The sequence below is a fragment of the Glutamicibacter nicotianae genome (assembly GCF_006539525.1).
Lineage (GTDB): Bacteria > Actinomycetota > Actinomycetes > Actinomycetales > Micrococcaceae > Glutamicibacter > Glutamicibacter nicotianae.
The window spans coordinates 1-57671 of sequence record NZ_BJNE01000001.1 but is presented as its reverse complement, the minus strand read 5'-3'; the positions used below and the strand labels follow the sequence as shown (position 1 = coordinate 57671).

Genomic DNA, 57671 nt, shown 5'->3' with positions numbered 1-57671 from the left:
ATTCTTCTGCGGCCGCGTCGAGCCTTGCCGTGTCGATATCCCAGATGACCACGCGCGCCGCGCCTTCGCGGCAGGCCTGCTTTGCGAAGAGCAAGCCCATCCCCTGCGCCGCCCCGGTGATCAAGACATGCAAACCGGCTACCGATTCAAGAGGCGTCTTGCCCATATCTGTACTCCTTCAGGATCCGTATGGCATCAGCCTAGCCTGTGTCGCGGCTAACAATTGGGCTATTTTCATCGAGTGCGCCCAGCATTCACCGCTAGCCTTGGAGCATTGGACCGACTTGTCGAAAGGACGACCGTGCGCATTGACCGCTTGGACGCGGATTTGATCGAACTGCTCACCGAATCGCCGATGCTGCCGGTGATGGAGTGCGCCCGGCGCCTGGGTGTTGCCCGCGGCACGATCAGCAGCCGGCTGGCCCGGCTCCACGAGGCCGGCGTCATCCAGGGCATCATCCCGCGGATCAAGCCTGCCGGGTTCGGCTACACGCTGGTCGCGTTCTGCCAGGTGGAGATCATCCAGCGCTATGGGCATGACCCGGTGGCGACCGCGCTGGAGGAATCCATCCCGGAGATCGTCGACATGTACACCGTGACCGGCAGCTCGGATTTGCAGTTGCGCGTCGTGGCCCGGACCCCCGAGGACCTGCAGGAAATCTTCAACCGGATCAACAAGGTGCCAGGTGTGGCAAGGACCTCATCGTCTTTCGCCCTGCACGAGCATTTCCAGGGGAGAACCCTGCCACTGGTCGCAGCGTGCGCTAGGAGCGAGGCCGATGTGGAAAAGAGTGGGCAGATTGACCAGTAAAATGGGTTACTTGGCGGAGAACGCTATGCAGCCTGCATAGGAACAGGGGTCGCGATTGCGCCGGCAGATTCAATCAACCTACAGTCGATGCTTGTGAATCGCGACACGCGAGGATATGAGCAGGGCCACCGCTGACCACGCACCACGGCTTTGCCATACGAACGATTGCCGGCCTCGTGCAGCTCTGGCAGTCAGAGAGGAACCTCATGACCCTTCACCAGCGCCCCTCCTTGCAGGATGTGCCCGCTTACAAGCAAGGCAAGCCCGCAGCCGCTGGAGCCTCGAAACTTTCATCCAACGAGTCGCCGCATGCGCCGTTGCCATCGGTGCTGGACAGCATCCAGGACGGCCTGGCCAACATCCACCGCTACCCGAGCATTGCGGCACCCGAACTGACCGGCGCGCTCAGCGCGCAGTTCGGCATCCCGGCCGAGCACATCACCCTGGGTGCCGGATCGGTCGAGGTCGCGGCCCAGATCATCCATGCAGTGGCCGCCGAAGGCGACGAGGTCATGTACGCGTGGCGCTCCTTCGAGGCCTACCCCTCGCTGGTGCGCATCGCCGGGGCCACCCCCGTCGAGGTGCCGCTGGATGCCGAATGCCGACACGATCTTCCAGCCATGCTGGACGCCATCACCGAGAAGACCCGGCTGATCTTCATCTGCAACCCGAACAACCCGACCGGCACCGTGGTGCAGGCCGAGGCCCTGGACGCCTTCATCAACGCCGTGCCGCGCAACGTGCTGGTCGTCGTCGACGAAGCCTACGTGCATTTCGACCGTTCGGCCGTGCGGGCCGACGGGATCGAGCTGTTCCGCAAGTACCCGCATGTGGCGGTGCTGCACACCTTCTCCAAGGCCTACGGGCTGGCCGGCTTGCGCGTGGGATACGCGATCAGTCCGCTGGACGTCGCTGCGAACCTGCGCAAGGTCGCCGTGCCGTTCGGCGTCACCGACCTGGCCCAGCGCGCGGCGGTGGCCTCGCTGGCCGCCATCGACGAATTGTCGGTGCGCATCGAGGAAGTCGTCGCCCAGCGCGAACGCATGCACGAGGGCCTGGCCGCTGCCGGATACCCGGTCGTGAAGTCGCAGGCGAATTTCGTCTGGGTGGACGCCGGCGAGGCGACCGTGGAACTTGAAGCCAAACTGGCAGCCGGCGGCGTGGTGGTTCGTGCCTTCCCCGGTGACGGGTTGCGGATCTCTTCGGGCACCGCGGAAGATGTCGACCGCGTGCTCGCCGCCCTGCCAGCGGTGCAGGAGGCCACCGCGTGAGCGCAGTCAAAGCCCCCGAGCAGCTGCATGCCGGGCTAACCCAGCGCCAGATCTCCATGATGGGCCTGGGTGGCGCGATCGGCGCTGGCCTGTTCGTCGGGTCCGGCCAGGCGATCTCCATTGCCGGACCGGCGGTGCTGGTCTCCTACCTGATCGCCGGCACCGTGATCATCGTGATCATGGCGATGCTTGCCGAAATGGTTGCCGCGAACCCCTCCTCGGGTGCGTTCTCGACCTTCGCCGGCCAGGCCATGGGCCGCAGCGCCGGCTCCACGCTGGGCTGGCTGTACTGGGTCCAGCTGGTCGTGGTGATCGCCGCAGAAGCGACCGGGGCCGCCGCCATTACCGCCGGGTGGGTGCCCGCATTCCCGCAGTGGGCATGGGTGCTCAGCTTCGTGGTGATCCTCACCGGGGCGAATCTGCTCGGCGTGCGCAACTACGGCCGTTTCGAATACTGGTTTGCCGTGATCAAGGTGGCGGCGATCATCGCCTTCCTGGCCTTCGGCGCACTGGTACTGGCGGGCGTGATTCCCACCCCTGAACCGGTGGGCTTTGCCAACCTGGCCGCCCACGGAGGCTTCGCCCCCGGCGGCATGGCAGGGATTGCCGCGGCCGTGCTGATCGTCATCTTCTCATTCGGCGGCACCGAAGTTGTCTCGATCGCGGCCGCCGAGTCCAAGGACCCGGCTGGCAACATCAAGCGCGTGGTCAAGTCGGTGATGCTGCGCATCCTGTTCTTCTACCTCGGTTCGATCCTGGTGATTGTCGCCCTGGTGCCATGGAATAACCCGGCCGTCGCCGAAGGGCCATTTGCCGCCGCGCTGGATGTCATGCACATTCCGGGCGTGGGCTTCATGATGAACGCCGTGGTCGTGGTCGCGCTGCTTTCGGCGATGAACGCGAACATCTATGGTTCCTCGCGCATGCTGTACTCCCTGGGCCAGCGCAAGCTCGCCCCGCGCGCCGTCACCCATGTGACCGGCAAGGGCGTGCCGGCGAAGTCCGTCATCAGCTCGGTATCGTTCTCGTTCCTGGCTGTGGGCCTGAACTGGATCTGGCCGGATGCGGTCATGCCGATCCTGTTGAACGTGGTCGGTTCGACCATCATCGTCATCTGGGCGTTCATTGCCGTCACGCAGCTGATCCTGCGTCGTCGTGCGGACCGCGACGGTGCGCACCTGCCGTTGCGCCTGTGGGGTTTCCCGGGCTTGTCGATCGCGACGATCGTCCTCTTGGCAGCGATTGTCGTCATTGCGATGACCGATCCAGCCGCACGCACCCAGCTGCTGCTCACTGGCGGGCTGACCGCCGCGATCTGGGTGATCTCCAAGATCGCGTTGCGCGATGAGAGCGGGGATTCGGTGGACGCCTGAAAATCTCCGTGAAGCCTAGGTCCAGCAATTGCTGGGCCTAGGCTTTTCTCTTTGCCATTTCGGTGATCCAAATTGGCGCGAAGGGGGAAATGCACCCGGCAGACGTCGGATAATCCGCCAGCACCTGCAGCGACTCGCCGATCGCCAGCGCGCGCGGGCGCAGCCGCTCATGCTCGATGCCGATCTGTGCCAGCGTCGTATTCATAGCCCATTGCAAGCGGTCCGGTGCGGTGCGCATCTCGGATTCGATGGTGTCCAGCAGCTGCTCCAGATTCAGCAGTTCCGGAGCCTTCACGACCTGGTGCGCGGTCAATTCCCACGCGGCAGCCTGCTGCACCTGGTCGGACTCGTCCATGAGCTGCACGCGGAGTTCTTCGAGCAGCTTGGATTTTTTGACGATGTAGCTCAGGAACCAGGCTTGGACCTTGGGAGTGGTGGCGTCCTTGCTCCAGGCCTGCAGCTGGTCGAGTGAAAAACTGCGTGGCTTGGCGATCAGCAGCGCGACCAGCCGGGTTGCGGTGTCCCCCGTCGCCCAGAGCTCGTTGGCAAGTTCCTGGTTGCTTTTCAACGCCTTGGCCAGTGCCCTGAGCTTGCCCAGGTTCACGCCAAAATCGTCGCCATGCTTCTCATTGACTGCCCGGTGCTTGGGGTCTTCAAGTTCGTCCAAGGCCTGCTGCACGTCGGCAACAGTGCTCTGCGGTGTCAGTTCCATGTGTCTTCCTTCTGCTGAAGCGGTTCAACGGGCTGACGCAGGATGGTGCGAAGCTTTTCCGGTGCCACCTTGCGCGGGTCGCCGAGGTAGATTTCGTGGTGCTTTCCGGTCATGCGCAAACCCTGCGCCGGAATGAATTCGTGGTGCATCGTGGCCAGAATTCCGGCTTCGTCATCGTAGGGGCCGATGTGCAGTGTCTGCACGCATTGGCCTTCAAGGAGCGTCTCGAAGCGGATGCGTTCGGGGCATGGCAGCTGCTTCTTCTCCTGTGCCGCTTCCACGGCTGACGCGAAGTCTTCCTCGGTGATCCATGCAGGAGCCATGAGCATCATCGTCCAGCTCCATTTCGACTTATCCCGCCGCTCGGTGAACACTGCCATGTCCTCGGCCCACCAGAGGCCTTCCAATGGCGGGACGACGTAGTCGCGGCCCTGAGCCTTGCTCGCGAATTTGAGCTTGTAGGCGACGGGATACAGAGTTTGCAAGGCTTGCTGGTACGCATCGCTGGTGTTGGGATCTCCGGTTCCGTCGATCATCAGGTATTGTGCTGCTGACACCTGCAGGACACGGATTTCCCCGGCTTTCGACCGGTATCCGTCCAGCGATTTCTTGAAGTCAATTTTCTCCGGCAAGGTCTCGCCTGAAGCCTTCCGTCTAGAACCATTTACGCCATTTGAATACACCATACAGGGCTGCGGCAAAGCCGAGCATGAGGCAGACTGCCACCGGGTAGCCGAATGACCAGTGAAGTTCTGGCATGTTATCGAAGTTCATCCCGTAGATGGCTGCGATCAGCGTCGGCGCGAACAGGATGGCAGCCCAACCCGAGATCTTCTTCATGTCCTCGTTTTGGCGCTGTGCTACAAGGGTGGAGTTCACGTTCAAGATCTGCGAGAGCGCATCCCTGTATTCCACGGCTTGGGAATGCGCGCGGGTGAGGTGGTCGGTGACATCCTGGAGGTAGGTTTCCAGTTCGTCCGGCACTGGGTACTTCTTGAACCCGTCATCGAGCGATTGCACCACTTCCAGCAACGACGCGGTCGCGTGCTGCATGTCGATGACTTCTTGGCTCAATCGGTAGATGCGTTCGGTGACCGCAGCGTCCCCGCTGAAGACTTGGCGTTCGATCTGTTCCTTGTCGATGCCCAGCCCGTGGAGCACCGGGACGTATCCATCGACGATCTCATCCAGAATCCGGTACAGGACTGCCTCAGCGCCCAGACGGAGCAGTTCCGGGTCCTTGAGCAGCAACTGGTCCTTGCGCAGGCGCCCATTCCTGATTGACTCGACAAACCCTTCGCCGTCGGTGCCATCGATCCATCGGTGGTCCTGGCAGAGGACAGCTACAGCGCCTTTGCGGACCAGGATGTGGAACTCGGACAACTCCACCTCTTCGGTTTCGTCCAGGTACAGTGCCGAACGCACAACTAGCAGCAGCACCTCGCCGTAGCGTTCGAGCTTCGGCCGCTGGCGGGCGTGGACGAGGTCTTCAACGAGCACCGGGTGCAGGTCCCACGCCACGGTGAGTTCTTGGATGTCAGCTTCATCCGGGGTGGGATAGAGTGACAACGCGATCCTCTGGGGTCCGGACTTGCCGAAGGCCAACGCATCGGCTGCGCTGGTGCCTTCCGGTGCGGATTCCACGGTGCCGTCGTCAATATAACGCACTGCCATCGAGGCATGTGATGACTGATGGGTTCCATAGGCTGCTCTGGCGTTCGCTGCCCGGCGTTGAACTCGTGACATTTTGCTCCTGAATGATCTTCGTTCATTCAAGTATGGCAAGTCCCGAACGCATTTCGGCGTTGATCAGTTCTCCGGCTTTTCGCCGGCCGATTCTTGGCGGCCGAAGCCTAGGGGTCGACGATTTCTGCATCCAGCTTTCCGGCACGCCACTGTTCCGTAGCCTCATCGGCCAACGCTTCAGCTTCCAACGCCTCTGCCGGTGTCATGAAATAGGTATTGATTCGCAATTTCTGCTCGGAATCCAATTCGGGTGAAAGCAGCACCATGGGTCTGCTTTGCGGGATCTTCACCGCATGGAATAGTCCGCAATGACGGGCCGTGTGATGGATCACGCAACTCAAGGCCGCATTCTTGATATCCGTTCGCCCGCCCTTTTCCCAGGCGTCCAGATGATCGATTTCGCACCGTTCGGCGGGCATGCTGCACCCAGGATAGGAACAGCCCCGATAGGCTGCCCGTATCGCCCTGCGTTGAGCCTTGGAATACAAGCGTTGCGTCCGGCCCAAGTCGAGAGGCAGGCTCTTTCCGTTCAGCACCACCGGATAGATCCCTGCTTGGCACAGCGCTGCCCTGGCTTCGCCCGGAGATAGCTGGATTCCCGAAGAAGTGACCGCGAAATCGGATGCCCGTGCCAGCATCCGCTCGTAATTCAGGATGATGCTCACCTGCGGAGTGGCTAGTCCCGGTTGCTTGTTCGGCGGGCTTGCCGTTCGATCGCTCGTCAGCAGGGCCATGAAACCGATGAGCCGCCTGCGTTCAGGATTCAGATCTTCCCACGGGGCTGATTCGGTGCCTGGTTCCTGCTGGTGTTCCGTAGTTCCAGGCTCATTCGCGGTTTCGGCAGCTGTTGCATCGTCTGCGTCCGTGGCTTCGGGCGCCTCAGTGTCCGCTTCTGCCTCGTCGGCATCGGCTTCGGTGCCTTCGGCATGATCTTGAGCCCAATCGGGCATGGACTGCTCGTCGTCCCAATCGCTGGCTTCTTCTCCCGTGAATTGCGCTTCGGCATCCTTCAAGCCCTCGCGGTTGCCCGCCACGGTCGCCGGGTTGTCCAGCGAGGCGAAGAACGCCTCGATATAGGCTGCTTGGGAAGGCAACGCCTTCACCACATATTCGATGAGGCCATGGCGAAGGCCCTTTTTGAAGATTCCGATGCTTTCCAGCAGTGCCTTGATCGAACGCTTACCGGCCTTCACCTGCGCCACCAAGTCGCTGATATGCTTTCGGGCCGATTTGGGCTCTGCATGCATGAATGTCAAGGAATCTCGTTCAAGCTGCGCCTTCTTGGCCTGACCGGCCTCCCCCTCGCCCAAGTCCTTGCGTGCCGAATGCAGTTTCTTGCTGGCAGCAAGGACCAGACGTGGGTCTGACGCAGGATCATTGAACTCGGTAGCAAGCTGGGGCAGCCACGGGGGCGTCGGCAGTCCTGCCTCATCGACGCCGCCAAGCAAGCAGTCAGCAAGGATGAGCCGTTCGCTGGCGGTGCCCAGCGGGATATCCAGCCAGTCGCGCATCATTCCACGCGTGTTCCTGAAGTGGGTCCGGCCGGTAATGGTGCAGCCGGCTGCATCTTCGATGTTCTGCAGCGTCGGGTGCTCGGTGGCTTCTTCGATAGCCAGGAAGGAAGACTGGTCGAGCTTGTGGGCCCCGGTGCGGCGCAACGCGTGCGCCGCGCGAATCTGGGCTCGGGACGTTTGCTGGGCGATACGCTCGATTAATTTGGCGTAGCAGGCAGCATGACCGGCGGGAATATTGCCCGCACCAAGCACAGCGGTGGCTGCGCCGATGAGCTCGAAGGCTTCAGCGAGCTGTTGCAGTGCTTTGGCGGTGTCGGTGGTCATGGATACAGCTTGCACCGAATCCAGAGTGCACAAAGGCGGGCTCGGCCAGACTGTGGAAAAGTAAAATCCTGCGATTCGACCCGAGCCGACTCGCAGGATTTTAATTTGTGGAGGTAAGGGGATTCGAACCCCTGACCTTCTGCATGCCATGCAGACGCGCTACCAACTGCGCCATACCCCCAAAAGGATTGCTGCCCTGATCAGGCAACTCCATAATCATAGATGACTACCTGATCAGGATGCAAATTGAGGGCTACTTCTGGTTTTCAGGGTTTTCGGCAGGCAGCTCGATGACTGGGCAGTCGGCCCAAAGGCGTTCAAGCGCGTAGAAGATGCGGTCTTCCTGGTGCTGGACGTGGACGACGACGTCGCCGTAGTCCAGCAGTACCCAGCGGCCCAGGCCGAAGCCTTCGCGGCGGATCGGGCGCATGCTGTACTTGTCGAGCACCTCGGCAACGATTTCGTCGACGATCGCGTTCACCTGAGGTTCTGACCCACCAGAAACAATCAAGAAAGCGTCGGTGACGCCCAGGCGGTCGGCAACATCCAGCGCGACCATGTTTTCTGCCAGCTTTTCGGAAGCCGCATGCGCGGCAACCTTCACGAGGGCGATTGATTCTGCGTGTGCTCCCATTGAGTGGAGTGTCTCCTTATAGAGGTGTAGATCGAGAACCTAATTGTCCTACGAAAACTAGTTGCCAAGCAACATGATCAGGCCAGCGACCAACGCGGCACCGCCCACACTGAGGGCGACGATCATCGCGATCAGCATGTTGTTGGCTCGGCGAAGACCGTGGGCCTGCACGTCAAGCGGCTGCAGACCCTGCGCGTTGACCGCGTCGATGCGTGGCATGTCGACGTCAGCAGCCGGCTGCTCGGACTGGGTCTTGGGCTTGGCCGGCGCCTCCGGCGCTGGCTTGGCTGCCGGTTTTGCAACGGGCTTGGCTGGTGCCTTGGGCGCTGGCTTGGGAGCCGGCTTAGCCGAGGCCTTGGCAGCAGGCTTCGCTGGAGCCTTCGCCGCCGGCTTGGGCGCCGGCTTGGCCATCGGCTTCTTGGCCGCTGGTGCCGCTTCGTCCTTCTTGGATCCTGCGGTGAAGTCCAGCGAGACACTCTGCGTCTTCGGGCCCTGCACGCCGGTCTTGGCGATGCGGTCCTCGACCTCGCGGATGTTGCCCATGGCTCCGGTGAACGGGTCGGAAGCCTGGTCATCCTTGCCCTGGTTGGCGTTCTGCACGCGCAGTCGTTCGCGCTCCGCGGCACGGCGGGAAATGATGGCTGCGCGAGCGGCCATTTCACGCTGGTGGGCGAGAACCTCGAGATCGATCTCGGAGTCGTCCTCCCCCAGCAGGTTCGGATCAACCGGAGCCTTGGGCGCGTGGGCGCGGCGTGCGGCCAACGCCTGCTCGACGCTCATGACGGTAGTCTCCGGGGCATCGTCCTTTGGCGCAGGCTTCTTCGCGGCGGCGGGTTCCTGCTCGGCCTTGCCCTGATCAGCCAACGCCTGCAGGCGCAGCTGGCGGCGGGTCAGCGGCTTCGGCTCCTCGGCCGGGGCAACGGTTGGAATGTTGGTGGTCAGCGCGCCGACTTCTTCTTCAAGACGGCGACGCTCGCGCAATGCCTCACGGTCGCGGGCACGGCGCAGCGATGCGCGCTCACCCAGAGGTTCTTCGGCCTGCGGTGCACCAGCCGGCTTGGCTGCGGTCTTGGCGCTGGGAGCCTTGGCCGGAGCAGGCTTCGCCGCTTGCGGCTTGGCCTGAGCGGCGTTGGCGGCAGGTGCCTGCGGGGCAGGCTTCACCGCTTCCGGCTTGGCGCCGGACTCCTTGGCGGCAGGCTTGGGTGCCTGCTCCTTGGCCGGCGCCGATTTTGCAGGCTCTGCCTTGGGTGCCGGCTTGGCTTGCGGGGCCGCGTCGCTTTTCGCTGGCTTCGCCGAATCCTCGGCCTTGTCCTCGTCCTTTGACGCGAGTTCCTTGGCTTCCTGTTCGGCCTTGCTGCTGGCCAGCAATGCTTCCATCTCAGCACGTCGTTTTTCGCGCAGAGCTCGCCTGCTTGAAACCGGCTGCGAGTTATCGCTCATCCTGATACTTCTCCCGACCGCATAGACAAATACCGTCACCCTTACCTAGAGATTATGCCGTGTTACCCCACCCTATGTGAGGTTACGACTCGGTATACAGCCCATATTTTGCAATGTACTGCACCACACCGTCCGGCACCAGATACCAAACCGGCTTATCTGCGGCGACACGTTCCCGGCAATCGGTGGAGGAAATTGCCAATGCGGGAATCTCCAATTGCGAGACGTTGTCGCGGCCCAGATCCGCGATGACATAGCCAGGACGGCTCACGCCAACGAAGTGGGCGAGGTCGAAGACCTGGTCGATGTCGCGCCAGCTCATGATCTGGCTCATCGCGTCGGCACCGGTAATGAAGAACAGCTCCGCGTCCGGGCGCAGGGCACGCAGATCGAGCAAGGTGTCGCGCGTGTAGGTGGCGCCTTCGCGGTCGATGTCGACGCGGCTTACGGTGAAGCGCGGGTTCGACGCGGTGGCGATCACCGTCATCAGGTAGCGGTGCTCGGCGCTGGTGACTTGGCGATCGGCCTTCTGCCATGGTTGGCCGGTGGGTACGAAAACAACCTCATCCAGGTCGTATTCGGCAGCTACCTCGCTGGCGGCGACCAAGTGGCCATTGTGGATGGGGTCAAAAGTACCGCCCATCACGCCGAGGCGCAATGGGCGGTCTTGAGGCTTTTGCTCTGCCAAGACTAGTGGCTATGCGGTACGTGAGTCTTGAACTGGCGGTGGGTGTCCTCTGGCTCAGGCTTGGCGTCGTGGCGGTTGCCTACGTTGGTGTAGGACACGGTGATCAACAGCAGGATCATCAGTGCTGCGAAGATGCCACCACCGATGATCACAGCGAAAGTGTGAGGGTCCATGCCGGTGGAAGCGGCTTCGGAAGCCAAAATCAGCGCGTTCAAGATAATTCTCCAGTCGTTTTCACGAGCCCGCTGCGCCACCAGCCAGGGCGGCTGGAGCGGCGGCTCGAAAAGTAACGGTACGTTTCTTCTACATCGTACCGAAAAGGGCGGTCAGAAACTATTTCCGGATATGTCCGTCGCCTTGGACGATCCACTTGGTCGTGGTCAGTTCGGCCAGGCCCATCGGGCCGCGGGCGTGCATCTTCTGGGTCGAGATGCCCACTTCGGCGCCCAGGCCCAGTTGCCCGCCGTCGGTGAACCGGGTGGAGGCGTTGACGATCACGGCGGCCGAGTCGATCTCCGCGACGAACTGCTCGGAGGCGGCCAGCGAAGAGGTGACAATCGCCTCGGTGTGGCCGGTGGAGTAGGCGCGGATGTGCTCCAGGGCCTGGTCCATGCCGTCGACGACCTTCACCGCGATGTCCAGGTCCAGGTACTCGTTGCCCCAGTCCTCCTCCCCCGCGGGGATGGTCTGCAGCTGCGGAACCAGTGCGGCGGCACGATCGTCCGTGTGCAATCTCACGCCGGCAGCGGACAGGGCCTGCAGCACTGCCGGGGCGGCGGCGGCATCCTTGTGGACCAGCAGGGTTTCCACGGTGTTGCAGACGCTGGGACGGTGGGTCTTCGCGTTGAGCAGGATGTCCACCGCCATTTCCTCGTCGGCGCTCGCGTCGAGGAAGATATGCACATTGCCTTCGCCGGTTTCGATGACCGGGACCTTGGCGGTGGTGACCACGCGCTGGATGAGCTCGCGGCCGCCTCGCGGGATGAGCACGTCGATCTTTCCGCGCGCGCCCATCATGGCGTCGGCGCCGGCACGGCCGAACTCGTCGACCGAGATCACGATGTCTCGCGGCAGGGAGACGGACTCCAGCGCGTCGCGGATCACCGCGACCAGCGCCTGGTTGGAGTTCAGCGCGGCCGAGCCGCCACGCAGCAGCACGGCGTTGCCGCTCTTCAGCGCCAGGCCGGCAATGTCCACGGTGACGTTGGGACGGGCTTCGTAGATGGTGCCGATGACGCCCAGCGGCACGTTGACCTGGCGCATGCGCAGGCCGTTGGGCAGGGTTTCGCCGCGCACCACGCGGCCTACCGGGTCGGGCAGCCCGGCGAGCTCATGCAGCGCGGCGATCAGGCCGTCGATGCGCGGGCCATCGAGCTTCAGCCGGTCAAGCAGTGCTTCGGAGGTGCCATTGGCGCGGCCCGAGGCCAAGTCCTGCTCGTTGGCGCGCAGGATCATCGAGCGGTTCTCGTCGATGCGCGCGGCCATGGCGGCCAGGGCGCGGTCTTTCCAGTCGCGGTTGGCGCGCTTGAGGATCCGCGAGGCGCGGCGTGCGCGATCGGCCAGCTGATGGACCGAGGTGGTGACGTCGGTGGTCGTTGCTTCGGTGTTTACGGCGTCCATACTCATGCTCCTCATTCTAGAAAATGGGTTCGATCAAAGCCAGATCATCGACATGCACTACCGACCTGTCGTAACCTGCGCCTAGTTCTTCCACCAGCTCTGTGGTGCTGTGACCCAGCATGTCGGGCAGTTCGTGGGAGTCGAAATTCACCAGCCCGCGGGCGAAAGGAGTCCCCTTGGCATCGCAGATTTCGACGGCGTCGCCGGCTTCGAATTCCCCGCGCACCGCGGTGATGCCGGCGGCCAGCAGCGAGTTGGTGCCGCTGGCGATGGCCTTGACCGCGCCGGCATCCAGGATCAGCTTGCCTTCGATGTTGGCCAGGTATGCGAGCCAGACGTCGCGGGCCGAGCGCCGGGAGTTGCGGGCGGCGAACCAGGTGCCCACGTCCTCTCCGCGCAGCGCCTTGGCCGCATTGTCGGTGCTGGTCACCAGCGTCGGGATGCCTGCCGAGGAGCTGAGGGTCGCGGCGTCGACCTTGGTGATCATGCCGCCGGTGCCCACCCCGGCCGCACCCGGGGTGCCCAGGTCCACGGCTTCGAGCTCGTCGGGGTGCTCGATGGTGGTGATGCGGCTGCCGCCGTCGTCCGGGTGCGCGTCGTAGACGGAGTCCACGTCGGAGAAGAGCAGCAGTGCGTCGGCCTTGACCAGGTGGGCTACCAGTGAGGCGAGCCGGTCGTTGTCGCCGAAGCGGATTTCGCGGGTGGCTACCGCGTCATTTTCGTTCACGATGGGCAGCACGCCCAGGTTCAGCAGGCGGACCAGGGAACGCAGCGCGTTGGTGTAGGACGAGCGGCGCATCAGGTCATCGGCGGTCAGCAGCACCTGGCCCACGCGCTGGTCGTACTCGTCGAACAGCTGGGTGTACTGCGCCAGCAGCAGGCCCTGGCCGACGGCGGCGGCGGCCTGCTGGGTGGCCAGGTCCTTGGGACGCTTGGCCAACCCGAGCGGGGCCAGGCCGGCGGCGATCGCGCCGGAGGAAACGAGGATGACCTCGGTTCCGTTGCGCAAGGTTTCAGCGAGCGTGTCCACCAGGAACTTCAGCCGCTCGTGCGATATCCCGCCGCTGACCGTGGTCAACGAGCTGGATCCCACTTTGATGACCAGCCGCTTGGCTTGCGGCAGCTGGTGGGGCGAGGTAATGGCTGAAATTGTCTTAGTGGCGCTTTCACTCATACTTTAATTTTCCTCCTGGTTTGCCTTTGGTTCAGCAGTTTTGCGTCCGTACTTGGCGTCCACGGATTCGGTCCAGATGCCGGCCTTGCGCTCGGCTTCCAGCTCGGCGCGGGCGGCCGCCTTGGCGGCCTTGCGCTCCTCGTGCTCGGCGCGCTTCTCCTCGCGGGTCTTGCGATCGCCGCGGTCCTCGAGGCGGATATCCTCGCCGCGCCGGCTGCCGCCGAGCAGTTCGGCACCGGCAGCCATGGTCGGCTCCCAGTCGAAGACCACTGCGTCGTCCTCCGCGCCGATGATCACCGCGTCGCCCGGCTTGGCGCCGGACTTGAACAGCTGGGTCTCGACGCCCAGCTTGGCCAGGCGGTCGGCCAGGTAGCCTACGGCTTCATCGTTGCGGAAGTCGGTCTGCATGATCCAGCGTTCCGGCTTCTCGCCAATCACCCGCCACATCGGCTCAAGGTTCTGCTCCTCGCGGCGGATGGTGAATTCGACGCGCTTGGCTGCGCGCGGACGGATCACAGGCACCTCGACGACAGGGGCTTCAACCACCTGTTCGGCACGGGCCTGCTCTACCAATTCAGCCATAGCGAAGGACAGATCGCGTAATCCATTACGCGAGAGCGCGGAGATCTCGAAGACGCGGTAGCCGCGCTTCTCCAATTCCGGGCGAACGAATTCGGCCATGTCAGCGCCGTCCGGCATGTCGACCTTGTTCAGCGCGATCAGTTTCGGGCGGTCGATCAGTGGCACGATGGTGCCATCGGTGCCGGCGAAGGTGGAATCGGCCTCGTAATTGGCCAGCTCCGACTCGATGATCTCCAGGTCGCTGATCGGGTCGCGGTCCGATTCCAGCGAGGCGCAATCCAGCACGTGCACAATCGCCGCGCAGCGCTCGACGTGGCGCAGGAACTCGTGGCCCAGCCCCTTGCCTTCGGAAGCGCCTGGGATCAGGCCGGGCACGTCGGCGACGGTGAAGCGGGTTTCGCCGGCTTCGACCACTCCCAGGTTGGGCACCAGCGTGGTGAAGGGGTAGTCGGCGATCTTCGGGCGCGCCGCGGACAGGGCGGCGATCAGCGAGGACTTGCCGGCCGAGGGGTAGCCCACGAGGGCGATATCGGCCATGGACTTCAGTTCCAGGACGATGTCCTGGCTGGTGCCAGGGATGCCCAGCAATGCGAAGCCCGGGGCCTTGCGCTTATCCGAGGCGATGGCTGCGTTGCCCAGGCCGCCCATGCCGCCGATGGCTGCGATGTATTCGTCGCCCGGATTGACCAGGTCACCGAGGATGTCGCCGTCCTTGGTCTTGATGACGGTGCCGGCAGGTACGCCGAGGACCAGGTCCTCGCCGCTTTTGCCCGGGTGCAGGCTGCCCTTGCCCGGTTCTCCGTTGCCGGCCTTGCGGTGCGGCAGGTGGTGGAAGTCCAGCAGCGTGGTGACCTGGGGGTCGACGCGCAGGATGATGTCTCCGCCCTTGCCTCCGTTGCCGCCGTCGGGACCGCCAAGCGGCTTGAACTTCTCACGCTTGATGGACACACAACCGTGGCCACCATTACCTGCGGTGACATGAAGGGTTACGCGATCAACGAATGCAGCCACGGGGCCATCTACTCCTAGTACGGGGTTGCGAGGGATACTCGCTTAAAAGTCTAACTATGCACGCAAGGGGCGGACCGAAATCGGCCCACCCCTTGTGTACTAAAAAATTTGCCTGATACCTGAATTAGGCAGCAGCCACAATGTTCACCACGCGGCGACCACGACGGGTGCCGAACTCGACTGCGCCAGCAGCCAATGCGAACAGGGTGTCATCCTTGCCACGGCCTACGCCGGCGCCTGGGTGGAAGTGGGTGCCACGCTGGCGAACGATGATTTCGCCTGCCTTGACTTCCTGACCACCGTAGCGCTTTACGCCTAGGTACTGTGCGTTGGAATCGCGACCGTTGCGAGTGGAACTCGCACCTTTCTTATGTGCCATGCCTTTTAGCCTCTTTCGCTACAAAAAATGGATTCTACGATTGCCTGAATTAGGCGATCGAGGTGACCTTGACCTTGGTCAGAGCGGCACGGAAGCCCTGGCGCTTCTTGTAACCGGTCTTGTTCTTGTACTTCTGGATAACGATCTTCTCGCCGCGAAGGTTTTCTACAACCTCAGCGGTGACCTTGACATTAGCCAGATCGGCAGCTGCGGAAGTTACCTTCTCGCCATCTACCAACAGCAAAGCTGGAAGCTCGATGGAGCTGCCTGGGGCAGCCTGAAGACGGTCAACGGTGATGAGGTCTCCTACGGAAACCTTCTCCTGGTGGCCGCCTGCGCGGACAATTGCGTACACCACGTGGGTACTCACTTCTACTCGACGTTTATTGTCTTACCGGCGCAGATATCGACCCGAACACCCACATAGTGGATGCGATCCGGGGATCTCATGCGCTTGTGCCTTGACGCCGAGCGGACCAAAAGTCCGTGATCTTGGCGTTTAGCACCGATCAACTAGATTACGCTAGTCCCCACCGCTGGAGCAAATACAAACTGCCCCAGCGTGGGAAGCGTGATCAAGTTCATCTATTTCAGTTCGCGTACCGGAACACCCACACCGAGCATGACCGGATTCCCGGCAGACTCAGCTGGTTTTTCCTTCTTCGAACCGGAGGCATCCATCTGGACTACCGAACCGGTAGCGGCGGATACCTCTGCCACGAGGACCTCTGCCGTCGCATCGCCCTGGACCGAGGTGGCCCGACGACTGCGGCGCTTTGGCTTCGTGGAAATCTGCGGGGTTGCCGTGGCGGCAGCCGGAGCGGAAGCAGGTGCAGTTGCAGCGGCAGGAGCACTGGCAGCTGGCATGGCCAGGCCGGTAAGCACCGGCTGGTCCTGCTGCGCCGACTCCTGCGGACGCGATGCACGGCGCGAACGCTTGCGAGGCTGCTCTTCGGACTTCGGGGCAGCAACAGGTTCAGGAGCAGCTTGCTGTTCCTGGCTGGCCTGTGCGTCCTCGTTGGTCGAAGCGCTTTCCTCGGCCTGGTTGCGGTTGCGTCCGCGGGAGCGCGAACGGCGGCGCGGCTTGCGGCTGCCATCGTGCTCTTCGCTGGACTCTTCCTTGCCAGGCAAGGCGGCTTCCAGGGCCTCCAGGGTCACCGAAGCCTCGGCGGCCTGCGCAGGGGCCGCGGTGGCCTGTGCGGGGACCACGGACTTCGTCACCGGAATCTGCTCGCCCTCGATGCTCACTGCGTTATCAGCAGGGCCGTCAAGGTGCGAGGCGGCGGCGATGCTGGCCAGGGCGTTGCGCGTGGCTTCATCCTTCTCCCCTGCTGCCTGGTCCTGCTTCTCAACCGGCTTCTGCTCGTCCTTCTCGCCGCCGCGACGGCGGCGGGAATTGCGGCTTGGCTTGTCGTTGAACTTCTTGCCATGCGCTTCGCCATGCGAGTTGAAGGACTTGCGCGATTCGACCGGCTCGTCGTGGGTGATGACGCCAGCACCAGCGCAGTGCTCGCACTCTTCGCCGAAGACTTCGAGCAGTCCGGTGCCCATGCGCTTGCGTGTCATCTGCACCAGCCCCAGCGAGGTCACTTCGGCCACCTGGTGCTTGGTCCGGTCGCGGCCCAGGCACTCGACCAGGCGGCGCAGCACCAAGTCGCGGTTCGACTCAAGCACCATGTCGATGAAGTCGATGACGATGATGCCGCCGATGTCGCGCAGGCGCAGCTGGCGCACGACTTCCTCGGCCGCTTCCAAGTTGTTCTTGGTCACGGTCTCTTCGAGGTTGCCGCCCGAACCGGTGAACTTGCCCGTGTTGACGTCGATGACAGTCATCGCCTCGGTCCGATCGATGACCAGCGAGCCGCCCGAAGGCAGGAAGACCTTGCGGTCCAGTGCCTTGGCGATCTGCTCGTCCACGCGGAAATTGGCGAAGATGTCCTCTTCGGCTTCCCACTTCTCCAGGCGGCCCATCAGATCCGGGGCCACGTACATGACATAGGCCTCGATGGTGTCCCAGGCGTGCTCGCCCGAGACGATCAGCTTGGTGAAGTCCTCGTTGAAGACGTCGCGGACTACCTTGATGGTCAGGTCAGGTTCCGAGTACAGCAGTTCCGGAGCCAGGGTCTTGGTGGAGTTCGCCTGTTCCTCGATGCCTTCCCACTGCGCGCGCAGCCGGTTGATATCGTTGGTCAGCTCCTCCTCGGAGGCGCCTTCGGCGGCGGTGCGCACGATGACGCCAGCGTTTTCCGGCAGGTGGTCCTTGAGGATCTTCTTCAGGCGCTGGCGCTCAACATCGGGCAGCTTGCGCGAGATGCCGGTCATCGAACCGCCCGGCACGTAGACCAGGTAGCGGCCCGGCAGCGAGATCTGGCTGGTCAGGCGGGCACCCTTGTGGCCTACCGGGTCCTTGGTGACCTGGACAAGGACCGAGTCGCCGGCCTTCAATGCGTTCTCGATGCGGCGTGGCGCGCCTTCGAGCGCTGCCACATCCCAGTTGACTTCGCCTGCGTACAGCACGGCGTTGCGGCCGCGTCCGATATCCACGAAAGCGGCTTCCATGGACGGCAGCACATTCTGCACCTTGCCGACGTACACGTTGCCGATCAGCGAATCCTGCTGGGTCTTGGAGACGAAGTGCTCTGCGAGCACGCCGTCTTCCAGCACGCCGATCTGGATGCGGTCTTCGCGCTGGCGCACGATCATCTTGCGCTCGACGGACTCGCGGCGGGCCAGGAACTCGGCCTCGGTGATCACCTGGCGGCGGCGTCCGGTTTCGCGCGATTCGCGGCGGCGCTGGCGCTTGGCTTCCAGGCGGGTGGAACCGCGCACCGAGGCGACCTTGTTGTTGACCGAGCTGTGGCTCTCGATGCTTCCACGCGGAGCACGTACGCGGGTGACGGTGTTCGGCGGATCATCCTGCGAGCCGCCTTCGAGCTCCAGATCCACGTCGCCACGGCGACGGCGGCGACGGCGACGCGAGGTCACGTCGTCTGAATCGGCGTCTTCAGCGGAATTCGAGGCAGCGGCACGGCGGGCAGGTTCCTGCTTCTTCGCGACGGCGGCGGCCAGCACAGCCTGGGCGGTTTCCGGCACGGCAAACGGATTGAGGATCATGCTGCTGCCGTGTTCGGCCAGCAGCATGCCGGTCTGGTCAACGTCGTTCGCCTCTTCCACCGGAGCAGCTTCCTGCTCGGCAGCTTCAGCTGCTTCGGCGTTCTGCGCCTGTACGTCTTCATGCTTGGCTGCGGCAAGCTCGACGGACGCGTCATTGGCGGCATCGCGTGCCTCCTGGGCACGGCGTTCTGCTTGGCGGCTGGCCCGCTTGGAGGAATCGGGCGTGGAAACCTGGGTGCGGCGGGTGGCCCGCCAGCGGTATGGGCTTTCCTCGACACCGGCAGCGGCATTGAGTTCGGCCAAGGTCATGGCGCGACGCAGTGGCCGCGCAGGCGTGGTTGAAACACTGGTACGGCGGGCTCGAGTTGAACGGTTGCCCCGCTTATTACCTTGCGCTCCACCCTTTCGTTGATTTGCTGCGCTCATTTAAATTCGCGTACTCCTACTATGTCCCGCTTCGGCATCCTCCACAGACGGCGCCGTCGCTGAAACTACAATCATCACGTGTCGCTTGGCCTACCTGACTTCCAGAAGGCCGGACACAAAAGCTCGCTATTTTCCGCGGGTTCAACGCAGGTCCAAAATTCTGAACCATGCGCAAATCCTGCGGATCAACGTGGCCTAAGAAAACCGGCTGCTTTCCTTTGCAGCCCTACGATCCGCGGTATTCCCTCGGGAGGCGCACATATTGGGCACTCAACCGAAGCGATGCATCGCCTGTCGATCTGTCGTTTCAAAAGTCTGTCGTCGGGTTGAAAGCAGACTGTGGATCCGCGAACAACCATTTACATTCTCTCATATTTCGTTCACGCCTTGTTCATTGCTTCTCACCTGTTGCACAGAAACGCTTCCTAGGATGAAAAAGCCCACGGCGGAATTACCCGCTTTCCTATGAACTTATGGAATAGTCAAAACATGGTTTCATCACTAGAAAATAGCCGCGGCTCGGGCGTGTTGCCCTGGTGGGCTAAGGAACGCGGCTTCGGTCTGTTCATCATCGTTACCGGGTTGGTCTCTTGGCTCGCCGCCGGAATCCTGGTTCTGGAACGCTTGGAGCTCTACAAGAACCCCGACTACATCACCAGTTGCGATGTTAATCCCTGGATCTCTTGTGGCACCGTGATGAAATCCGAGCAAGCAGGCATTTTCGGTTTCCCCAACCCCTTTTTCGGGATTGTCTGTTTCGCAGTGGTAATCACGATCGGCTTCGCCCTGCTTGCCGGCGCAAGCAACCTGAAGCGCTGGTTCTGGCTGTGCTTCCAGCTGGGCGTGACGGCGGCCATGGGGTTGGTGGTCTGGTTCTGGTCCCAGGCCCTCTACGAAATCAATGCACTGTGCCCATACTGCATGGTCGTCTGGGTCATGACGATTCCATTGTTCGTCTTCACTACCGCACGCAATGTGCTCACCGGCGTGATTCCCGCAGGCCCCGGCGTGAAGAAGTTCTTCAGCGAGTGGAGCTGGATCATCACCGCTATCATCTGGGTGCTCCTCGCCGCATCGGTCGTCTTGCGTTTCCCGCACGCCTTCTTCGGGTAGAACAACTCCAGATCTCCTCACGTACCTGCGGGGCCGCCACTTCGGTGACGGCCCCGCAGTGCTGTTCCCGGCACTCCGCCCCACCCCGCCGGCCAAATAGGTCATGTCCAGACCTTGTACCACTATTTGTTGCCCCCGGCGCGCCAATGCGCAAAGGAATCCCAATTCCCGCTGCGACTAGCGCTTATAGGACACATGGCGGCGCCTGCACGGGTTCACCAAGAATGATTTTCCGGGCACCGCTCAGCTAGACCCGGTAGATTGGATGCATGGCAAGTGACATATGGAACACAGAAAATGCCCAAGACTACGGAATTAATCTGCTAATTTCCGAACACATACGGCTGCGTGAACTGCAAGAGGAAGATCTTGCATTCCTCACCCAATGGTGGAACAGTCCGGAGTTCATGGCCCTACAAGGCAACCTGGTACTTCCCCACCCGGTCACCGAGGCCGCAGAACTCTTCAAGTCCCGGAGCATCAACCGGGGCACCACCGACGGCGTTGGACTGTCGATCACGCTTCCCGACGATACGCTGATTGGGCACACAGCATTGTACGAATACAACGCTCCAGCGCGTTCTGCCGAGCTGATGATCATGATCGGCGGATCCAATGTTGGCCAGGGCTACGGCACAATGGCCATCAAGATGATCATCGATTACGGCTTCCGCGAAATGGGGTTGAACCGCATCGGCCTGAACGTCTGGGCATACAACGAGCGCGCGCTACGCACCTTCAACCGCGCAGGATTCCGTGAAGAGGGCAGGGTGCGCCAAGCCGGATTCCACGACGGCTCGTTCCACGACAAGATCATCATGGGGCTGCTGGCCAAGGAATACTTCAGCGCCAAATAGCCCGGAGAGGCAGCGAACAAGATTTGAAAGCAACGGGGCCGCGCGGCGCGCGGCCCCGTTGCTTTGCATGAGCTTGCCTCCAGAGCGCTTGTAAAATCAGCCAATAGTTGCAGGAATCTTCGGCTTAATGGTGCAGAAGCAGGTTCTATTGGCCTAGCCAACACTAAATAATCAGTCTTGCGGTGTTGCCCCGGAACCTTGTCAAGTCGTTAGCCTATTGTTAGAGCTATCAGAACCAGCTACAAGGAGCGACTATGGCTTTTTTCCGTAAGGTCAGGCTCGCCGCGTTGTCGAAGAACCAGTCTCAAGATGACAAGCCGACACCTGCCGAGCACCACCGCGTTCCGGCCAAGGACGCCAAACCAGAATTCACTGTCACCAGCTTGTGGACCGACTTGCTAGGCCGACTGGGCATCCGCAGCGCGCAGCTATTGATCGTTGGCGCTCTGGCAACATTCCTCATCATCGGCATGCTCCGCTTGACCATGATCGTGATCCCGACACTGCTGGCCGTCATCATTTCCTGCGCGCTATGGCCACTTGTCGTCAAACTGCGCAAAATCGTTTCACCGATGCTGGCAGCATGGATCGTATTCCTCGGTTCGCTCTTGATCCTAGGAGGCATCGGCACCGGCCTGGTCTTCTCGGTCATCAGGGAATGGCCAAAGCTCGTTGACCAAGCTGTCGAGGGTTTCAACCAGCTCAATGAGATGGTCCAGGGCTTCATCGGCACGATGCCGTTCAACATCGACCAGAGCCAGATCGATAGCGTCGTTGAAACAATCACCGGATTCTTGACCAGTTCCCAGTTTGGCACCGGTGCATTGAACACGCTGAGCGCCGCCGGCAGCTTCGTCACTGGCTTGATCCTGCTTCTGGTGATCCTGTTCTTCTTCCTGAAGGACGGAGACAAGATCTGGGCCTTTGCCGTGTCGTGGACTCCACGCCACTACCGCAACAAGTGGATTTTCTCCGGCGATCGTGCCCTGCGCACCTTCGGCGGCTACATCCGCGGTACTGCCACCGTGGCCGCGGTAGATGCCTTGGGCATCACCGCAACATTGCTGATCGTGCAGGTGCCCTTGGCCATCCCGCTGGGTGTCATCGTCTTCCTCGGATCCTTCGTCCCGATGGTCGGTGCTACGGTTGCCGGAATCCTGGCCACGCTGATCGCCTTGGTGACCAACGGTCCAGTGATTGCGCTAATCGTGCTTGCCGCGGTGATCTTGGTGAATCAGCTGGAGGGCAACTTCCTCCAGCCGGTCGTCATGGCCAATGCCCTGAGCCTGCATGCGCTGGTCGTCTTGATGGCGCTGACCGCTGGCACCGTCCTGGCTGGCATCGTTGGCGCCGTCCTGGCGGTGCCGCTGGTTGCGGCAGCGTGGGCGGTGATCAAGGTGTGGACCGGGCGCGACAAGTCCGATGCGGTGGCTGAAGCCAGTGAAGACATCAAGTCCGAAGTTGAAATCAGCGAAGAGGACGCGGCTATCGAAAAGCTCGAAGCCAAGGAGAAGCACAGGGAACAGCACATGGAATCCCCTCAGGATTCTGCGTAATTGTCGCCAGTGGGGGCGCTCCTGCATTGCAGGGGCGCCCCTTCCTTACGCCACTTAATGCTGTCGTTCGAATTATTTCCAAATAATTCTCAAGGAGTTCATGCGCCCTTCCAGCCCTGAATTTCCAGGGTTTTCACGCTGCGAGCAGAGCGTGGATGGCTAATACCGCGTTGCCGTGCGTGTTGTTTCTGTGTTTAATGTGACTGAAGTGATGGAAGTGGAGCGACGCGGGATGCGCAAGCACCTTGAGAAGTTTTGCTGAATGTCTTCGTTTTCCCCAACAGGGAGAATCCCGCGCCATGCTTCGCCCGCAATCAATGCGCTAACGCGTACTGAAGACTGGGAGGTATCCACGTGCTGGAATCCAGCAATGACGGAGCAGATAAGTATTTTTCGCTGACCGTCGGCCCGATCGCCGACCGCCATCAGGTGGTCAGGATCGGTGCCGCGGAGCAGCTGCCACTGGACTCGGCCGCGCAGGCGTCCGGAAGTTCGGTACAGCAACCGTCCGCGCTCGCCCAGGACAGTTTGGATGACTGGTTCTAGGTTCCGCTTTCAGGTATCAAAAATCCCGGCAGCCCATGGCTGCCGGGATTTTTGCGTATCAGCTTACTTGCCGAACCAGATGCCGATCTCGCGCTCTGCGGACTCAACGGAGTCCGAGCCGTGGACCAGGTTCTGCTGGACCTTCAGGCCCCAGTCGCGGCCGAAGTCGCCACGAATGGTGCCTGGGGCTGCGGTGGTCGGGTCGGTGGTGCCGGCCAGCGAACGGAAGCCTGCAATGACGCTCTGGCCTTCAGCCACGATCGCCACCACTGGACCGGAGAGCATGAACTCCACCAGCGGCTCGTAGAACGGCTTGCCTTCGTGCTCTGCATAGTGCTCGGCGAGCAGCTCTCGAGTAGCTTCCAGCTGCTGCAGCTTGGCAATGGTGTAGCCCTTGGCTTCAATGCGGGCAAGGATCTGTCCGGTCAGGCCGCGCTTGACGCCATCTGGCTTGACCAGGATCAGGGTACGTTCAGTCATGTGACTACCTCTTCGTATCGTTGATGTACTTCTTGGAATCTTAGGCTTGCTCGGGGTTGGCTTTTTCCCAGGCTTCCTGGGCGGCGGCACGGCGCTTGTTTTCCACGTCGATTTCCTCGCCCTTGGACAGCGCAAACCACCAGCACAGGGCGAACGCCGCGGCCAGGTAGAACATGTCCACCAGGATGAAGCCGCTCAGGAAGAACACTACCTGCAGGATCCAGCCGATGATGTAGCCGATCTTCTTGCCCAGCAGGGCGCAGTTGAAGATGCACAGCAGCGCCACGGCAGCGCCGAGGCTGAGCACCACTGCGGGTTCGCCGCGCTTGAGCCCGAAGGCCGCGAGGGTGACGAACACCGCCAGCAGCGCCTCGCAGACCAGCACGGTGGATGCGAACATCATCTTCGTGGAACGCTGCTTCTTCTTCATCCCAGGTCGCCACTCGCGCTGGGCACGGGTGAGTTTGGCCATTAGGGCTTGCCTCCCTTGAGCAATAGTGAAATCTCGCCCACCAGTGTAATCGAACCGGTGACCAGCACTCCGCCGGACAGGTCGTTGCCTGCCTCCGCGCGGCCAACGGACCACTCGATGGCGTCTTCCAGGTTTTCGGTGACGTGGATGTCAGCTTCCGGCCAGCCGGCATCGATGGCCAGGGTGGACAGCTCGCCGGCGGGAATGGCTCGCGGCGAGGAGGACTGGGTGATGCAGATGTCCTCGACCATGTCCCCGTATTCCTCGCGCAGGGTGTAGAGCATCGCCTCGGCGTCCTTCTCCTGCAGGATGCCGACCATCAGGACCAGACGCGTGAAGCCGAAGGATTCCTTGATCGCTTCCGCAGTGACGCGGATGCCGTCCGGGTTGTGCCCGGCATCCACCAGGATGCTCGGGGCCGCACGCAGCAGTTCCAGTCGGCCCGGGCTCGTCGCCGCGGCGAAGCCGTCGCGGACCAGGTCGGCGTTCAGCTCGCGCTGTCCGCCGCCGAGGAATGCCTCCACCGCGGCCAAGGCCACGGTGGCGTTCTGCGCCTGGTGGGCGCCGAACAGCGGCAGGAAGATCTCGTCGTAGCGGGCGGCCTGGCCCTGGATGGACAGCAGCTGCCCGCCCACGCCATGCTGGCGTTCGATGAGCTTGAAGTCCAGGGTGTCGAAGGCCGCCGGCACGTCGAGCTCGCGGGCACGGGCCAGCAGCACGTCGGCCGCGTCCACCGGCTGCACCGAGGAGACCAGGTAGCCTCCGGGCTTGAGGATGCCGACCTTCTCCTCGGCGATCTCCCCCGGGGTGTCCCCGAGCAGGTCGGTGTGGTCCAGCGAGATCGGGGTGATCACCGAGACATCGGCATCGGCCACGTTGGTGGCATCGGTGATGCCGCCCAGGCCCACTTCGAGCACCACCACATCCACCGGGACCTCGGCGAAGACCGCGAAGGCGAGGATGGTGACAGCCTCGAAGTAGGTCAGCTTGTTTTCTCCGCGCTCGACGAGCTCGGCGTCCACGATCTCAAGGAACGGGCTGATCTCATCCCATACGCGCACGAAGGTCTCGTCCTCCACCGGCGCACCGTCAATGGCGATGCGCTCGGTGACCGAAATCAGGTGCGGCGAGGAGTAGCGGCCGGTGCGCAGATCGTGCGCCATCAGCAGCGATTCGATCATGCGTGCGGTCGAGGTCTTGCCGTTGGTGCCGGTGATGTGGATGACCGGGCAGGCCTTGTTGGGCTCGCCGAGGATCTCCACGGCCCGGAACATTGGAGCCATGCGCGGCTCCATCTTGTTCTCCGGGGCCCGGGACAGCAGTTGCGCGTAGACGCGGTCCAGTTCGCTCACTAGTTGGCCTCGACTTTGCCGGAATCCAGCTTGGCCACGGCAACCTGCTCGCCCTGGGCCGAATCGTCGGCGACGAGCTCCAGCTGCGCGCTCAGGGTTTCGCCGGCCACCAGCTCGCGGTTGGCTTCCAGCGCCGCGATGGTGGCCGCGCTGGCGGTGATCACGGTGCGGATGCGGTCCGAAACCTGCAGGTCCGCGTCCTTGCGGGCGGACTGGATGGAGCGGATCATGTCGCGGGCGGTGCCCTCGGCGGCCAGCGCCTCGGTGACCTCGGTATCCAGCACCAGGAAGCCGCCATCGATGACCGCCGCGGCGATCTCGCCGGCCGCATCCACCACGGTGTCCAGGGTGTATTCGCCCTCGGCCAGTTCCAGGCCGCCGGCGGTGACAACACCGTTGGCGACGGACCAGTCACCGGACTTGGCGCCCTTGATCGCCTGCTGCACGTTCTTGCCCAGGCGCGGGCCGGCGGCACGGGCGTTGACCACCAGCTGCTGGCTGATGCCGTAGCTGGCAGCGTCCACTCCCTCGGCGTCGATCAGGGTCACTGCCTTCAGGTTCAGCTCGTCCTTGATGATCGATGCGTAGGTGCCCTCCAGGCGGGCGGCATCGGTCAGCACAACCTTCAGCTCGGCCAGCGGCAGGCGCACGCGCAGGTTCTTGGCCTTGCGCAGCGAGGAGCCCACCGAGCAGATCTTGCGGGTGGTTTCCATGGTTTCCAGCAACGCGGCGTCGGCCGGGAACTGCTCGGCATCCGGCCAGTCTTCCAGGTGCACCGAGCGCTTGCCGGTCAGCCCGCGGAAGATCTCTTCGCTGGCCAATGGCAGCAGCGAAGCGGTGACCTTCACCAGGGTTTCCAGCGCGGTGTACAGGGTGTCGAAGGCCTGGGTGTCCTCGTCGAAGAAGCGCTGGCGCGAGCGGCGCACGTACCAGTTGGTCAGCGTGTCCATGTAGTGGCGCACCGCCTCGGTGGCATCGGATACCTCGTAGGAATCCAGCGCCTCGGTGACCTCTCGCACCAGCTGGCCGGTGGCAGCCAGCATGTACTGGTCCAGCGGGTCGGTGGAGTCCATCGAGCGCTTGGCCTCGTAGCCTGCCCCGTTGTTGGCGGAGTTGGTGTACAGGTTGAAGAAGTGCCAGACATTCCACAGCGGCAGCAGCACCTGGCGCACGCCATCGCGGATGCCCTGCTCGGTGACCACCAGGTTGCCGCCGCGCAGGATCGGCGATGCCATCAGGAACCAGCGCATCGCATCCGAGCCGTCGCGGTCCAGGACCTCGGTGACATCCGGGTAGTTGCGCAGAGACTTGGACATCTTCTGCCCGTCCGAGCCGAGCACGATGCCGTGGGAGATCACGTTGGTGTAGGCCGGGCGGTCGAACAGCGCGGTGGACAGCACGTGCATGGTGTAGAACCAGCCACGGGTCTGGCCGATGTACTCGACGATGAAGTCCGCCGGGTGGTGGCCGGAATCGAACCATTCCTGGTTGTCGAACGGGTAGTGCACCTGGGCGTAGGGCATCGAGCCGGAGTCGAACCAGACGTCGAGCACGTCTTCCACGCGGGTCAGCGTGCCGCCTTCGGCGCAGCCCTCGTGGGCGCGGGTCAGCTCGTCGATGAACGGGCGATGCAGATCCGGCTGGCCTTCGTGGTTCACCGGCAGGCGGCCGAAGAAGTCCTTCAGCTCGGCCAGCGACCCGAAGACCTCGCGGTGGGTGCACTCGGCGCCCGAGCATTCCCAGACCGGGATCGGCGAACCCCAGTAGCGGTTGCGCGAGATCGACCAGTCGCGGGCGTTTTCCAGCCACTTGCCGAACTGGCCGTGCTTCACGTTGCCCGGGATCCAGTTGATCTGCTCGTTCAGCTCGACCATGCGGTCCTTGAACTTGGAGACCTCGACGTACCACGAGGAGATCGCGCGGTAGATCAGCGGGGTGCGGCAGCGCCAGCAATGCGGGTAGGAGTGCTCGTAGGAAGCCTGCTTGACCAGCTTGGCCTCGTCCTTGAGCACATTGGTGATGGTCTTGTTCGCATCGAAGACCTGCACGCCGACGATGTCGGCCAGCGGGCCGCCGGCGAAGACCGGCAGGAACTTGGCGCCCTCGTCCACCGAGAGGATCACCGGGATGCCGTGCTCTTCGCAGACCTTCTGGTCATCCTCGCCGTAGGCCGGAGCCTGGTGCACGATGCCGGTGCCGTCGGCCACGGTGACATAGTCGGCGGTGAGAATCTGCCAGGCGTTTTCGGTGCCGTACTTCTCGGTGTCGGTGTAGGTGTCCCACAGCGGGGCGTAGCGCACGCCGGCCAGGTCGGCGCCGGTGTAGCTGGCGGTGACCGCGGCGGCGGCTTCCTTGGCGTCCTTGTAGCCCAGGTCCTTGGCGTAGGAGCCGAGCAGGTCGCGGGCCAGCAGGAATGGGCCGGCGGCGGCAGAGGCCTTCACGCCAGCTTCGCCGGCTGGGAGAACGACGTACTCGATGTCCGGGTGCACGGCCAGCGCCTCGTTGGTCGGCAGGGTCCACGGGGTGGTGGTCCAGGCCAGGGCCTGCACGCCGGCCAGGGCCTTGGATGCTTCGGTCTCACCGGCAAGGATGGTGAAGCCGACGGTAACGGTCTGGTCCTGGCGGTTCTTGTAGACGTCGTCGTCCATGCGCAGCTCGTGGTTGGACAGCGGCGTCTCGTCCTTCCAGCAATACGGGAGCACGCGGAAGCCCTGGTAGGTCAGGCCCTTGTCGGACAGCTGCTTGAAAGCCCAGATGACCGATTCCATGAACTCGACGTTCAGGGTCTTGTAGTCGTTTTCGAAGTCGACCCAGCGGGCCTGGCGGTTCACGTACTCTTTCCACTCGTCGGCGTACTTCATCACCGAGGTGCGGCAGGCGTCGTTGAACTTGTCGATGCCCATGGCTTCGATCTGCTTCTTGTCGGTCATGCCCAGCTGCTTCATGGCTTCCAGCTCGGCTGGCAGGCCGTGGGTGTCCCAGCCGAAGCGGCGCTCGACGCGCTTGCCGCGCTGGGTCTGGTAGCGGGCGACGAGATCCTTGACATAGCCGGTGAGCAGGTGGCCGTAGTGCGGCAGGCCGTTGGCGAAGGGAGGGCCATCGTAGAAGACGAACTCTTCGCCTTCGCGCTGGTCGATGGAGGCCTGGAACGTGTTGTCGTTCTTCCAGTATTCGAGGACGCGCTTCTCAAGTTCTGGGAATCGCGGTGAAGCCGGGGTCGAACCGGTTGGGTCTGTAGTGACCTTCGGGTAGAAGCTCATCGAATGGGCCGTCCTTCAAGCGTAGGGTCGATAAATCCTTGCCTACGAGGACGGCGATAATGCCGCGGTACCACCCCGCTTATCCCCCGCCTGAATCGCGGAGAACCACTTATCATCAGCTGTGACGGGCTGGTCCCGTTCGGTTCTACTGGGCAAACCCGAGGTTCGCGGTTCTTCCGAAGACTCACCGGTGATAGCCGGATCGAAGTCGCAGTCCTTATATCGTACCGCGTGATGCGCGTGGTGAAAATTCCCAGATCACCCAAGATGGCAATGAGTTCAGGCTCACAGCCTTGTGGCCCAAGCACCGAGGAAAGGGGCTGATGCAGGGAAATCTCCGTTGCCTGCATTTTCAGGATAGCGCGTTGAGGGGGCCTTGCCACAAGGCCCCACCCATGGCCCATAATCGATACCTTCCCCACGAGAACCATCCAGATCAGGGAGCCTGCGTGCCTGCTGCAACTTCTAACACCAGCTACTTCGATTCCATCCACGAACATGCCACACCCGAACTCGCGAAAGACATCGCGCAGGACCAGCAACGGCTGGAAGAGATCGCCGCGCGCATCAAGCAGCTCCGCTCCGAAGCGGTTGAGCGCATCGCTGCACGCGGCAAGGACCGGGCCGGCACCCTCCAGCAATCCCTGCAGCGCGATGTCGAGCTGAACGAACTGGCTCAGCGGCTGCGCCAGCTGGACCTCGTGGGACCATACGCCTGCTTGGGGTACATGCAATTCGCCCAGACCGGCGAGCGCCTCTACATCGGACGAGCCGGCTTGAGCGATGCCCAAGGCAAGCAGCTGATGGTGGACTGGCGCACCCCGGCGGCCGAACCATTCTTCGCTGCCACGCATGAAGAGAGCTACGGGCTGTCGATGCGTCGCCGCTACCGCTGGCTCCGCCAGCGCATTTCCGACTACTGGGACGAAGTATTCGATTCCTCCCAGCTGCAATCCCATACCCGCCTGGATGACCACTCATCGTTTCTCGCGTCGCTTGGCAGCAAGCGCTCACCGAAAATGCAGGACGTCCTCTCGACGATCCAGTCCGATCAGGACGCGATCATCCGCAGCAGCTCGCGCGGCGCACTGGTGGTTGACGGCGGGCCAGGCACCGGCAAGACGGTCGTCGCCCTGCACCGCGCCGCGTACTTGCTCTACGCGGATCAGCGCCTGCGCAGCCAAGGAGGCAAGGTGCTGGTCGTGAGTCCGCATGAAGCCTACTCCTCTTATGTCTCTGATATCCTGCCGAATTTGGGAGAGGATGATGTTCTCATTGCCACTCTTTCGAACATAGTTTCGATAGGGCAAGATCTCCCTGCCGAACAAGATCCCGAAGTCCAGCGCATTAAATCCAGTGCCGCCATGCTGAGTGCGCTGAAGAAAGCAGTCGAGGTCTTTGAAGAGCCGCCCGCCACCGAGGTGGTGCTCGATATCGGTGAATTCCAAGCCACGGCCACTGCGCAACTATGGCGCGACGCGGTGGGCATGATCGACTCCGAGACTCCGCACAACGAAGCGCGCATCCAATTGCGCGAAGCTCTGGTTGACCTGCTGCTCCCCCAGCTAGCAGGCAGCAATGCCCCTGAACCGCAACTTCGCGCCGACGCGGCACGAAGTTCTGCACTCGGAGCGCTGCTCAATGAATACTGGCCCATCCTGGATCCGCTGAATCTCCTGAAGGCTTTGTATTCGACGCCCGCATTGCTTCGGTACAGCGGCTCGGAACTCACTGACGACCAGATCGAGAAGTTGCTGTCCGCCCCACGTCCAGTCGCATGGACGACATCAGATATTCCGTTGATCGATTATTCCCGCTATCTGATCGGAGACCAGGACAGCGAGACCAGCCATCGTGACGAGCAGTCTCGAATCCTTGCAGAGCGAAACCGATGGACGAACGTCATAGACGATCTGATGGCTTCGGCTGATGACAAGGAAGACCTGGCATCTCAGCTCATGCACCACGATCTCCAGGAGCGTCTGCTCAGCCATAGCTTGGAGTCCCCGTTGGCGAAGGAAAGTTTCGACGGGCCCTTCTCGCATGTCGTCGTCGATGAAGCCCAAGACCTGACCGATGCCCAATGGGCAATGATCCAACGCCGTTGCCCGTCGGGCAGCCTGACGATTGTCGGCGACAGGGCCCAGGCCGTTGACGGTTTCAGCACGTCATGGGAACAGCGGCTAGCAAGCATTGGCATTCACGACATCTCCATCTCCCGGTTGCGGGTCAACTACCGCAGCACCGCACAGATCATGGAAGCCGCAGCAGCGCAGATCCTGCCGGAGATGCCGGAGGCCAACGTGCCGCAATCGCTGCGAGCAAACGGTGCACCGGTACGCTACGCCCATCCTTCACACCTCAAGAAGATTCTCGACCAATGGCTGGCCGAAAATAATGAAGGCACCGCTGCGGTGATTGGGCTTCCGGGTTTCCCCGCCTCCGAACGAGTCAGCGTGCTGACTCCTGAACACGCCAAGGGACTGGAATTCGATCTGGTGCTCGTCTGCCAACCTGAGAACTTCGGCCAGACCCGGCGCGGCGCAGTACGCCGGTACGTGGCCATGACCCGAGCGACAGCTCAATTGGTCATATTGGCCGAGCAATGACCATCGGGCAGCCTTTAGTAGGCTGGCTTCCATGAGCACTGCCGAACCGCAACGGTTGGAAACCCGGAATCAACAGCACGCCTTCGCCTCACCAAGCGTGCTGCGTTGGGGCCAGCATCTGGTCACGGCGATTCTCCTTGCCATTGCGCTGCTGCGACAGCTAGCAACTCAGGATGCCGCGTTGCCTGCCATCCTCGTCTCAGTGCTTTTCGCTGGCTGGTACAGCGCAGGCTTCATTGCCCATTCCAAGGCTGGCGCCTTCGCGGTGCGCGCATGGTGGCTGGCGCTCCTGCTCGGGATTTGGGTAGCAAGCCTTTTCGTTTCGGCCGAATTCATGTGGCTCGCCTTCAGTCTGTGGCTGCTCTTGGGCCACCAGCTGCCGTTCCTACCCTCAATCTTGTGGTCGGTGGTCGTCTACGCCTTTACGCTGCTTGCTCCGTATCTGCACCATGGGCGACTGAGCATTGCGGCCATAGCCGGTCCATTAGTCGGCGGCTTGTTCGCTTGGGGCATTTCCCGCGGTTACCTGCAGATGGAACGCGATGCCCAAGTGCGCACTTCGCTCGTGAATTCCCTGGTCCGCGCCCAGCATGAAATGGCCGACCTCCAAGAGGAACTTGCGAGGTCGCAGCACGAGGCGGGCATCGCCACGGAACGCACGCGCCTGGCCCGCGAAATCCATGACACTGTCGCACAGCAGCTGTCCTCCATCGGCCTGCATGCCAAGGCGGCAGAGGCCTCCAAGGAACCGGACGCAGCCGAGAAAGCACTGGTTCGCATTGATGAGCTTTCCGGACAGGCGCTGACCGATTTGCGCCGCATTATCGCCGCGCTCGCACCCGCTGAACTGGATTCGCAGGCACTGGCCGGCGCATTGAACCGGATACTGGAGAATTTCGAAGCTGATTCGAACGTCGGCACCCGGCTGGACATCGAGCCGGGTTTGCCCGCCCTGGAGCCCAGCGTGCAGATTGCCTTGCTGCGCACCGCGCAGTCGGCGCTCTCTAACGTCCTTCGCCATGCCCACGCTTCAATCGTTGCTATCAGCTTGAGCAGCAGTGGCGACGAAGTCCGCCTGGATATCGTGGATGACGGTGTTGGGTTCACGCCGAATTCCGGTCCCGCGCAAACCAGCACCGAGGCTGGCGGGTTCGGCCTGAAAGCCATGAACCAGCGGCTGCGGGAGCTCGGCGGCGGACTGGACATCGAAAGCTCCCCAGGCGAAGGCACAGCACTGTGCGCGCATCTTCCGATCAACGTCGCAAAGGACAAATCGTGATCCGCATCCTCTTAGTCGATGACCATCCCATCGTTCGCACCGGGTTGCGGGCGCTTTTTGAGAACTTCGGAGACATCGCAGTGATCGGCGAGGCCTCCAGCGGCGAGGAAGCGCTAGCGTTCGTCAAGGACAACCCGGTTGATGTCGTGCTGTGCGATCTGCGCCTCGGTGCCGGGATGAACGGCGCGCAGACCACGGTAGCCATCCGCAAGCTATCCAAGCCTCCCCACGTGTTGATCCTGACCACGTTCGACAAGGACTCGGAAATCTTGGCCTGCATCGAAGCCGGAGCCGCCGGCTATCTGCTCAAGGATGTCAGCGCGCAAACCATCGTGGATTCCATTCGCCAAGCCGCAGCCGGCCACATGGTGCTGGCCCCGGAGATGGCCCAGCGGGTTGTCGAGGGCATGCGGCGGCCGAAGATCGAGCTGACGGCACGCGAGAAAGACGTGCTGGCCCAACTGGCTACCGGTGCCGGAAACAAGCAGATCGCCAAGGCGCTGTTCGTGTCTGAGGCAACGGTGAAGACCCATCTGGTGCATATCTTCGACAAGCTTCAAGCATCCAGCCGCACAGATGCCATCAACAAGGCGACAGAGCACGGTTTGCTCTAGGTTCTTCCGGCATTCGGAAGACACGCCGGTAACCGCCTCAACCTTTCGGTTGAACTTTTATTCGCCCTTTTCCACGATGGATTGACCTGCAAAAAATCATTAACTGGAACTATGAAAGTTCCAGTTATTTCCCGGGTCGGCGATTCGCTGACCAGCCGGCGCGGCGCTCGCCTGTGGGCCGTCGGCATCGTCGCAGCAATTCTCGTCCTCTTTGGCGCGCTGAGCAGCGTCCAGGCTCCGGCCCGGTCTGCGAGCTCGCTGGTTGGCGATTCGGATTCGGCCAAGGTCGCCCAGCTCATCGATGCGAACTCCAACGAGTCCGAAACCACGGCCCTGCTGGTGGCCAGCCGTGGCGACGGCAACGCGCTCAGCGACAACGACCGCGCAATGATTGATCGCCAGGCAGAGGCCTTGGGTCACGCAGCGAACGTCACCGCTGGCCGCACCATGGCAAGCGAGGATCAGCAGGCAGCCATGGTTCCGCTCTCCTGGAATACCGTGTCCGATACTGCCGACCGGGAAACGCTCAAGTCGATTCGAAGCTGGATCCAGGATCATCCATCAGCAGATTTGCAGCTTCAGGTCACCGGGCCTACCGCCTTTGCAGTTGATGTCACCAATGCATTTGCCGGTGCCGACTTCACCCTCTTGGCAGTCACGGTGGCAATCGTGGCTGTCTTGCTGATCTTGACCTACCGATCGCCGGTGCTCTGGCTGATCCCGTTGGCGGTCGTTGCCATCGCCGACCGCAGCGCCTCTCTGGTGGCCAACCTGGTGGGCAATGCCTTCGACCTGCACTTCGATTCCGGCGTGCTCAGCGTCCTGGTCTTCGGCGCAGGCACCAACTACGCCCTGCTGCTGATCTCCAGGTACCGCGATGAGTTGCATAAGCATGCTGATCACCGTCAAGCGCTGGCCAAAGCCTGGGCATCCAGCTTCGAGGCCATTCTCACTTCAAACCTGACCGTGGTTTTGGCTCTGCTCACCCTGGGCCTGGCAGTCATGGACGATACGCGCGGATTGGGTATCGTTTGCGCCGTTGGCTTGCTGATCGCGGCGATCTTCGCGCTGTTCCTCTTACCCCCGATCCTGGCCATGTGCGGCCGCAACGCCTTCTGGCCATTGATTCCCCGTCCCGGACAGGAAGCCAAGACGGAGAATTTCTTCGGCCGTGCAGCTCGCTCCGTGATGAACCGTCCGGGACTGAACCTCACCGCGATGGCACTATTGCTTCTGGTGCTTGCCGGAGCACTCACCGGTACGCGTATTGGCCTGGATCAAACCCAGCAATTCCGCACGGCAACCGAATCCTCCAGCGCCATGGACCTGCTGGCAGAGCATTTCCCCGCCGGGGAAACCCAGCCGGTCACCGTCTTGGCGCAGGGTGCAGGGACTGGCCCATTGCGAGATGAATTCGCTCGCCTTGAGAACGTGAAACGCGTCGGCGAGGCAAGCCAGCTCGGCACTACCGCGTGGCAGGAGTTCTCGGTGATTCCCGACGTTGATCCCAACTCGGCGAAGGCCCAGGATCTTGTGCAGCAGCTGCGTGATGCCGCAGCCCGTGGAGGCGACGGCCAGGTGCTGATTGGCGGACAGAGCGCAGAACAACTGGATTCACATCAAATGCACCTGCGAGACCTCTACGTGATTGCGCCGCTGATCATGATGATCTGCTTCGTGATGCTCGGCTGGCTCACCCGTTCATGGCGCACTGCCCTGGCTCTGGGAGTGGTGAACCTGCTCAGTGCTGCAGCTGCTGTCGGATTGGGTTCGCTGGTTTCCTCAGTCGTCTTCGAGGCTGACGCGCTGGATGTCCAAGTGCCGCTGTTGGCCTTCGTCTTCCTGGTAGCGCTCGGCGTGGACTACACGATCTTCCTGACCCAGCGCGTGCGCCAGGATGCACAGGCGCTGGAACTGCATGAAGCAGTTGCCTTGGCAGCAAGCCGCACCGGATCAGTCATCACCAGTGCCGGGCTCGTGCTCGCCGGAGTATTCGCCGCCCTGGCGACCTTGCCTCTGACCGTCCTGGGCCAGCTCGGCCTGATCGTCGGACTCGGCGTCCTGCTGGACACATTCGTTGTTCGGACCTTGCTGCTGCCCGCGCTGTTCGCGGTCCTGGGTTCGGCCAAGCGCCCGGTCTTCGGCCACGTTTCCTCCCCTGCGGAAGCATCTGCAGAACCAACCACTCAGAAAGAAAGCAACATCAATGCGTAAGCTCGTCAATTTCTCCTTCACCTACATGATCCTCGGAGTCGCCTCTGGTCTCTTCTACCGGGAATTCACCAAGATGAACGGTTTCCCGGAGGGAGCGTGGACCCAGCTATCGGTAGTCCATACCCATCTGCTCGTCCTCGGCTTCATCATCCTGCTGCTGGTGCTCCTGCTGGAGAAGGCCTTCGTCCTGAGCCAGCATCGCAAGCTCTTCGCATGGTTCATGGGAACCTACAACGCGGGTGTGCTCCTCACTGCGGGCATGCAGCTCACCCACGGCATCATGACCGTGCTGGGCATCGAGTCCTCCAAGATGGTCTCCGGCATCGCGGGCCTTGGACACATGTCGATCACTGCAGGCATGATCCTGCTGTTCATCATGCTCCGCCGCAGTGTCGGCGCCGGTGATCAACAGAAGGCCGCACGGAAGCGGGCAGTCGAGGGCTAGGCAATCGGCCCGTCGTCGATTTGCCGTTCCCGGCTGGCCGGTGAACTGGCTGGCTGGGCGGGCCTGAGCATCGCGCCGTAGCCCTGGCAGCAGCGCTGCTCATGGCAGCTGATACTTATTCGGCCGGTAGCAAGCCGAAGAAGTTGCGGGCTGAAAACACCAATGGGCAGGGTCCCTCAGCAGATTTGCCGAGGGACCCTGCCCATTGCGTGCTAGAGCCCGGGGTGAAACTTACAGGCTCTCAACCAATTTTTTTGCCGAAGAGAATTCCATCATTGCTTCGCGCTCAACAACCTTGATGCGGTCGCGGGTGATCTCGCCGAAACGGGTCGAAACGGTGCCGGCCGCAGCGCCCAGTTCCTTCTCGTGGGCATCCAGGTTCTTCCAGCCCTCCCAGTTGGAGAAGTTCACGCCGCGGCTTTCCAGCAGCTCGGCGATCTTCTGGGAAGAATCCGGCTGTGCCAGCTTGGTGAGATCTTCAAGCAGGTGGGTGATGGTCTCCAAGGCGTCGCCCTTGGTGTGGCCAATCAGGCCGATAGGGCCGCGCTTGATCCAGCCGGTGGCGTACAGGCCAGGAACGTGATTGCCCGAAGCATCCAGCACACGGCCTTCGGCGTTTGGCAGCACGCCCTTGGCGCCGTCGTATTCAATGTCATTGACCGCTGAGCCGAAGTAGCCGACTGCACGGTAGATGGCCTGCAGCGGGTACTCGATGAATTCACCGGTACCGCGTGCGCCACCATTGCCGTCAAGCTCGTTGCGCTCGACCTTCAGACCGGAAACCTTGCCTTCCTCACCCAGAACCTCGACCGGGGACTGCAGGAAGTGCAGGTGCAGGCGACGCGAGGCGCTTGGAGCTTCTTCGCGTTCTTCCTGCTCGATCAGCCAGTTGGTCAGCGTGGAGACCATGGTCTTGGTCTGGTTGTTGGTCTTCATGGCTTCGTCCGAGGCCTTGTCGAATTCGAAGTCCTCCGGGTACAGCACGATGTCCACGTCCTTGGAGTGCGAGAGTTCGCGCAGTTCCAGCGGGGTGAACTTGACCTGTGCCGGACCGCGGCGGCCGAAGACGTGCACGTCGGTGACGGCCGAGTCGTTCAGCTGCTCGTAGATGTGCTCCGGGATTTCGGTTTCCAGCAGCTGGTCAGCGTGCTTTGAGAGAATGCGGGCGACGTCCAAGGCGACGTTGCCGTTGCCGATGACGGCAACTTCCTTGGCCGAGAGGTCCCAGTTCTTGTCGGCATCCGGGTGCGCGTCGTACCAGGAAACGAAGTCGGCGCCGCCGAAGGAGCCGTCAAGATCGATGCCCGGAATATTCAGGTCGGCGTCCTTCTGGGCGCCGGTGGAGATGATCACTGCATCGTAGCGGGTGCGCAGGTCTTCCAGCGAGATGTCCCGGCCCAGGCCGACGTTGCCGTAGAAGTCGATCCAGTCGTTGTCGAGTACCTTGTGCAGGGCATTGATGATGCCCTTGATGCGTGGGTGGTCCGGCGATACGCCGTAGCGGATCAATCCGAAGGGAGTCGGCAGCTCGTCGAAGAGGTCAACGTGCAGCTTCAGTTCGCCGGAGGCGACTGGCTGGCTCTTGTTCAGCAGGTCGGCGGCGTAGATGCCAGCTGGACCGGCTCCAACGATGGCTACACGCAGTGCCCGGGAAGTGAGGTGCTCGGGGACGGTAATTTCACTCATCAAACAACTTCTCTTTCTTAGTCAACGAATGAGGCCGGCGCGGTGGCTTCGGCGTTCTCTAGCGGCAGGAGGTCTACCAGTTGGTCGGAGGCTTCCGGGGCTAGCCGAACGACATCACCGATGACGATGACGGCCGGATTCGCCACTGCGGCCTTGCGGGCGCGCACTACAATCTCTTCTAGCGTACCGATAGTTGTGCGCTGCGTCTGTGAGTAACCTCGCTCAACTATCGCAATTGGCGTACTTGACGGTAAACCTCGGGTAAGCAATGTCTCAACAATTTGTGCCAAATTTGATACTCCCATCAGCACCGCGAGGGTGTGATCGGACCGAACTGGCACGTCGGCCAGCTCAGCGTGTCCGCTCACTACGGTGAATCCGGCAGCGATTCCACGGTGGGTCACCGGGATTCCAGCGGCTCCAGGAACCGAAATCGCGCTGGTGATTCCCGGGATCACGCGAGTGGAAATTCCGTATTCTGCGGCGTAGAGCATTTCCTCTCCGCCACGGCCCAGGACGAAGGGATCTCCGCCCTTGAGCCGGACAACGTGTTTTCCTTCAAGCGCGTACTTGACCAGAAGTTCATTGGTCTCGTCTTGGGTCTTCACGTGGCAGCCAGGAGACTTGCCCACGTTGATCACCAGCACGTCATCCGATAGGTCTGCCAGCAGCGCGGTGGGGCCGAGCCGGTCAGCCAAAACCACATCGGCGGACAGAAGGGCTTTGTAGCCTGCAACGGTAATCAGTTCAGGATCACCGGGGCCACCACCAATAAGGGTGATATGTCCTTTAGCCATTGTTTTCTCCAGTTCGGCTCATTCCACGATCACGCAACAGCTTGCGTTCAATCGGAGCAAAAAATACTAATTCGATCAACACGCCAACTAGCAAGATGGTCAGGATCACCAGCATGACCAGCGGCAGATCTGCGAGGTCGCGGCCGCGCTGCAACAGAGACCCAACACCCAAGGCGAGAGAGCCGCCTACCGCGATCAATTCGGCAGCCATCAGCGAACGCCATGCAAAGGCCCAGCCTTGGCGCAATCCAGCGACATACCCGGGCATGGCCGCTGGCAGTTCGATGTGCAGCACGTGTTCCCATTTGGAGGCACCAAGCACCTTGGACAGCGACTTGTACTGCGCCGGGATCATGTCGATGCCAGACAGCAGGCCATTGATGATGGATGGGATGGCTCCGAGCAGCAGGACCGTGTAGATGGTTGCATCGCTCAGTCCGAACAGGATGATTGCTGCTGGAACCCAGGCGATCGACGGCAAGACCTGCATTGCCGAGACCAGGGGTCCCACGCCTTTGCGCAGCAGTGGCTGATGTGCCAACAGCAATGCCAACGGGGTGGAAATGACCACGGCAATCGCGAATCCGCTCACTGCACGGAACAGGGAATTTCCCACAGCCGATACCAAAGAGCCATCCGCCAGCAATTGCGGAAGCTTTGCCGCGACAGCTAGTGGGCCGGGGAAAAGGTCTTCCCGCAGCGGGCTGGCCCAGGAAATGATCTGCCACAGGTTCAGGAGCACCACGACAGTCAGCAAGGGGGCAACCCATGAGTCGAGCCGGTTGTTCGGGCGCAGCTTGATTGCGCGCACGGGATTCACCCTAGTTCGGGATTCGGTCAGTGAGCTCATGTTTCCGTTGCTCCTTTCTGAGAATCGTGGTCAGTTCATCGGCCAATGCGGCGGCCTGGGCCGGGTTATTGCGAAGATCGTCGGTGATCCGTCGGGTCTCCAGGATGCGTCCTGGGTGCGAAGAGAGCACCAGGATGCGGCCGGAGAGGCGGATCGCCTCGCGCACATTGTGGGTGACAAAGATGATGGTCTTGCCCGTTTGTCCCCACAAGGCCCGCAACTGCTCGTGGAGCATATCTCGGGTGATCGCGTCCAAGGCTGCAAATGGTTCGTCCATCAGCAACACCTGCCGGTCCTGGGCCAAGGCTCGCGCCAGAGCAACTCGCTGGCGCATGCCTCCGGAAAGCTCGTGGGGCTTCTTGCCGGTGGCATGCCCGAGCTGTACGAGGTTGAGCAATTCTTCCACGCGCTGCTGGCGTTCCGCAGCTGGCTTGCCTGCGAGCTTGAGCGCCAAATCGACATTCTCGCTAGCAGTGAGCCACGGCAGGAGGTTGGCATCCTGGAACATGAATGCGGCGCCATCCTTGGGTACCTCGAGCCAGCCGGAGCTCGGTGCCAAGAGGCCGGCAATCATGTTGAGCAAGGACGACTTGCCGCAACCGGAGGCGCCCAAGACGGCAATGAACTCTCCGTCTTCAATTTCTGCACTGATGCGGTCGATGACCAAGCCGGTGCCTGGATAGCTCAGGGACACTTCATTCAGTAGTACTCCCATTACTTCTCCTGTTGTTCAAGAAAGAGCGTGTCCACGAGTCCGTCTGCGTTGCCGCCGGTTCCGACCCCGACAGCCAGTGCATGGTCCACCAGCGACTGGTAGGTCTCGGGTAGCGGGTCCTGGCTGAAGTGCACTTGCTCCAGGGCTTCAGCGATCACGCTTTCGTCGAAAGAGCTTCCGTTGGCTTCAACCAGAGCTTTCTGCACTGCCGCCAGCTTTTCCTTTTCGTCCGCCTGAGTGAGCCAATCAATGGCTTCGGTATTCGCATCGACCAGCTTCTGCACGGTTTGCGGGTGGCTAGCCATGAAGTCCTTGGAGACCACGAGAACCGTTGTCGGGAACTTGCCTTCAGGCCACAGCTCGGCTTCGTTCACCAAGCGGTGTCCGCCGTTCTTCTCCACCAGAAAGGATGCGTAGGGCTCAGGGAGCCACGCGCCATCGATTTCACCGCGGCCGAAAAGCTGCGCCACGGTGCCGTTGGAGCTCGGGGTGACCGTCGCGTCCTGCTTCAAATCCAGGTCCTTGAGGTAGTTGCGCAAGGCGACATCCTGGGTTCCGCCGAACTGCGGACTGGCCAGATTACTGCCGGCCAGTTCCTCGGGCTGAGTGATCTTCTTGTTCACGACCAGGCTGGCACCGCCGTAGGCAACGCCTGACACCACGTTCAAGGAATCGCCATGGCTGGACAGGTAGCTGTTCAGCGCGGGGTTTGGCCCCAGGTACGCGGCGTCGATGGCCCCTGAATTCAGGGCTTCCACGGCGGCCGGTCCGGCATTGAAAATCTGGCTTTCAACTTTGGTGCCGTCTTCTCCAAGGTGATCTTGGAGAATGCCTTGGGACTGGGCGATCAGAGCCGGAGCATGGGTGAGATTGGCAAAGTAGCCGATGTTCAGCTCATCCGCCGGTCCATGTTCTGCCGCCTGCGCCTGGACTTCATTGGGCCCTGGCAGGAAGGTCGTGGCCACGGCTACTGCGGTCAGCACTGCGACTGCTGCGAGCCCGAGGAAACGGCCTCGGAAGCCGCCCGTTTGCCCATGAGGCGAGAGCCGGACACGATCGCCGTTTCCCGTCGATTCGCCTACATCAGGCCGCTTCATGCTTTTCCTCGATGATCCCCGCGGCTAGGGTGCGCCCCGTGGTTGGATCGATGAGCAGGAAGCTGCCGCCGGTACGCGAAGTTGCGTACTGTTCGATGGCCAGAGCCGCTTGGCTGCGAAGCGTGATCCGCCCCAGATCGTTCAGTTCCAGGGAGTCTGCAGGCTGCTGGGCGTAGTCGCCGACATTGATGACGTAGTCAATGCTGGAGAGCTTGGCCGCGGATACCTTGGTGCCGTGCTTGATCAGCAGTCGCTGGCCGTTGGTGAGCTTCACCGGATCCAGTACGCAGATGTCCGCCTGGAATTCGCGCTGTGCTGCCGGCAATTCGCCGGCCACGATGGTGTCGCCTCGGGCGATGTCCAGGTCGGTTTCCAGTTCAACAACGATCGCGTCGCCGGCCTGTGCGCTCTGCGCTGGACCAGCAGGAGTGCTGATGGCCTTGATCCGGCTGCCCACTGGGTGGCCGTTGGAGAGCACCTGCACGGTGTCCCCCACATTCAAGATGCCATCAGCCAGGGTTCCGGCGTAGCCGCGGTAGTCGCGGTAGGCTTCCGGATCCAGGCCCGGAGCCAGTGCGCCCTGCGGGCGGATGACGTATTGGACGTCCAAACGCGCGGTGCCGCCACCGAGTTTGGGCTCCAGGTCTTCGAGCAATCCCAGCAGGGTCGGGCCTGCGTACCAGGTTGACGATTGGGATGGTTCGAATACGTTATCGCCCTGCAGGGCGGATACCGGGATCACCGTGGTGGACGCGATGCCCAGTTCGCTGGCCAGCGAGAGGACCTCGGACTCGATGGTCTTGAAGCCTTGTTCGTCCCAGCCGATCAGGTCCATCTTGTTCACTGCCACGACCAGCCTCGGAACGCGCAGCAGCGCCAGGACGCCGAGGTGGCGACGGGTCTGCTCCAGCACGCCGTTGCGGGCGTCGACCAAGACGATGGCCGCATCCGCAGTGGAGGCGCCGGTGACGGTGTTGCGGGTGTACTGCACGTGGCCCGGGCAGTCCGCCAGGATGAAGGAACGCTTGTCGGTGGAGAAGTAGCGGTAGGCCACGTCGATGGTGATGCCCTGTTCGCGTTCGGCGCGCAGGCCATCGGTCACCAGGGCAAGGTCGAGGGTGCCGTCGGCTCCGCCGAAGCCGCGCTCGGCGCTGGTGCGTGCGATGTCATCCAGAGAGTCAGCGAGGATCGCCTTGGCATCGTGCAGGAGTCGGCCAACCAGGGTGGACTTGCCGTCGTCTACCGAACCTGCGGTAGCGATGCGCAATAATGTGGTGGTCATTTTAGAAGTACCCTTCGGTCTTGCGGTCTTCCATTCCCGCGGCGGAGATTCGGTCATCGGCGCGGGTTGCTCCGCGTTCGGTGACGGTGGCGATAGCCAATTCGTCGAGCACCTTCTCTACGGTGTCTGCTGCAGAGAGCACGGCACCAGTGCAGCTGGCATCGCCCACGGTGCGGTAGCGCACCTGCTTGATGATCACCTGTTCATCCTCGTTGGGCTGGCTGACCGGGGTCAGCGCCCGCCACATGCCGTCTCGTTCGAAGACCTGGCGGCGGTGGGCAAAGTAGATCGGGGGCAGCTCGATGTTTTCGCGCTGGATGTAGGCCCAGATGTCGCGTTCGGTCCAGTTGGAAATCGGGAAGGCGCGAACATGCCAGTCCGGCTCATGCCGGCCGTTGTACAAGCTCCAGATTTCCGGGCGCTGGTTGCGTGGATCCCAGACGCCGAACTCGTCGCGCAGGGACAGGATGCGCTCCTTGGCGCGGGCCTTGTCCTCGTCGCGGCGGGCGCCGCCGAAGACGACGTCGAATCCGTTTTTTTCGATGGTGTCCAGCAGCACTCGGGTCTGCAAGCGGTTACGGGTGCCATCTGGCAGCTCGGTCAGTTCGCCGCGGTCGATGTACTCCTGGACGGAGCCGACAACAAGGTTCAGCCCGTACTTTTCCACTACCGAATCACGGAAGTTCAGCACCTCGGCAAAGTTGTGGCCGGTATCGATATGGACCACCGGGATGGGCACGCGCAGGGGTGCGACGGCCTTGGCCAGCAGGTGCAGGACGACTACGGAGTCCTTGCCGCCGGAGAAGAGCAGTCCCGGCTTCTCGAATTCGGCGAGGACTTCGCGGATGATGTGGATGGATTCGGCTTCCAGGGCGTCCAGAACGCTGCGCTGGGTGCCGGCGGGGGCGTTAGCGGTAATGGTCATGATTCGCTCCTTTAGACGTGGATTCCGCATTCGGTCTTGCTCAAGCCGGCCCAGCGACCGGCCCGGGGGTCTTCGCCCTCGGCCACCGGGCGGGTGCACGGCTGGCAGCCGATGGATGGGTAGCCGTTGGACAGCAGCAGGTTCACCGGCACCTGGTGCTCGGTGGCGTAGCCGATCAGCTGGTCGAAATTCCAGGGGGCGACCGGATTGAACTTGACCAGTCCGTGCTTCTCATCGAAAACGACCAGCGGGGTGTTGCTGCGGGTCGGCGCCTCGTCGCGGCGCACCCCGGTGAACCATGCGCTGTATCCGGACAGCGAACGAGCCAGCGGGTCCATCTTGCGCAGCTGGCAGCAGGCGGCCGGATCCCGGGAAAACAGGTCCTTGCCGAACTTCTCATCCTGTTCGGCAACGCTCAGCTCAGGCAGCACATCCACGACGTTCACGTCCAGGGTGCGGGCGACCTCGTCGCGCGTGACATGGGTTTCGGCAAAGTGGTATCCGGTCTCCAGGAACAGCACGTCGACCTTCGGCAGCTGCGCGGCGACCAGGTGCGGCAGCACTGCGTCGGCCATCGAGCAGGCCACCGCCACCTCATCGGCGCCCAGGTGCTCGGCGGCGAAGGCGACGACCTGCTCTGCCGTGGCCTCCCAGCCCAGCTCATCGGCGCCGAGCTTGGCGATCCGCCGCAGTTCGGCTTCGCTGCGGGTTCGCACGTGGTTCTGCTCGCTCATTTCAGTTCGTCCTCTTCAGCTCGGTGGGCCCAGGCCGCGAAGGATTCACCGTCGTCCGCGGAGGCCGAATAGTTCTTCACAACCCGCTCAACGTAGTCGGGCAATTCATCGGCAGCCACCTTCAAGCCGCGCACGGTACGGCCCATGGTCGCTTCGCCGTTTTCCCGGCCGGCCAGGGTGCCGCCCAGGTGAACCTGGAAACCTGGCACCTGCTCGCCGGCCTCATTGGTGATCAGCTGGCCCTTGAACCCGAGGTCTGCGGTCTGGATGCGGGCGCAGGAATTCGGGCAGCCGTTGACGTGCAGCGCCAACGCCCGGGGCAGCTTGCCCTGGTGATCGGCCAGGCGTTCCTCGATCTTCGCTACCGCGTCGATCATGGTGTCCTTGGTATCCACGATGGCCAGCTTGCAGAATTCGATGCCGGTGCAGGCAATAGCCGACCGCTTGAGCAGTCCGGGGTAAGCTTCCAGCCCGAGGGCGCGCGCTGCGCCGACAAATTCCTTGACCTGGTCCTCGGCGATATCCAGCGCAAGGATCTTCTGGTGTGGAGTGGTTCGCATCCTGGTGGAGCCGTGCGCCTCGACCAGGTCGGCCAGGGCCACGAGCGTGCTGCCCGAGACGCGTCCTGCCGGGGCGGTCAGGCCGACGTAGAAACGGCCGTCTTTCTGCTCGTGCACACCGCTGTGGTCACCTGCCGAGGTGGGCTGGGCCGGCAGTTCGCAATCAGGCAGCGCGTAGCCCAGGTACTCGTCCTGCAGCACCTGGCGGAACTTCTCGGTGCCCCAGTCGGCCAGCAGGAACTTCAGGCGGGCGCGGTTGCGCAGCCGGCGGTACCCGTAATCGCGGAAGATCGAGGTGACGCCCTCCCATACGTCGGCGGCCTGTTCCTGGGAGACGAAGGCGCCAAGGCGCTCGCCGAGCCGCGGGTTGGCCGACAGTCCCCCGCCGACCCACAGGTCGTAGCCTGGGCCGAGCTCCGGGTGAATGGCCGCGATCAGGGCGAAGTCGTTGATTTCGTGGACAACGTCCTGGCTGGGGTGGCCGGTGATCGCGGTCTTGTACTTGCGCGGAAGATTGGAGAACTCCGGATTGCCAATGTAGCGGCGGGAAATCTCGGCAATCACCGGGGTGGGATCGATGATCTCGTCCTTGGCGATCCCAGCTACCGGGGAACCGAGGATGACGCGCGGGACATCGCCGCAGGCTTCGGTGGTGTGCAGCCCCACGTTTTCGAGGCGGCGCCAGATTTCTGGAACATCGACGACGTCCACCCAGTGCAGCTGCACGTTCTGGCGGTCGGTGAGGTCTGCCGTATCGCGGGCGAAGTCCTTGGAGATCTGGCCGATGACGCGCAACTGCTCGGTGGTCAGCGCCCCGCCGTCGATGCGCACGCGAAGCATGAAGTAGCGGTCCTCGAGCTCTTCAGGGCTCAGCGTGGCGGTCTTGCCGCCGGGAATGCCCTGGGCACGCTGGGTGTACAGGCCCCACCAGCGAAAACGCCCGTGCAGGTCATCCGGGTCGATGGAGTCGAAGCCCTGCACGGAGTAGATCTCTTCGATCCGCTGGCGCACGTTCAGGCCGTTGTCGGCGGCCTTCATTTCCTCGTTGGCATTCAGCGGCGTAGTGCCATCGACCTTCCATTGGCCGTTGGGCTTGGCCGCTCTTTTGGGGCGAACTGGTGTGGTTGTCTGCGTCATGCCCATCAGCCTAGAAACTGCCCCCAGGGGGTCAGCAACCTGCTGATGTCACATGGCTACGCGTTGACTAACGGGTTAGGAGTTCGTCATCTGGAGACATGAAAAGCCCTTCTTGAAGGGCCTTTTGCAGTCGCACAAGGAAACATTGAGTGATCATGACGTCAGGCAGCAGTGGGCTTGTCACCACGTCGGCGCCTGTGCTAGCCAGCTTCTGCTGGAAGTATCCGTCGGCGAGCAACGCGCTGAGCACCAGCACCGGACGACCGGCCGCGCCGCCCACGAGCTCAGCGATCCGCGGCTGCGCGCCCGCGCAATATCCCACCAGCACTTCGCGCTCCAGCAGGCCCGCGACCTGCTCGGCCAGGTTCTCGACCTGGTTTTGGCCGACTTCCAATCGTGTGCCCGCGGCGGCCACGATGACCAGCGGGCCTTTCTCCAGGTGCGCGGCGGCACGCTGCGCCAGAACTTGGGCCAGTTCTGGCAGCGGGCCCAATGGCGGCGCGGCTAAAGTGCCCGGACGTGAAGCGACAGCCTGCGCAATATCGTCGGTCGTATGCACCCCGTCTGAGACCAGCAATGGCAGGACCACTGCCGGCTCGCCTTCGGGCAGGGCCGCGATGACCGATTCGAGCCGGGGTTCCTGGACATCCACATAGGCTTCGTGCCAGAGAAGCTGCCCCGGGAATTGCTGTGCGCTCATGCGTTCAAGATCGGCACGCAGGTCGTGGATCAGCTGCTGCCCATGGAGGTTGTCTGTGCCATGGGATGTGGCCACGATATGGATCGTCTGCTGGGTCTTTTGGCTCATGATTTTGTCCTCATGGATGAAGTTGGGCGCCTATTTGGCATTGCGGATTAGCTTGTGGTTCGCGGCTTGCGCCTGCGGGCGGATGACAATCTCATCGAGATTCACATGTGCAGGGGCGCTCACCGCATAGCGGATCACCTCGGCAACGTCTTCGGCGGTCAGCGGATGATCCACGCCAGCATAGACGTTATCGGCAGCGCTCTGGCTGCCCAACCGGCGCAGGGAGAACTCTTCTGTCTGCACGAGGCCAGGCAGGATCTCGATAACGCGCAAGCCGTTCTCGACTTCTTCCAGGCGCAGAGCCTGGGTCATGGCCCGTTCTGCAGCTTTCGCTGCGTTGTAGCCGCTGCCGCCTTCGTAGCTGGCCAGTGCCGCCGTGGACGTGACGTTCAGGACGGTGCCGCGCGCCTCGCGCAGCTGCGGCAGCAGGGCACGGGTCAGGCGCATGGTTCCCATTACATTGGCCTGCCACATGAATTCCCAGTTCTCGTCAATCGCATCCGCCCAGGTCTCCGTTCCCCGGGCACCGCCAGCGCAGTTGACCAGCGTGTCGACGCCGCCCTGGGCGAGCACGGTTTCCGCCAACGAGTCGACATCAGCCTGCACGCTGACATCTGCTGGAACGGCGATCGCACCGCATTCGGCAGCGAGGCTTTCCAAGCGTTCTGCACGGCGGGCCACCGCGAAGACGGTCCACCCTTGAGCGCGCAGAGCGCGTACGGTTGCCTGCCCGATTCCGCTGGAAGCTCCGGTCACGACGGCCGAACGGGATGAAGTGCTATTAGTAGTAGTCATGCAACAACTGTAGAACTAGATGATTACCAGTTGGTAAGGCATGAATTTCTCTTACGTTTCATCTGGCATGGGTTTTGCCGCGCTCAGTGGAAGGAATCCAGCGCGGCACCGCCCGCTGGTACTGCCAATACGCCTGTCCGTATTTCTGCGCCAGGGCATCTTCTTCAGCGGGTATCTGGAACTGGTCGAGCCAGCAGGCGAGCGCGACGCTGGGAACAAGCCCCAGTAGCGAGCCCCGCCACATGGCATAACTGGTGGATACGGCAACCATTCCCAGGTACATCGGATTGCGGGTGCGGGCAAAGAGTCCCGTCGTGACCAAAGCAGTGCTGTTCTCCGGACGCCGCGGGTTCGCGGTGGTCTTGGTGGCATGGAAAGAGAGTCCTGCGCCTAGGGCAAGGCCAGCACCGCCAATGGCCAAGAGCCCGGCCATGAGTTTTAACCCGGTTGATGAACGCACCTCGGGAACCAGCAGCCGTTGTGCAGCCATCGCGGCTGCTGCAATGGCCGGTGGCGGCATTCGAGGTGCTCTTCGTCGCTCCATGCACAAGATGGTACTCGCCACGGGCGCCGCGTGGTGCAAGCCATGGGCAACAATGTCCTGGCACCGGGCAAAACATGAAAGAATAGAGGCATGGCAGAAGAAAACTTGGGCACAGACACGCCCGCAACGGTTTCCGTTCCTGACAAGCCAGCATTGGAAGGCTTGGAGGAACGTCTTTCGTCCCGGTGGCGCACCGAGGGCACCTATCACTTCAATGAGGATACGACTCGCGAAGCCGTGTACTCCATCGACACTCCCCCGCCAACTGCTTCGGGTTCGCTGCACGTAGGACACATGTTCTCCTACACGCAGACCGACGTACTGGCCCGCTACCAGCGCATGAACGGCAAGAACGTTTTCTACCCACTGGGTTGGGATGATAACGGGCTGCCGACCGAGCGCCGCGTGCAGAACTACTTCGGTGTCCGTTGCGACCCGACCAAGCCTTACATCGAGGGCTACCGTCCACCAGAAAAGCCGGCGAAGAACCAGCGCGACTGGGACGTCATCAGCCGCAAGAACTTCATCGAGATCTGCGAAGAGCTCGCGGTCGAGGACGAGAAGGTCTTCGAGCAGCTGTTCACCACCCTGGGCCTTTCGGTTGACTGGCGCATGACCTACCGCACCATCGACGACAACTCGCGTGCGGCCTCGCAGCGTGCGTTCCTGGAGAATCTGGCCAAGGGCGACGCCTACATGGCCGAGGCCCCAACCCTGTGGGACGTGACCTTCCGTACCGCCGTGGCCCAGGCCGAACTCGAAGACCGTGAAATGCCGGGCGCCTACTACCGCTACGCATTCTCTGCCGACAACGGCGAGCAGGTCTTCATCGAGACGACCCGCCCGGAACTGCTGGCAGCATGCGCCGCCCTGGTGGCGCACCCGGATGACGAACGCTACCAGCACCTGTTCGGCAAGACCGTGACCTCGCCGATCTTCGGCGTTCCAGTCACCGTGCACCCGCACCCGTTGGCCCAGGCCGACAAGGGTTCGGGCATTGCCATGGTCTGCACCTTCGGCGACCTGACCGACGTGACCTGGTGGCGCGAACTGCAGCTGCCAACCCGTCCGATCATCGGACGCGACGGCCGCATCCTGGCCGAGACCCCGGAGTGGATCACCACCGAGGCCGGCAAGGAAGCCTACGCCCAGATTTCGGCAAAGACCGTGTTCTCCGCCAAGGAAACCGTCGTTGAGATGCTTTCCGAAGCCGGCCTGCTCGATGGCGAGCCGAAGAAGATCTCCCGTCCGGTGAACTTCTTCGAAAAGGGCGACAAGCCGCTGGAGATCGTGACCTCGCGCCAGTGGTACATCCGAAACGGCGGCCGCGACGAAGAGCGCCGCAACCAGATGATCGCCCGCGGCCAGGAAATTGATTTCCACCCGTCGTTCATGCGTTCGCGCTACGAGAATTGGGTGTCGGGCCTGAATGGGGACTGGCTGGTATCCCGCCAGCGGTTCTTCGGCGTACCGGTACCGGTGTGGTACCAAGTCGATGAGCACGGCGAACCGAACTACGATGCACCGCTGCTGCCGACCATCGACCAGCTTCCGGTTGATCCGGCGGCCGACGCGCCTACCGGCTACACCGAGGACCAGCGTGGGGCAGCCAACGGCTTCATTGGCGATGCCGACGTGCTGGACACCTGGGCAACCAGCTCGCTGACCCCGCAGATCGTGGGCCGTTGGGGCCGCGACGACGAGTTCTTCGCGAAGGTCTACCCGTTCGACCTGCGCCCCCAGGGCCACGACATCATCCGCACCTGGTTGTTCTCCACCGCGGTGCGTGCAGATTCCCTGCATGGCAACGCTCCGTGGAAGCACGCCGCCATTTCGGGCTGGATCCTGGACCCGGACCGCAAGAAGATGTCCAAGTCAAAGGGCAACGTGGTGGTTCCGAACGAAGTCCTGGACAAGTTCGGTGCGGACGCCGTCCGCTACTGGGCGGCCAGTGCCAAGCTCGGTGCCGACACCGCCTATGAAGTGAACCAGATGAAGATCGGCCGCCGCCTGGCCATCAAGATCCTGAACGCTTCGAAGTTCGTGCTGAACTTGGGTGCCACCGAGGCCAATGTGCTGACCGATGATGCTTCGGTAGTCACCAACGGGCTTGACCGCTCGCTGCTCGCCCGCCTGTCGACCGTTATCGAAGATGCCAAGCGCGCTTTCGACAACTACGACTATGCTCGAGCTCTGGATATCACCGAGTCGTTCTTCTGGTCGTTCACCGACGACTACGTGGAACTGGTCAAGGACCGCGCATACGGTGGCCATGGAGAAGCCGAGCAGGCTTCTGTTCTGGCTGCCTTGGCCACCACCTTGGATTCGGTGCTGCGTTTGTTCGCTCCGTTCCTCCCGTTCGCCACCGAAGAGGTCTGGGGCTGGTGGCGCAACGGGTCCGTGCACCTGACCCAGTGGCCAAGCACCGAGCACCTGTCTGCAGCAGTCGAGGGCGCCGACCCTGCAGTACTGCCGCTGGTTGGCGTAGCCCTTTCGGGAATCCGCAAGGCCAAGTCCGATGCAAAGGTCAAGCAGCGCACCGAGGTGCTCTCGGGCGAGATTCACGCGCCTGCAGCCCAGGTTGCCCAGCTCAAGGCAGGCTTCGAGGACTTGAAGTCCGCAGCCAATGCCCGCGAGTTGTCCTTGGTTGAAGCCGAAGGCGAACTGACTGTCGCCAACGTCGAATTGGCTCCGGCCGAAGAGGCGTAAGCGCCATTAAACAGGACCGGTTGCCATCCCCTCAACGGGATGGCAACCGGTTTTTCCGTTTCTATTCCTCTTTCTCCCCCGGATCTGGACGATCCTTCTGCAGTGGAGATTCAAGGGTTTTTTCTGTGGGACGAGCTGCGCGTCGACGTTGGTCGGTGAAGTATTTCAGCTGGTCTTCGGCGCTGTTCTCAAGACGATGCCTCTGGACCGGAGTCTTGGACCGGTCAGCTGGCGAATCTCCATTGGCCATCATCTTTCCCTTCTGCTCCATGCCAACGGCTGGATCCCCATCAATGTCCAGCCGCCGGCGAGTGAGCGTTTAGTTCTGCGCGTTCTGGTAAGCCTGCTGGATCACCGAACCCCAGTATGGCCCGAACATGGTGTCGCGCACGGAGCTGTATCCGAAGCTGTTCACCGAGTTCTGGTAGCCGTCCGAACCGCTGCCCAGGAACCATGGTCCGCCCGAGGAGCCGCCGGTCATGTTGCATGGAATGCCCTGGGACTGCGACTGGCCAAAGGGATCGTCGCTCGCGTAGCCGGTGCATGACTGCAGGGTCTCGCCGTTGAATGGCGAGGCAGCTGGGTAGCCGTACGCGGTGTACTGCTCGCCGCGTGCCTGGTTGAATGCAACGCCGGATGCGCCGACGGCATCTGTCAGGGTCGAACCACCGCTCGTGCTGACGACTGCGAAGCCGGTGTCATAGGAGATGTCACCGCCGTTGGACCATTCGGTTGGCGCCACCAGCTCGGTCGCTGCGAAGGAGCCGTACGGTGCGTTGCCATTCTCGTAGGCCGGGACGAATACCCAACGGGTGGCGAATGCGCCCGGTCCTTCGTTCAGGCAGTGCCCTGCAGTGGAGACGGTCGACTCATTGGCGGAGACCACAGCATTGCCGGAGCAGACATAGTCTGATCCACCAAGGGTGAAGAAGACCTTGCCGATGTGCGAGACCGGAGTTTCCTGGGTTGCGCGGGTCTTGCCACCCTTCTTCTGCGTCTGCTTGCCCGCGGCAACGTCAGCTCCATGGCCAGCCACCTTGGCAGGCTTGCCGATTTCGACCTTGGCGGCCGAGCCCGACTTTCCAGCAACGAGTGAATCTGCGTTCTTTGCGGCCTTCATCCGGTCTGCGGTCCAGTAGTCCACCGCAGCTTCAGCCTTCTGCTGAGAGATCGTGATCGACTCGATCTCTCCGCCCGTTGTCGTCGGCGTTGCCGAGGCCATTGGGGCCGCGCTAAGCATCAGTGCGCTCGCAAGGACTGCGGCGCCTGCCAGCTTGCGGCGCCCTCTGCCCTTGGATGAATCCGTAATTAGAGAACGAATCTGCACGATTTAACTCCTTGTCCAGAGGCTTCTTTGCCACTATCGATGGGGGTGCGGTTGCACTCGTGGGAAATAGTCAAACACACACTTCAAGCATTTTCTACAGGAACCTTTCCCTCCGTCGACCGTGTCGTGATTCGCCTGCGGCGCTCAATTTGTGAAGCGAAATTAGCCTGGAACAGATACTTTAATTCGTCCGCGCACGTTGCCCGCTCCCGCGCTGATAGCCCAGCCAGATCAGCCGGTTTCGGCTCGACCCCAAAATTACTTGTGAATCAAATCACTATTGGATCTCCAGGATTCATCTTTCAACGGCAGGCCACCAACCGCGAATATATGAAACGGAAACTTCGGTAACAGGTACTTTTCGGCAGTACGATGGCTGGGCAGAAGGAAAAAATATGAGTTAATTAGATGTCGAAAATGGACTTATTCACGCGTCTGAGCACAACACGGAACCAACGCCTGGATCACCAGTGGCCTCCCTGCGACACCGCGTTCTGCGTTCGCAGGTCCCTGCAGGGGCATCTCGGGCTCACCACCAAGACGATGGGCGCATGGCCTAAGTCATCGGCCGTCCGCTACTTTTGGCGAGATCATCCCAAGCAATCCGTCGAACCTCGTGCGCCGATTACCTGAAGCATCCGTTAGCGAGCGCCGGCCAATGAGAATGGCTGCCGGGAATCATTTTCGCCGGCAATGTGTGAGCCAGTTTCCGCGCTCCACGAAGATCCGGTGAAATGATCGACGCAACCCCTCAGGACAGTGTGGCCAATTCTCCGCCGCACAAGGAGCACATCGGATGGATAACTGCATCAATCGAAGCGCGGAAGGTCGGTAGATCCACGCTGACGCTGCCGCTGAGTTCCCTGCTAAGCACAAAGGACGTTGTCTCTCCATGAGACAACGTCCTTTGGACAATGAATTTTCGCTTAGTCGAAAATTGGGCTTTCGGTGCGGGTACGCTTCATTTCGAAGAAGTATGGGAACGATGCGAGTTGCGCCGCGGCATCAAACATCTTGCCTGCATCTTCTCCGGTTGGAATGCGAGTGATTACCGGCCCGAAGAAGGCAACGCCATCAACGGCGAGGATTGGTGTTCCGACATCCTGGCCCACTTTGCCAATTCCAACCTCGTGGCTGGCACGCAAGGCCTCGTCATTGGCGTCGGTATCCGCCGCCTCAGCGAGGTCTGCGGGGAGTCCGACCTTCGCCAGGGCCTTGGAAATCACTTCCCCACGATCTTCGATCTTTTCGTAATGGAACAGCTCGCCCATTGCCGTGTACAGGCTGTCTTTAACGTCATCGCCGTGCTCCTGGGCGGCACGGGTGATCACACGTACCGGTCCCCATGAGTTGTCCATCATCGCACGGTAGTCAGCGGGAAGATCCCGTCCTTCGTTAAGCATTGAAAGGCTCATGACATTCCAGGTCACATCGATGTTGCGGACCTTTTCTACTTCCTTGATCCAGCGGCTCGTCGCCCATGCGAATGGGCAGATTGGATCGAACCAGAAATCAACTTGCTGACGTTCAGCCATGAACTACCAACTTTCTTTCGAAAAGAACTTTATGGACGTGGTCTATGCAGACTTCTTGTCGCGCTTGGCGACCATCGCGTGCGAGAGCAGCGTGGGCTCTTCGCGGTCGATTACGGTGGCGCGAGTGATTACCACTTCAGCTACATCGTCGCGGCTTGGCAAATCGAACATCACTCCGCCAAGAGTTTCTTCAAGAATCGAACGCAGGCCACGTGCGCCCGTCTCACGTGCAATAGCCAGTTCCGCGATGGCGTCGAGAGCGGATCGGTCGAAACTCAATGCTACGCCGTCCATCTGGAACATCTTCTGGTACTGCTTGAGCAGTGCATTCTTCGGCTCGGTCAGCACTCGAACCAACGCATCCTTGTCCAGGTGCTCCACCGTCGTGATCACCGGGAGGCGTCCAATGAATTCTGGAATCAGTCCGAACTTGAGCAGGTCCTCAGGCCGAACATCCGAATAGGAAGCAGTTTCGGACTTCAGCGCGGTCAGCGGGGCCCCGAAGCCAATGCCTTTCTGTCCTGCGCGAGAAGAAATGATCTCTTCCAAGCCTGCAAAGGCGCCGGCAACAATGAAAAGAATGTTGGTGGTATCGAGCTGAATGAAATCCTGATGCGGGTGCTTGCGGCCACCCTGAGGTGGCACGGCTGCAACTGTACCTTCAAGAATCTTCAGCAGTGCCTGCTGGACACCTTCGCCTGAGACATCTCGCGTGATCGAAGGGTTCTCGCTCTTGCGGGAAATCTTGTCGATCTCGTCAATGTAGATGATGCCGGTTTCAGCCTTCTTGACGTCATAGTCGGCGGCCTGGAGGAGCTTGAGGAGAATGTTCTCCACGTCTTCTCCCACGTAGCCTGCTTCGGTAAGGCTTGTCGCGTCTGCGACTGCGAATGGAACATTCAGCTTCTTCGCCAACGACTGAGCCAGATAGGTTTTGCCGCATCCAGTAGGACCGATAAGCATGATGTTCGACTTCGAGACTTCCACGTCATCCAGTGGGTCTTCGTTAGTCAGCGCAGCAACGGGACCGTGGTCCTGGTTGCCGTGGATGCGCTTGTAATGGTTGTAGACAGCAACCGAGAGTGCCCGCTTGGCGTTCTCTTGGCCGATGACGTATTCCTGCAGCGAATCAAAGATCTCGCGTGGCTTGGCCAGGGAGAACTCTTCATGCACCTGCTCTTCGGCAAACTCTTCGGCGATGATTTCGTTGCAGAGTTCGATGCATTCAGTACAAATGTAGACACCATGGCCTGCAATTAGCTTCTTAACCTGCTTCTGGCTCTTCCCGCAGAAAGAGCATTTCAACAGATCCGAGCCTTCACCCATGCGTCCCATCGCACCATTCTCCCGTTTACTTGAGTAGCTGTGGACTTACTCAATTCTAGGCTAGTTGTCCCCCAAATTAGATGAATATGGCGGTTTACCTGTGTTGCGCCTTCTGCCTTTGGACAGACCGGCAACTAGGTAAACCGCCATTCATCCTGGATTATTCCAAGTATGCGCTAGCTTCCCAGCTGGGCGCGGTTCAGCTTGCGAGGAGTCAATACCTCGTCAACGATGCCGTAGGCCTTTGCTTCGCTCGCCGTCATGAACAGGTCGCGCTCCACATCATCGCGGACCTTCTCAACTTTCTGGCCAGAGTGGGATGCAATGGTCTCTTCCAGCCAGCTGCGCATGCGCATGACTTCCTCGGCCTGGATCTGCAGGTCGGTCGCGGTACCGCGTTCGCCGCCACCCATTGCTGGCTGGTGGATCAGCACGCGGGCGTTGGGCAGCGCCAAACGCTTGCCCGGGGTGCCAGCTGCGAGCAGTACTGCTGCTGCCGAGGCCGCCTGGCCGAGGCAGACGGTCTGGACCTCTGGGCGGATGAACTGAATCGTGTCGTAGATTGCAGTCATCGCGGTGAAGGAACCACCTGGCGAGTTGATGTAAAGGGTGACGTCGCGCTCTGGGTCCATGGATTCCAGGACCAGCAGCTGGGCCATGACATCATCAGCCGATGCGTCATCGACCTGGGCGCCGAGGAAAATGATGCGATCCTCGAACAGCTTTGCGTAAGGGTCCTGGCGCTTGAAACCGTATGGGGTGCGCTCTTCGAACTGTGGCAGGATGTAGCGGGCCGACGGCATCTGACCGCTAACGGCTTCCGGATTGAAGTTCATGGTTTTCTCCTTGGACAAATCTTTGGGTATAAAGCGGTGCGGTACGACTACTTGTCGTCGTCGCCTACAACACCGGTGACCGAGCCTGCGTGGGTTGCGATCTGATCGAAGAAGCCGTACTTCAGGCCTTCTTCTGCGGTGAACCACTTATCACGCTGGTTGTCGATGAGGATCTGCTCCACGGTCTGACCGGTCTGTTCTGCAGTCAGCTCGCTCATGACCTTCTTCATGTGCATGATCAGTTCAGCCTGGATCTTGATGTCCGAGGCGGTACCGCCGATGCCGCCCGATGGCTGGTGCATCAGAATGCGTGCGTTCGGAGTGGCGAAACGCTTGCCTGGGGTGCCCGAGGACAGCAGGAACTGGCCCATCGATGCTGCCAGGCCGGTAGCTACGGTCACCACGTCATTCGGGATGAAGTTCATGGTGTCGTAGATTGCCATGCCAGCGGTGATCGAGCCGCCTGGCGAGTTGATGTACAGGTAGATGTCCTTCTCAGGATCCTCTGCCGAGAGCAGCAGCAACTGCGAGCAAATGGCATTCGCATTGTCGTCGCGGACGTCGGAGCCCAGCCAGATGATGCGCTCCTTGAGCAGGCGGTTGTAGATGTAGTCATCACGGCCGGCCGGCTCTGCGGCTGCCATAGTGGGAGTGCGCGAATCATTTGACATGTTCTCTACCTCTTCCAAACGTGTAGATCAGTTTCTGGAATCTCTGTTTCTAATCCCATAGCTGCAACTGGTTACTTTGAGATTACTTACTTCAAGGCGAACTTGGGCCGTTTCATGCCCCTGTTTCGCTCACGGCGCATGATGCACGCCTGAAGCGAACAAAAATGGCCATCGGCGGCTTGCGTTGAACAAGCGGCCGACGGCCATCAGAGTTTAGTGAAGACTACTTGGCTTCTTCGGTTTCAACCTCAGCTGCCTCTTCTTCACCGGCTGGCTTGACGAAGGAGGTCAGGTCAACTGCGGCACCGTTGGAATCAGTGACCGTAGCGAACTCGAGAACCTTTGCCAGTGCCTTGCGGCGGCGAACTTCGCCCATGAGCATCGGAACCTGGCCTGCGCCGTCCAGCATCTGTGCGAACTGGTTTGGCTCCATGCCGTACTGGCCTGCGGTCTGGACGATGTAGTCGATCAGCTCGGACTGCTCGACGCCAACTTCTTCAGCATCTGCAACTGCGTCCAGGATGATTTCGTTCTTGAAGGCACGCTCGGTGTTCTCGCGAACCTCTGCACGGTGCTCCTCGGTGTCGTGGCCCTCTTCGGAGTTCGGAGCGTTGAAGTGCTGCTCGATCTGCTCGTCGATAACCGAAGCAGGAACAGGGACCTCAACCAGCTCAACCAGCTTGTCCAGAACCAGCTCACGAGCCTCTACGCCCTGCTCGACGACCTTGCCCTCTGCGGCGTCCTTTGCCAGGTTCTCGCGCAGTTCGGCGATGGTGTCGAATTCCGAAGCCAGCTGAGCGAAGTCGTCGTTAGCTTCTGGCAGTTCACGCTGCTTCACAGCGTTGACTACGACCTTGACGGTTGCGGACTTGCCAGCGTGCTCGCCGCCAGCCAGGGTGGTTTCGAAGGTTGCGTCTTCGCCAGCGGACAGGCCGGTAACGGCTTCGTCCATGCCCTCGAGCATGTTGCCGGAACCGATCTGGTAGGACAGGCCCTGTGCGGAGTCGACTTCTTCGCCTTCAACGGAAGCCGTCAGGTCGATGGTTACGAAGGAGTCTGCAGCTGCTGGAGCTTCAACTTCCTTCAGGGTGCCGAAACGGCCGCGCAGGTCGTCGAGAGCCTTCTCGATGTCCTCGTCAGCAACTTCCTTGGCTTCAACAGAAACCTCGATGCCCTTGTAGTCCGGAAGTTCAACCTTCGGACGTACGTCTACCTCAAGGGTGAAGACCAGCTGGCCTTCGCCTTCCTTTTCGAGGGATGGCAGTTCGGTGATGTCTACCTCTGGGCGGGACAATGGGGTGAGTTCGTTCTCAACCATTGCCTTCTGGTAGTACTCGTTCAGACCTTCGTTAACAGCGGTCTCGATGACGTGGCCACGGCCGACGCGCTGGTCGATCAGCTTTGCAGGAACTTTACCCTTGCGGAAGCCGGGGATCTGGATCTGCTGAGCGATGGTCTTGTACGCCTCATCGACGCGGGGCTTCAGTTCCTCGTAAGGAACTTCAACGGTCAGCTTAACCCGGGTCGGGTTGACGTTTTCGACGGCGCTCTTCACAGCGTTGTACTCCTGAGTTGTCTAATATTAGGTCTAATCTGCAAAAACCCCGCAACATGGTGGCGTTGCGGGGTTGTTCGACAGAGTCGGGGTGACAGGATTCGAACCTGCGACCTCACGCTCCCAAAGCGCGCGCTCTAGCCAAGCTGAGCTACACCCCGATTAG

The 57671-nt window shown here is 61.7% G+C and carries 50 protein-coding genes and 2 tRNA genes (1 of these 52 running past the window's edge); 13 read left to right on the top strand and 39 right to left on the bottom strand.

Going from position 1 to position 57671, the window contains the following annotated elements; all coding sequences use genetic code 11:
- Positions 1 to 166: the beginning of an SDR family NAD(P)-dependent oxidoreductase gene (locus ANI01nite_RS00260; RefSeq protein ID WP_141355237.1), read on the bottom strand. Its footprint begins 683 nt before the window's first position; the window shows 166 of its 849 coding nt (coding positions 1-166); it begins with the start codon at positions 164 to 166; its stop codon lies beyond the left edge, outside the window.
- 135 nt (positions 167 to 301) lie between these two features.
- On the opposite strand from ANI01nite_RS00260, the gene ANI01nite_RS00255 reads away from it, so the two are divergent.
- The 3 genes from ANI01nite_RS00255 to ANI01nite_RS00245 all read left to right on the top strand — a co-directional run bounded on the left by ANI01nite_RS00255 (position 302) and on the right by ANI01nite_RS00245 (position 3455).
- The gene (locus ANI01nite_RS00255) at positions 302 to 811 is read left to right on the top strand and encodes an Lrp/AsnC family transcriptional regulator (RefSeq protein ID WP_066138551.1); all 510 of its coding nucleotides are present in this window, start codon (positions 302 to 304) and stop codon (positions 809 to 811) included.
- 206 nt (positions 812 to 1017) lie between these two features.
- Complete coding sequence (gene hisC / locus ANI01nite_RS00250; RefSeq protein ID WP_141355236.1) at positions 1018 to 2082, top strand: histidinol-phosphate transaminase; 1065 nt, start codon at positions 1018 to 1020, stop codon at positions 2080 to 2082.
- A complete protein-coding gene (locus tag ANI01nite_RS00245) occupies positions 2079 to 3455 on the top strand; it encodes an amino acid permease (RefSeq protein WP_141355235.1) in 1377 nt (458 codons plus the stop codon). Before hisC ends, ANI01nite_RS00245 begins: the two co-directional genes overlap by 4 nt.
- A gap of 37 nt (positions 3456 to 3492) precedes the next feature.
- Here ANI01nite_RS00245 and ANI01nite_RS00240 read toward each other — a convergent pair whose 3' ends face one another.
- From ANI01nite_RS00240 to ANI01nite_RS00170, 15 genes are all read right to left on the bottom strand, one after another.
- On the bottom strand, positions 3493 to 4167 hold the full coding sequence (locus ANI01nite_RS00240) for a DNA alkylation repair protein (protein WP_141355234.1): 675 nt from the start codon (positions 4165 to 4167) through the stop codon (positions 3493 to 3495).
- Complete coding sequence (locus ANI01nite_RS00235) at positions 4158 to 4799, bottom strand: GyrI-like domain-containing protein (RefSeq protein ID WP_174787655.1); 642 nt, start codon at positions 4797 to 4799, stop codon at positions 4158 to 4160. Before ANI01nite_RS00235 ends, ANI01nite_RS00240 begins: the two co-directional genes overlap by 10 nt.
- Positions 4800 to 4821: 22 nt before the next feature.
- Positions 4822 to 5841 (bottom strand): magnesium and cobalt transport protein CorA, encoded by a 1020-nt coding sequence (locus tag ANI01nite_RS00230; protein ID WP_255314311.1) that lies wholly within the window; start codon positions 5839 to 5841, stop codon positions 4822 to 4824.
- A gap of 179 nt (positions 5842 to 6020) precedes the next feature.
- Positions 6021 to 7751: an HNH endonuclease signature motif containing protein gene (locus ANI01nite_RS00225; protein WP_141355231.1), complete on the bottom strand. Its 1731-nt coding sequence runs from the start codon at positions 7749 to 7751 to the stop codon at positions 6021 to 6023.
- Between the two features lie 108 nt (positions 7752 to 7859).
- Positions 7860 to 7932 (bottom strand) — tRNA-Ala (locus ANI01nite_RS00220).
- 72 nt (positions 7933 to 8004) lie between these two features.
- On the bottom strand, positions 8005 to 8385 hold the full coding sequence (gene rsfS, locus ANI01nite_RS00215; protein WP_121866901.1) for a ribosome silencing factor: 381 nt from the start codon (positions 8383 to 8385) through the stop codon (positions 8005 to 8007).
- A 57-nt stretch (positions 8386 to 8442) separates the two neighbouring features.
- Entirely contained in the window at positions 8443 to 9825 is a 1383-nt protein-coding gene (locus ANI01nite_RS00210) for a hypothetical protein (RefSeq protein ID WP_141355230.1), read from the bottom strand.
- Between the two features lie 82 nt (positions 9826 to 9907).
- Positions 9908 to 10513, bottom strand: a complete 606-nt coding sequence (gene nadD / locus ANI01nite_RS00205; protein WP_073706141.1) for a nicotinate-nucleotide adenylyltransferase — start codon at positions 10511 to 10513, stop codon at positions 9908 to 9910.
- Between the two features lie 2 nt (positions 10514 to 10515).
- Positions 10516 to 10728, bottom strand: coding sequence for a hypothetical protein (locus tag ANI01nite_RS00200; RefSeq protein WP_038990848.1), 213 nt, complete (start codon positions 10726 to 10728; stop codon positions 10516 to 10518).
- 118 nt (positions 10729 to 10846) lie between these two features.
- Complete coding sequence (locus ANI01nite_RS00195) at positions 10847 to 12133, bottom strand: glutamate-5-semialdehyde dehydrogenase (protein ID WP_121866903.1); 1287 nt, start codon at positions 12131 to 12133, stop codon at positions 10847 to 10849.
- A 16-nt stretch (positions 12134 to 12149) separates the two neighbouring features.
- The gene (gene proB / locus ANI01nite_RS00190) at positions 12150 to 13307 is read right to left on the bottom strand and encodes a glutamate 5-kinase (protein WP_038990846.1); all 1158 of its coding nucleotides are present in this window, start codon (positions 13305 to 13307) and stop codon (positions 12150 to 12152) included.
- 3 nt (positions 13308 to 13310) lie between these two features.
- Positions 13311 to 14900, bottom strand: a complete 1590-nt coding sequence (gene obgE / locus ANI01nite_RS00185; RefSeq protein WP_066138591.1) for a GTPase ObgE — start codon at positions 14898 to 14900, stop codon at positions 13311 to 13313.
- A 124-nt stretch (positions 14901 to 15024) separates the two neighbouring features.
- Positions 15025 to 15279, bottom strand: coding sequence for a 50S ribosomal protein L27 (gene rpmA / locus ANI01nite_RS00180; protein ID WP_013349162.1), 255 nt, complete (start codon positions 15277 to 15279; stop codon positions 15025 to 15027).
- A gap of 49 nt (positions 15280 to 15328) precedes the next feature.
- Positions 15329 to 15637, bottom strand: a complete 309-nt coding sequence (gene rplU / locus ANI01nite_RS00175) for a 50S ribosomal protein L21 (RefSeq protein ID WP_073706138.1) — start codon at positions 15635 to 15637, stop codon at positions 15329 to 15331.
- 227 nt (positions 15638 to 15864) lie between these two features.
- On the bottom strand, positions 15865 to 18702 hold the full coding sequence (locus ANI01nite_RS00170) for an Rne/Rng family ribonuclease (protein WP_141355229.1): 2838 nt from the start codon (positions 18700 to 18702) through the stop codon (positions 15865 to 15867).
- 606 nt (positions 18703 to 19308) lie between these two features.
- Here ANI01nite_RS00170 and ANI01nite_RS00165 point away from each other — a divergent pair.
- From ANI01nite_RS00165 to ANI01nite_RS00150, 4 genes are all read left to right on the top strand, one after another.
- The gene (locus ANI01nite_RS00165) at positions 19309 to 19932 is read left to right on the top strand and encodes a vitamin K epoxide reductase family protein (protein ID WP_141355228.1); all 624 of its coding nucleotides are present in this window, start codon (positions 19309 to 19311) and stop codon (positions 19930 to 19932) included.
- A gap of 269 nt (positions 19933 to 20201) precedes the next feature.
- The gene (locus ANI01nite_RS00160) at positions 20202 to 20789 is read left to right on the top strand and encodes a GNAT family N-acetyltransferase (RefSeq protein ID WP_073706135.1); all 588 of its coding nucleotides are present in this window, start codon (positions 20202 to 20204) and stop codon (positions 20787 to 20789) included.
- 254 nt (positions 20790 to 21043) lie between these two features.
- Positions 21044 to 22345 carry an AI-2E family transporter gene (locus ANI01nite_RS00155; protein ID WP_141355227.1) on the top strand — a complete coding sequence of 434 codons (1302 nt, stop codon included), beginning with the start codon at positions 21044 to 21046 and terminating at the stop codon, positions 22343 to 22345.
- Between the two features lie 354 nt (positions 22346 to 22699).
- The gene (locus ANI01nite_RS00150; RefSeq protein WP_038990840.1) at positions 22700 to 22891 is read left to right on the top strand and encodes a hypothetical protein; all 192 of its coding nucleotides are present in this window, start codon (positions 22700 to 22702) and stop codon (positions 22889 to 22891) included.
- Between the two features lie 63 nt (positions 22892 to 22954).
- Here the strand turns inward: ANI01nite_RS00150 and ndk are convergent, their stop codons facing one another.
- From ndk to ileS, 4 genes are read right to left on the bottom strand one after another with little or no spacing between them, the layout of a single operon-like run.
- Positions 22955 to 23371 carry a nucleoside-diphosphate kinase gene (ndk, locus tag ANI01nite_RS00145; RefSeq protein ID WP_038990838.1) on the bottom strand — a complete coding sequence of 139 codons (417 nt, stop codon included), beginning with the start codon at positions 23369 to 23371 and terminating at the stop codon, positions 22955 to 22957.
- 40 nt (positions 23372 to 23411) lie between these two features.
- A complete protein-coding gene (locus ANI01nite_RS00140) occupies positions 23412 to 23843 on the bottom strand; it encodes a DUF4233 domain-containing protein (RefSeq protein WP_038990837.1) in 432 nt (143 codons plus the stop codon).
- On the bottom strand, positions 23843 to 25138 hold the full coding sequence (locus tag ANI01nite_RS00135; RefSeq protein WP_371858926.1) for a bifunctional folylpolyglutamate synthase/dihydrofolate synthase: 1296 nt from the start codon (positions 25136 to 25138) through the stop codon (positions 23843 to 23845). The genes ANI01nite_RS00140 and ANI01nite_RS00135 overlap by 1 nt, the downstream gene beginning before the upstream one ends.
- A 56-nt stretch (positions 25139 to 25194) precedes the next feature.
- Positions 25195 to 28455 carry an isoleucine--tRNA ligase gene (ileS, locus tag ANI01nite_RS00130; RefSeq protein ID WP_141355225.1) on the bottom strand — a complete coding sequence of 1087 codons (3261 nt, stop codon included), beginning with the start codon at positions 28453 to 28455 and terminating at the stop codon, positions 25195 to 25197.
- 449 nt (positions 28456 to 28904) lie between these two features.
- Here ileS and helR point away from each other — a divergent pair, with 449 nt between their 5' ends.
- The 5 genes from helR to ANI01nite_RS00105 all read left to right on the top strand — a co-directional run bounded on the left by helR (position 28905) and on the right by ANI01nite_RS00105 (position 35616).
- Positions 28905 to 31064 (top strand): RNA polymerase recycling motor ATPase HelR, encoded by a 2160-nt coding sequence (gene helR, locus ANI01nite_RS00125; protein WP_170214524.1) that lies wholly within the window; start codon positions 28905 to 28907, stop codon positions 31062 to 31064.
- A 31-nt stretch (positions 31065 to 31095) separates the two neighbouring features.
- Positions 31096 to 32343: a sensor histidine kinase gene (locus ANI01nite_RS00120; RefSeq protein ID WP_073706131.1), complete on the top strand. Its 1248-nt coding sequence runs from the start codon at positions 31096 to 31098 to the stop codon at positions 32341 to 32343.
- Positions 32337 to 32957 (top strand): response regulator, encoded by a 621-nt coding sequence (locus tag ANI01nite_RS00115; protein WP_208644161.1) that lies wholly within the window; start codon positions 32337 to 32339, stop codon positions 32955 to 32957. The genes ANI01nite_RS00120 and ANI01nite_RS00115 overlap by 7 nt, the downstream gene beginning before the upstream one ends.
- A gap of 111 nt (positions 32958 to 33068) precedes the next feature.
- The gene (locus ANI01nite_RS00110) at positions 33069 to 35171 is read left to right on the top strand and encodes an MMPL family transporter (RefSeq protein ID WP_141355223.1); all 2103 of its coding nucleotides are present in this window, start codon (positions 33069 to 33071) and stop codon (positions 35169 to 35171) included.
- Complete coding sequence (locus tag ANI01nite_RS00105; RefSeq protein WP_141355222.1) at positions 35164 to 35616, top strand: DUF2871 domain-containing protein; 453 nt, start codon at positions 35164 to 35166, stop codon at positions 35614 to 35616. The genes ANI01nite_RS00110 and ANI01nite_RS00105 overlap by 8 nt, the downstream gene beginning before the upstream one ends.
- A gap of 231 nt (positions 35617 to 35847) precedes the next feature.
- On the opposite strand, the gene ANI01nite_RS00100 is transcribed toward ANI01nite_RS00105, so the two are convergent.
- From ANI01nite_RS00100 to ANI01nite_RS00045, 12 genes are all read right to left on the bottom strand, one after another.
- Positions 35848 to 37302: an FAD-dependent oxidoreductase gene (locus tag ANI01nite_RS00100; RefSeq protein WP_141355221.1), complete on the bottom strand. Its 1455-nt coding sequence runs from the start codon at positions 37300 to 37302 to the stop codon at positions 35848 to 35850.
- A 17-nt stretch (positions 37303 to 37319) separates the two neighbouring features.
- Complete coding sequence (gene cobA / locus ANI01nite_RS00095; protein WP_141355220.1) at positions 37320 to 38099, bottom strand: uroporphyrinogen-III C-methyltransferase; 780 nt, start codon at positions 38097 to 38099, stop codon at positions 37320 to 37322.
- Complete coding sequence (locus ANI01nite_RS00090) at positions 38092 to 38949, bottom strand: ABC transporter permease (RefSeq protein ID WP_141355219.1); 858 nt, start codon at positions 38947 to 38949, stop codon at positions 38092 to 38094. Before ANI01nite_RS00090 ends, cobA begins: the two co-directional genes overlap by 8 nt.
- Positions 38921 to 39664, bottom strand: a complete 744-nt coding sequence (locus ANI01nite_RS00085) for an ABC transporter ATP-binding protein (RefSeq protein WP_141355218.1) — start codon at positions 39662 to 39664, stop codon at positions 38921 to 38923. The genes ANI01nite_RS00090 and ANI01nite_RS00085 overlap by 29 nt, the downstream gene beginning before the upstream one ends.
- Complete coding sequence (locus ANI01nite_RS00080; RefSeq protein WP_141355217.1) at positions 39664 to 40761, bottom strand: ABC transporter substrate-binding protein; 1098 nt, start codon at positions 40759 to 40761, stop codon at positions 39664 to 39666. Before ANI01nite_RS00080 ends, ANI01nite_RS00085 begins: the two co-directional genes overlap by 1 nt.
- Positions 40748 to 42043 carry a sulfate adenylyltransferase subunit 1 gene (locus ANI01nite_RS00075; protein ID WP_141355216.1) on the bottom strand — a complete coding sequence of 432 codons (1296 nt, stop codon included), beginning with the start codon at positions 42041 to 42043 and terminating at the stop codon, positions 40748 to 40750. Before ANI01nite_RS00075 ends, ANI01nite_RS00080 begins: the two co-directional genes overlap by 14 nt.
- Before the next feature lies 1 nt (position 42044).
- Entirely contained in the window at positions 42045 to 42968 is a 924-nt protein-coding gene (gene cysD / locus ANI01nite_RS00070; protein ID WP_141355215.1) for a sulfate adenylyltransferase subunit CysD, read from the bottom strand.
- Between the two features lie 11 nt (positions 42969 to 42979).
- On the bottom strand, positions 42980 to 43702 hold the full coding sequence (locus ANI01nite_RS00065; protein WP_141355214.1) for a phosphoadenylyl-sulfate reductase: 723 nt from the start codon (positions 43700 to 43702) through the stop codon (positions 42980 to 42982).
- Positions 43699 to 45399, bottom strand: coding sequence for a nitrite/sulfite reductase (locus ANI01nite_RS00060; RefSeq protein WP_141355213.1), 1701 nt, complete (start codon positions 45397 to 45399; stop codon positions 43699 to 43701). The genes ANI01nite_RS00065 and ANI01nite_RS00060 overlap by 4 nt, the downstream gene beginning before the upstream one ends.
- A gap of 67 nt (positions 45400 to 45466) precedes the next feature.
- Entirely contained in the window at positions 45467 to 46207 is a 741-nt protein-coding gene (locus ANI01nite_RS00055) for a sirohydrochlorin chelatase (RefSeq protein WP_141355212.1), read from the bottom strand.
- A gap of 30 nt (positions 46208 to 46237) precedes the next feature.
- A complete protein-coding gene (locus ANI01nite_RS00050) occupies positions 46238 to 47002 on the bottom strand; it encodes an SDR family oxidoreductase (protein WP_073706122.1) in 765 nt (254 codons plus the stop codon).
- Positions 47003 to 47060: 58 nt separating this feature from the next.
- The gene (locus ANI01nite_RS00045; protein ID WP_141355211.1) at positions 47061 to 47546 is read right to left on the bottom strand and encodes a methyltransferase family protein; all 486 of its coding nucleotides are present in this window, start codon (positions 47544 to 47546) and stop codon (positions 47061 to 47063) included.
- A gap of 90 nt (positions 47547 to 47636) precedes the next feature.
- Here ANI01nite_RS00045 and valS point away from each other — a divergent pair, with 90 nt between their 5' ends.
- Positions 47637 to 50255, top strand: coding sequence for a valine--tRNA ligase (gene valS, locus ANI01nite_RS00040; RefSeq protein ID WP_141355210.1), 2619 nt, complete (start codon positions 47637 to 47639; stop codon positions 50253 to 50255).
- A gap of 319 nt (positions 50256 to 50574) precedes the next feature.
- On the opposite strand, the gene ANI01nite_RS00035 is transcribed toward valS, so the two are convergent.
- From ANI01nite_RS00035 to ANI01nite_RS00005, 7 genes are all read right to left on the bottom strand, one after another.
- Positions 50575 to 51582 carry a trypsin-like serine peptidase gene (locus ANI01nite_RS00035; RefSeq protein WP_141355209.1) on the bottom strand — a complete coding sequence of 336 codons (1008 nt, stop codon included), beginning with the start codon at positions 51580 to 51582 and terminating at the stop codon, positions 50575 to 50577.
- A gap of 926 nt (positions 51583 to 52508) precedes the next feature.
- Complete coding sequence (locus ANI01nite_RS00030; protein ID WP_141355208.1) at positions 52509 to 53117, bottom strand: mycothiol-dependent nitroreductase Rv2466c family protein; 609 nt, start codon at positions 53115 to 53117, stop codon at positions 52509 to 52511.
- 42 nt (positions 53118 to 53159) lie between these two features.
- Positions 53160 to 54452, bottom strand: a complete 1293-nt coding sequence (gene clpX, locus ANI01nite_RS00025; protein ID WP_038990813.1) for an ATP-dependent Clp protease ATP-binding subunit ClpX — start codon at positions 54450 to 54452, stop codon at positions 53160 to 53162.
- Between the two features lie 167 nt (positions 54453 to 54619).
- A complete protein-coding gene (locus tag ANI01nite_RS00020; protein ID WP_038990812.1) occupies positions 54620 to 55279 on the bottom strand; it encodes an ATP-dependent Clp protease proteolytic subunit in 660 nt (219 codons plus the stop codon).
- A gap of 47 nt (positions 55280 to 55326) precedes the next feature.
- On the bottom strand, positions 55327 to 55950 hold the full coding sequence (locus ANI01nite_RS00015; RefSeq protein WP_255209556.1) for an ATP-dependent Clp protease proteolytic subunit: 624 nt from the start codon (positions 55948 to 55950) through the stop codon (positions 55327 to 55329).
- Positions 55951 to 56173: 223 nt separating this feature from the next.
- Entirely contained in the window at positions 56174 to 57505 is a 1332-nt protein-coding gene (tig, locus tag ANI01nite_RS00010; RefSeq protein ID WP_038990810.1) for a trigger factor, read from the bottom strand.
- An 86-nt stretch (positions 57506 to 57591) separates the two neighbouring features.
- Positions 57592 to 57666 (bottom strand) — tRNA-Pro (locus ANI01nite_RS00005).
- Positions 57667 to 57671 lie beyond the last annotated feature (5 nt).

Excerpts from the sequence above, each read along its gene's own strand:
- ANI01nite_RS00110 (WP_141355223.1), top strand. The coding sequence starts at position 33,069 with ATGAAAGTTCCAGTTATTTCCCGGGTCGGCGATTCGCTGACCAGCCGG.
- ndk (WP_038990838.1), bottom strand. The coding sequence starts at position 23,371 with ATGACTGAACGTACCCTGATCCTGGTCAAGCCAGATGGCGTCAAGCGC.
- ANI01nite_RS00050 (WP_073706122.1), bottom strand. The coding sequence starts at position 47,002 with ATGACTACTACTAATAGCACTTCATCCCGTTCGGCCGTCGTGACCGGA.
- ANI01nite_RS00210 (WP_141355230.1), bottom strand. The coding sequence starts at position 9,825 with ATGAGCGATAACTCGCAGCCGGTTTCAAGCAGGCGAGCTCTGCGCGAA.
- valS (WP_141355210.1), top strand. The coding sequence starts at position 47,637 with ATGGCAGAAGAAAACTTGGGCACAGACACGCCCGCAACGGTTTCCGTT.
- ANI01nite_RS00105 (WP_141355222.1), top strand. The coding sequence starts at position 35,164 with ATGCGTAAGCTCGTCAATTTCTCCTTCACCTACATGATCCTCGGAGTC.
- ANI01nite_RS00135 (WP_371858926.1), bottom strand. The coding sequence starts at position 25,138 with ATGGAGCCGCGCATGGCTCCAATGTTCCGGGCCGTGGAGATCCTCGGC.
- ANI01nite_RS00160 (WP_073706135.1), top strand. The coding sequence starts at position 20,202 with ATGGCAAGTGACATATGGAACACAGAAAATGCCCAAGACTACGGAATT.
- clpX (WP_038990813.1), bottom strand. The coding sequence starts at position 54,452 with ATGGGACGCATGGGTGAAGGCTCGGATCTGTTGAAATGCTCTTTCTGC.
- ANI01nite_RS00155 (WP_141355227.1), top strand. The coding sequence starts at position 21,044 with ATGGCTTTTTTCCGTAAGGTCAGGCTCGCCGCGTTGTCGAAGAACCAG.
- hisC (WP_141355236.1), top strand. The coding sequence starts at position 1,018 with ATGACCCTTCACCAGCGCCCCTCCTTGCAGGATGTGCCCGCTTACAAG.
- ANI01nite_RS00165 (WP_141355228.1), top strand. The coding sequence starts at position 19,309 with ATGGTTTCATCACTAGAAAATAGCCGCGGCTCGGGCGTGTTGCCCTGG.
- ANI01nite_RS00100 (WP_141355221.1), bottom strand. The coding sequence starts at position 37,302 with ATGAGTGAAATTACCGTCCCCGAGCACCTCACTTCCCGGGCACTGCGT.
- ANI01nite_RS00230 (WP_255314311.1), bottom strand. The coding sequence starts at position 5,841 with ATGGCAGTGCGTTATATTGACGACGGCACCGTGGAATCCGCACCGGAA.
- ANI01nite_RS00195 (WP_121866903.1), bottom strand. The coding sequence starts at position 12,133 with ATGGACGCCGTAAACACCGAAGCAACGACCACCGACGTCACCACCTCG.
- ANI01nite_RS00065 (WP_141355214.1), bottom strand. The coding sequence starts at position 43,702 with ATGAGCGAGCAGAACCACGTGCGAACCCGCAGCGAAGCCGAACTGCGG.
- ANI01nite_RS00030 (WP_141355208.1), bottom strand. The coding sequence starts at position 53,117 with ATGGCTGAACGTCAGCAAGTTGATTTCTGGTTCGATCCAATCTGCCCA.
- ileS (WP_141355225.1), bottom strand. The coding sequence starts at position 28,455 with ATGAGCTTCTACCCGAAGGTCACTACAGACCCAACCGGTTCGACCCCG.
- rpmA (WP_013349162.1), bottom strand. The coding sequence starts at position 15,279 with ATGGCACATAAGAAAGGTGCGAGTTCCACTCGCAACGGTCGCGATTCC.
- ANI01nite_RS00055 (WP_141355212.1), bottom strand. The coding sequence starts at position 46,207 with ATGAGCCAAAAGACCCAGCAGACGATCCATATCGTGGCCACATCCCAT.
- ANI01nite_RS00075 (WP_141355216.1), bottom strand. The coding sequence starts at position 42,043 with ATGACCACCACATTATTGCGCATCGCTACCGCAGGTTCGGTAGACGAC.
- ANI01nite_RS00045 (WP_141355211.1), bottom strand. The coding sequence starts at position 47,546 with ATGGAGCGACGAAGAGCACCTCGAATGCCGCCACCGGCCATTGCAGCA.
- ANI01nite_RS00015 (WP_255209556.1), bottom strand. The coding sequence starts at position 55,950 with ATGTCAAATGATTCGCGCACTCCCACTATGGCAGCCGCAGAGCCGGCC.
- ANI01nite_RS00225 (WP_141355231.1), bottom strand. The coding sequence starts at position 7,751 with ATGACCACCGACACCGCCAAAGCACTGCAACAGCTCGCTGAAGCCTTC.
- ANI01nite_RS00120 (WP_073706131.1), top strand. The coding sequence starts at position 31,096 with ATGAGCACTGCCGAACCGCAACGGTTGGAAACCCGGAATCAACAGCAC.
- ANI01nite_RS00170 (WP_141355229.1), bottom strand. The coding sequence starts at position 18,702 with ATGACCTTGGCCGAACTCAATGCCGCTGCCGGTGTCGAGGAAAGCCCA.
- ANI01nite_RS00080 (WP_141355217.1), bottom strand. The coding sequence starts at position 40,761 with ATGAAGCGGCCTGATGTAGGCGAATCGACGGGAAACGGCGATCGTGTC.
- ANI01nite_RS00240 (WP_141355234.1), bottom strand. The coding sequence starts at position 4,167 with ATGGAACTGACACCGCAGAGCACTGTTGCCGACGTGCAGCAGGCCTTG.
- cysD (WP_141355215.1), bottom strand. The coding sequence starts at position 42,968 with ATGACCATTACCGCTAACGCCCCCGCCGGCACCCAGCGCAGCGTTCTG.
- proB (WP_038990846.1), bottom strand. The coding sequence starts at position 13,307 with ATGAGTGAAAGCGCCACTAAGACAATTTCAGCCATTACCTCGCCCCAC.
- ANI01nite_RS00020 (WP_038990812.1), bottom strand. The coding sequence starts at position 55,279 with ATGAACTTCAATCCGGAAGCCGTTAGCGGTCAGATGCCGTCGGCCCGC.
- ANI01nite_RS00090 (WP_141355219.1), bottom strand. The coding sequence starts at position 38,949 with ATGAGCTCACTGACCGAATCCCGAACTAGGGTGAATCCCGTGCGCGCA.
- rsfS (WP_121866901.1), bottom strand. The coding sequence starts at position 8,385 with ATGGGAGCACACGCAGAATCAATCGCCCTCGTGAAGGTTGCCGCGCAT.
- cobA (WP_141355220.1), bottom strand. The coding sequence starts at position 38,099 with ATGGCTAAAGGACATATCACCCTTATTGGTGGTGGCCCCGGTGATCCT.
- ANI01nite_RS00085 (WP_141355218.1), bottom strand. The coding sequence starts at position 39,664 with ATGGGAGTACTACTGAATGAAGTGTCCCTGAGCTATCCAGGCACCGGC.
- ANI01nite_RS00060 (WP_141355213.1), bottom strand. The coding sequence starts at position 45,399 with ATGACGCAGACAACCACACCAGTTCGCCCCAAAAGAGCGGCCAAGCCC.
- ANI01nite_RS00140 (WP_038990837.1), bottom strand. The coding sequence starts at position 23,843 with ATGGCCAAACTCACCCGTGCCCAGCGCGAGTGGCGACCTGGGATGAAG.